This is a genomic window from Pseudomonas sp. COR18 (assembly GCF_048568395.1).
GTDB lineage: Bacteria > Pseudomonadota > Gammaproteobacteria > Pseudomonadales > Pseudomonadaceae > Aquipseudomonas > Aquipseudomonas fuscovaginae_B.
On sequence record NZ_CP183808.1, the window covers coordinates 3,479,122 to 3,536,246 of the forward strand.

The window sequence follows — 57,125 nt, forward strand, 5'->3', positions numbered from 1 at the left end:
GCTCTTCGAGCTGATAGCTGAGCAACTGGTGGCGCGCCCGCTGCTCGTCGCCGGAGTTGGACAGGCGCTCCAGCTCCTGGCGGGTCTGGCGCCAGCGCTGGGCCGCGAGCTGCACCTGGCGGGCGAGGTCGGTGGCGCCGGCGTACTCGTCGAGCAGGCGGCGGTGGGTGTCGGTCTTGAGCAGGGACTGGTGTTCGTGCTGGCTGTGGATGTCGATCAGCAGTTCGCCCAGGGCCTTGAGATCGCCGAGGGGGCAGGTCGAGCCGTTGATGTAGCCGCGGGAGCGCCCTTCGGCGGTGATGACCCGGCGCAGGATGCACGGCCCGTCGCTGTCCAGGTCGCGTTCGGCGAGCCAGTGGCGCGCCTCCGGGATGTCCTGCAGGTCGAAGGTGGCGAGAATGTCGGCCTTGTCCGCGCCAGGTCGCACCACGCCGCTGTCGGCGCGATCGCCGAGGGTCAGGCCGAGGGCGTCGAGCATGATCGACTTGCCGGCACCGGTTTCGCCGGTGATGACGCTCATCCCGCGGTCGAGTTCCAGGTCGAGATGCTCGACGATTGCGTAGTTGTGTACGGACAGGTGCACCAGCATGAAGGCCGCTCCCAGGTTCAGGTCTGGTTATTTATACAGTGTTTTGATTTTGCCTGACAATGCCTGCCTTTAGTTCGATTCGCTTGAGTGGCCGGATTTTTTAGCGCGATCGGCGATGCATGACCTCCATCGATCGGGTGAAGAGCATGTTTTGGGCACTTGAACCTGGAAAATGCGGCCCCATATACGGGGGCAGAAGCGCGGGCCGAGCCCGCGGACGATATTGAAAGGAGGTTTTTATGGCTGACGAACAGAATCTGGATGCGCAAAATCAGGAAGCCAATCAGGCTGCCGAGGCTTCGAGCGATGACCTGGCAACCCGCGTGCAGGTGCTCGAAGAGCAACTGGCCGCTGCACAGGACCAGGGGTTGCGCGTAGCCGCCGACCTGCAGAACGTTCGCCGCCGTGCCGAGCAGGATGTCGAGAAGGCGCACAAGTTCGCCCTGGAAAAATTCGCCGGTGACCTGCTGCCGATCCTCGACAGCCTGGAGCGCGGCCTGGAGTTGTCCAATCCCGATGACGAAAGCATTCGCCCGATGCGCGAAGGTATCGAGCTGACCCTGAAGATGTTCCAGGACACCTTCAAGCGTCACCAGCTGGAAGCCATCGATCCCCATGGCGAACCCTTCAATGCTTCGCTGCACCAGGCCATGGCCATGCAGGAGAGCGCCGACGTTGAGCCGAACAGCGTCTTGAAGGTGTTCCAGAAGGGCTACCAGCTCAACGGTCGCCTGCTGCGTCCGGCCATGGTGGTGGTGAGCAAGGCGGTTGCACCGGTTTCGCCGACTATCGACGAGCAGGCTTGAAATCGGTCGTAGCGACCCCATCTATAAGTCAAGCGTTTAAGTGCTACCGCAGTTGGCAATAACCGCTGCGGCAAAAAATCCAAGTTTCGGGAGAGTGAAATGGGCAAAATTATCGGTATCGACCTGGGGACTACCAACTCCTGCGTCTCCATTCTGGAAAACGGCAACGTCAAGGTGATCGAGAACGCCGAAGGCGCTCGCACCACGCCGTCGATCATTGCATACGCCAACGATGGCGAAACCCTGGTTGGCCAGTCGGCCAAGCGTCAGGCTGTAACCAACCCGCACAACACCCTGTACGCGGTGAAGCGTCTGATCGGTCGCAAGTTCGACGAAGAAGTCGTACAGAAAGACATCAAGATGGTTCCGTACAAGATCGCCAAGGCCGACAACGGTGACGCCTGGGTTGAAGTGAACGGCCAGAAGATGGCTCCGCCACAGATTTCGGCTGAAATCCTGAAGAAGATGAAGAAGACCGCCGAAGACTACCTCGGCGAGGCCGTGACCGAAGCGGTGATCACCGTTCCGGCCTACTTCAACGACAGCCAGCGTCAGGCTACCAAAGACGCCGGCCGTATCGCCGGTCTGGACGTCAAGCGCATCATCAACGAACCTACCGCGGCCGCACTGGCCTACGGCATGGACAAGGCCAAGGGCGACCACACCGTCATCGTTTATGACCTGGGTGGTGGTACCTTCGACGTTTCCGTGATCGAAATCGCCGAAGTCGATGGCGAGCACCAGTTCGAAGTACTGGCCACCAACGGTGACACCTTCCTCGGTGGTGAAGACTTCGACATCCGTCTGATCGACTACCTCGTCGACGAATTCAAGAAAGAAAGCGGCATGAACCTCAAGGGTGACCCGCTGGCGATGCAGCGCCTGAAGGAAGCTGCAGAAAAGGCCAAGATCGAGCTGTCGTCCTCGCAGTCGACCGACGTCAACCTGCCGTACATCACGGCTGACGCCACCGGTCCGAAGCACCTGAACGTGAAGATCTCCCGCGCCAAGCTGGAAGCGCTGGTGGAAGACCTGGTTCAGCGCACCATCGAGCCTTGCCGCATCGCTCTGAAAGACGCCGGTATCGACGTCGGTTCGATCAACGACGTGATCCTGGTCGGCGGTCAGACCCGTATGCCGCTGGTGCAGAAGGCCGTGACCGATTTCTTCGGCAAGGAACCACGCAAGGACGTCAACCCTGACGAAGCCGTTGCCATGGGTGCTGCGATCCAGGGCGCCGTACTGGCCGGTGACGTGAAGGACGTGCTGCTGCTGGACGTCAGCCCGCTGACCCTGGGTATCGAAACCATGGGTGGCGTGATGACCGCGCTGATCGAGAAGAACACCACTATTCCGACCAAGAAGTCGCAAGTGTTCTCGACTGCCGACGACAACCAGAGCGCCGTGACCATCCACGTGCTGCAGGGTGAGCGCAAGCAGGCCGCGCAGAACAAGTCGCTGGGCAAGTTCGACCTGTCCGAGATCCCGCCAGCGCCACGTGGCGTGCCGCAGATCGAAGTGACCTTCGACATCGACGCCAACGGTATCCTGCACGTCGGCGCGAAGGACAAGGCTACCGGCAAGGAGCAGAAGATCACCATCAAGGCCAACTCCGGCCTGTCGGATGAAGAAATCCAGCAAATGGTGCGCGACGCCGAGCTGAACGCCGAGGAAGACCGCAAGTTCGAAGAGCTGGCCGCTGCCCGTAACCAGGGTGATGCGCTGGTTCACTCGACTCGCAAGATGGTCGCTGACGCCGGTGACAAGGTGACCGCGGAAGAGAAGACCGCGATCGAAGCCGCCGTGGTTGCCCTGGAAGCCGCCGTGAAGGGCGACGACAAGGCTGCCATCGACGCCAAGGTCGAGGAGCTGTCCAAGGTCTCCGCACCTGTGGCGCAGAAGATGTACGCCGAGCAGGGCGCCAAGCCTGAAGCCGGTGCGCAGCCTGCCCAGGAAGAAGCGCACAAGGACGACGTCGTCGACGCCGAGTTCGAAGAAGTCAAAGACCACAAGTAATTCTGCTTGTTGGTCGGCCGGTTGACTGCGTTTGCGCGGTGACTGGTAGGATGTCGCCGCGCGGGAGCTTGCTCCCGCGTTGGCGTGTCTGGAGTACGCAAATTTTTACAGCATGCGACTACGCTCGGGTGCTGGCCTCAGGGGCAATTTATGGCAAAGCGTGACTATTACGAGGTATTGGGGGTCGAGCGTGGCTCCAGCGAGGCGGAGCTGAAAAAGGCTTATCGTCGTCTTGCGATGAAATATCACCCGGACCGCAACCCGGATGACAAGGCCGCGGAAGAGAAATTCAAGGAGGCCAACGAGGCCTACGAGGTTCTGTCCGATTCCAGCAAGCGCGCCGCTTACGATCAGTACGGCCATGCCGGCGTCGACCCGAGCATGGGTGGCGGCGGTGCCGGTTTCGGTGGGCAGAACTTCTCCGACATCTTCGGCGATGTGTTCAGCGATTTCTTTGGTGGCGGTCGCGGCGGTTCCCGTGGTGGCGCCCAGCGCGGCAGTGACCTGCGCTACACCCTGGAACTGAACCTGGAAGAAGCGGTGCGCGGGACCACCGTGAATATCCGTGTGCCGACACTGGTCAACTGTAAGCCGTGCGACGGTTCCGGCGCGAAGAAGGGTTCTTCGCCGGTGACCTGTCCGACCTGTGGCGGTATCGGCCAGGTGCGCATGCAGCAGGGCTTCTTCTCGGTGCAGCAGACCTGCCCGCGCTGCCATGGCCAGGGCAAGATCATTTCCGATCCGTGCGACTCCTGCCATGGCCAGGGCCGTGTCGAAGAGTACAAGACGCTGTCGGTCAAGGTGCCGTCGGGCGTCGATACCGGCGATCGTATTCGCCTGTCCGGCGAGGGCGAGGCGGGCACCCAGGGTGGTCCGACCGGCGACCTGTATGTGGTGATCAACGTGCGTGAGCACGATATCTTCCAGCGCGACGGCAAGCATCTGTACTGCGAGGTGCCGATCAGCTTCGTCGATGCGGCCCTGGGGGGCGAGCTGGAAGTGCCGACCCTCGATGGCCGGGTCAAGCTGAAGATTCCGGAGGGCACCCAGACCGGCAAGCAGTTCCGTCTGCGCGGCAAGGGTGTGGCGCCGGTGCGTGGCGGTGGGGCGGGCGACCTGATGTGCCGCGTGGCCGTCGAGACGCCCGTGAACCTGAGCCGTCGTCAGCGCGAGCTGCTGGAAGAATTCCGCGCTTCGCTGGATGTCGACAGCTCCCATTCGCCCAAGGCCAGCGGTTGGTTCGAGGGCATGAAGCGCTTCTTCGGCGACCTGTAAGGAGCGTTTATGCGACGTATAGCTGTGATGGGTGCCGCCGGGCGCATGGGCAAGATCCTGGTCGAGGCGGTACAGCAGCAGGTGCCGGTTGCCGGCCTGACGGCGGCCGTGGTGCGTCCGGGCAGTTCGCTGGTTGGCGCCGATGCCGGTGAGCTGGCTTCCCTGGGGCGTATCGGCGTGCCGTTGTCCGATGCCCTGGAGAAGGTGGCGCAAGAGTTCGATGTATTGATCGACTTCACCCTGCCGGAAGTGATGCTGAAGAACCTGGCGTTCTGCCGCAAGGCCGGCAAGGCCATGGTCATCGGTACCACCGGCCTGACGGCCGAGCAGAAACAGTTGCTGGTGGAGGCGGGCAAGGACATTCCGATCGTCTTCGCCGCCAACTTCAGCGTGGGCGTCAACCTGTCGCTGAAACTGCTGGAACTGACCGCCCGCGTGCTGGGCGAGGATGCGGACATCGAGATCATCGAGACTCATCACCGGCACAAGGTCGACTCGCCTTCGGGGACGGCCATGCGCATGGGCGAGGTGATTGCCGATACGCTGGAGCGTGACCTGCAAAAGGTCGCGGTCTATGGGCGTGAAGGTCATGTCGGCGCGCGGGCGCGTGACACCATCGGCTTTGCCACCGTGCGCGGTGGTGACGTGGTGGGCGATCACACCGTCTTGTTTGCGACCGAGGGTGAGCGCCTGGAAATCACCCACAAGGCCTCGAGCCGCATGACGTTCGCCAAGGGAGCCGTGCGTGCGGCGCTGTGGCTGGATGGCAAGGCGGCCGGGCTGTACGACATGCAGGATGTGCTCGACCTGCATTGATGTCAGGGCGGACACCTGTTTCTGGTGCGCCTCGTTCTTGTAGGAGCAGGGCTTGCCCGCGAAGCTTTTAGCGGCCTCGGGGTCGCTTTCGCGGGCAAGTCGCGCTCCGGCAGGGGTGTGACAGGAGCGGGCGCATGCCTCTCAAACCGCTTGGCGACGTCCTGTCGCATTTCCTGGCCTTCAAGGCTCATTAGCGGTGGATTAAAAAAGCATTTTTCTGTAAGCTACAGCTTTAGTGTGTCCACTAAAAGCGCGCAGAATAATTCAGTGAAAGAAGCGGGGTGACGTGTCCATACGTCACTCCGCTTTTTTACAACCTGCGATCGCCCTTTCAGGCTTTATTTACGGGAGGTCTTCTTGACTAAGCCAGCCATACTTGCCCTTGCTGATGGCAGCATTTTTCGCGGCGAAGCCATTGGAGCCGACGGCCAGACCGTTGGTGAGGTGGTGTTCAACACCGCAATGACCGGCTATCAGGAAATCCTTACCGATCCTTCCTACGCCCAACAGATCGTTACCCTGACCTACCCGCACATCGGCAACACCGGCACCACGCCGGAAGACGCCGAGTCCAACCGTGTATGGTCGGCCGGCCTGGTCATCCGCGACTTGCCGCTGGTGGCGAGCAACTGGCGTAACACCCTGTCCCTGTCTGACTACCTGAAGGCCAACAATGTCGTGGCCATCGCCGGTATCGACACCCGTCGCCTGACCCGCATCCTGCGTGAAAAAGGCTCGCAGAACGGCTGCATCCTGGCCGGTGACAACATCACCGAGGAAGCGGCCATCGCCGCAGCGCGCGGCTTCCCGGGCCTGAAGGGCATGGACCTGGCGAAAGTCGTCAGCACCAGGGAAGCCTACGAGTGGCGTTCGACCGTCTGGGAACTGAAGACCGACAGTCACGCGACCATCGATGCCGCCGACCTGCCTTACCACGTCGTGGCCTACGACTACGGCATCAAGTCGAACATCCTGCGCATGCTGGTCGAGCGCGGCTGCCGCGTCACCGTGCTGCCAGCCCAGGCGCCTGCGAGCCAAGCCCTGGCCCTCAACCCGGATGGCGTGTTCCTGTCCAACGGCCCTGGCGATCCGGAGCCTTGCGACTATGCGATCCAGGCCATCAAGGAAATCCTGGAAACCGACATTCCGGTGTTCGGCATCTGCCTGGGTCACCAATTGCTGGCCCTGGCCTCCGGTGCCAAGACCATCAAGATGGGGCACGGCCACCACGGTGCCAACCACCCGGTACAGGACCTGGACACCGGTGTCGTCATGATCACCAGCCAGAACCACGGTTTCGCCGTGGACGAAGCGACCCTGCCAGGCAATGTCCGGGCTATCCACAAGTCGCTGTTCGACGGCTCGCTGCAAGGCATCGAGCGCACCGACAAGAGCGCGTTCAGCTTCCAGGGCCACCCTGAAGCCAGCCCGGGCCCGAACGACGTGGCACCGCTGTTCGATCGCTTCATCAATGAGATGGCCAAGCGTCGTTGATTGCCTGAACGCCCAGGGCGGCCCCGCCACGCGGAGGCCCCCTCGGCAACTTCAAGGATTGTTCAACGGCTTGCCGACTGACCCGCGGATTTGAGTGACAAACCCATGCCAAAACGTACAGACATTAAAAGCATCCTGATTCTCGGTGCCGGCCCGATCGTCATCGGCCAGGCCTGCGAATTCGACTACTCCGGCGCCCAGGCCTGTAAAGCCCTGCGCGAAGAGGGCTACCGCGTCATCCTGGTGAACTCCAACCCGGCGACCATCATGACCGACCCGGCCATGGCGGATGCGACCTACATCGAGCCGATCAAGTGGCGCACCGTGGCCAAGATCATCGAGAAGGAGCGTCCGGACGCCCTGCTGCCAACCATGGGTGGCCAGACCGCCCTGAACTGCGCCCTGGACCTGGAGCGCGAAGGCGTGCTGGAGAAGTTCGGCGTGGAGATGATCGGCGCCAACGCCGACACCATCGACAAGGCCGAAGACCGTTCGCGTTTCGACAAGGCGATGAAGTCCATCGGCCTGGAATGCCCGCGTTCCGGTATCGCCCACAGCATGGAAGAGGCCAATGCGGTCCTCGAGAAGCTCGGCTTCCCGTGCATCATCCGTCCGTCCTTCACCATGGGCGGCACCGGTGGCGGCATCGCCTACAACCGTGAAGAGTTCGAAGAAATCTGTGCCCGTGGCCTGGACCTGTCGCCGACCAAGGAACTGCTGATCGACGAATCGCTGATCGGCTGGAAAGAATACGAAATGGAAGTTGTCCGCGACAAAAAGGACAACTGCATCATCGTCTGCTCCATCGAGAACTTCGACCCGATGGGCGTGCACACCGGTGACTCGATCACCGTGGCGCCGGCCCAGACCCTGACCGACAAGGAATACCAGATCCTGCGTAACGCCTCCCTGGCGGTACTGCGCGAGATCGGCGTGGAAACCGGTGGTTCCAACGTCCAGTTCGGTATCTGCCCGAACACCGGCCGCATGGTCGTCATCGAGATGAACCCGCGGGTATCGCGTTCCTCGGCGCTGGCTTCGAAGGCCACCGGCTTCCCGATCGCCAAGGTCGCCGCCAAGCTGGCTGTGGGCTACACCCTGGACGAACTGTCGAACGACATCACCGGCGGCAAGACCCCGGCGTCCTTCGAGCCGTCGATCGACTACGTCGTCACCAAGCTGCCACGCTTCGCCTTCGAAAAATTCGGCCAGGCCGATGCGCGCCTGACCACCCAGATGAAGTCGGTGGGTGAAGTCATGGCCATCGGCCGGACCTTCCAGGAGTCCCTGCAGAAAGCCCTGCGCGGCCTGGAAGTGGGCGTCTGCGGCCTGGACGAGAAAGTCGACCTGAGCAATCCGGAAAGCATGAGCGTGCTCAAGCGCGAACTGACCGTGCCGGGCGCCGAGCGTATCTGGTACGTGGCGGACGCCTTCCGCGCCGGTCTGAGCGTCGAAGAAATCTTCGGCATGAACATGATCGACCCCTGGTTCCTGGTGCAGATCGAGGACCTGGTCAAGGAAGAAGAGCGCGTCAAGACCCTGGGTATGGCCGCCATCGACCGTGACCTGATGTTCCGCCTCAAGCGCAAGGGCTTCTCCGACCAGCGTCTGGCCAAGCTGCTGGGCGTGACCGAGAAGAACCTGCGTACCCACCGCCAGAAGCTGGAAGTGTTCCCGGTCTACAAGCGCGTCGACACCTGCGCGGCCGAGTTCGCCACCGACACCGCCTACCTGTACTCGACCTATGAGGAAGAGTGCGAGGCCAACCCATCGACCCGCGACAAGATCATCATCCTGGGTGGCGGCCCGAACCGTATCGGTCAGGGCATCGAGTTCGACTACTGCTGCGTACACGCGGCACTGGCGCTGCGCGATGACGGCTACGAGACCATCATGGTCAACTGCAACCCGGAAACCGTTTCCACCGACTACGACACCTCCGATCGCCTGTACTTCGAGCCGGTGACCCTGGAAGACGTGCTGGAAATCGTCCGCGTCGAGAAGCCCAAAGGCGTGATCGTCCAGTACGGCGGCCAGACTCCGCTGAAACTGGCGCGTGCCCTGGAAGCGGCCGGCGTACCGATCATCGGCACCAGCCCCGACGCCATCGACCGTGCCGAAGACCGTGAGCGCTTCCAGCAGATGGTCGAGCGCCTGAACCTGCGTCAGCCGCCGAATGCCACCGTGCGCAGCGAAGACGAAGCCGTGCGTGCGGCCAGCAGGATCGGCTATCCGCTGGTGGTGCGTCCGTCCTACGTTCTGGGCGGCCGGGCGATGGAAATCGTCTACAAAGAGGAAGAGCTCAAGCGCTACCTGCGTGAAGCGGTCCAGGTGTCGAACGACAGCCCGGTCCTGCTCGATCACTTCCTCAACTGCGCCATCGAGATGGATGTGGACGCGGTCAGCGACGGCACCGACGTGGTGATCGGCGCGATCATGCAGCACATCGAGCAGGCCGGCGTTCACTCCGGTGACTCCGCGTGCTCGCTGCCACCGTACTCGCTGCCGGCGCACATCCAGGACGAGATGCGCGAACAGGTCAAGAAAATGGCCCTGGAGCTGGGCGTGGTCGGCCTGATGAACGTGCAACTGGCCCTGCAGGGCGAAGACATCTACGTCATCGAAGTGAACCCGCGTGCCTCGCGTACCGTGCCGTTCGTGTCGAAGTGCATCGGTGTGTCCCTGGCCATGATCGCCGCCCGCGTGATGGCCGGTAAGACCCTGAAGGAACTGGGCTTCACCAAGGAAATCATCCCGAACTTCTACAGTGTGAAAGAGGCGGTGTTCCCATTCGCCAAATTCCCAGGCGTCGACCCGATCCTCGGCCCTGAGATGAAGTCCACCGGTGAGGTGATGGGGGTTGGCGATACCTTCGGCGAAGCTTTCGCCAAGGCGCAGATGGGGGCCAGCGAAGTGCTGCCGACCGGCGGTACCGCGTTCATCAGCGTGCGTGACGACGACAAGCCACTGGTTGCAGGCGTGGCCCGTGATCTGATCAACTTGGGCTTCGAAGTGGTGGCGACCGCCGGTACTGCCAAGGTGATCGAGGCGGCAGGCCTGAAAGTGCGCCGGGTCAACAAGGTGACCGAAGGCCGTCCGCACGTCGTGGACATGATCAAGAATGACGAAGTCACCCTGATCATCAACACGACCGAAGGTCGCCAGTCGATTGCCGACTCGTACTCCATTCGTCGTAACGCGCTGCAGCACAAGATCTACTGCACAACCACCATTGCTGCTGGCGAAGCCATCTGCGAAGCGCTCAAGTTCGGTCCCGAGAAGACCGTGCGTCGCTTGCAGGATCTACACGCAGGATTGAAGGCATGAGCATAACCAAGTACCCCATGACTGTTCAGGGTGCCAAAGCCCTGGAAGATGAGCACGCTCACCTGACCAAGGTCGTCCGTCCCAAGCTGAGCCAGGACATCGGCACGGCCCGCGAGTTGGGTGACCTGAAGGAAAACGCCGAATACCATGCTGCCCGCGAGCAGCAGGGTATGGTCGAGGCGCGGATCCGCGATATCGAAGGTCGTCTGCAGAACGCGGTGATCATCGATGTCACGACTATTCCGCACACCGGCAAGGTGATTTTCGGCACCACGGTGGAGATCGCCAACGTCGAGACCGACGAGAGCGTGACCTATCACATCGTGGGTGAGGATGAAGCTGACATCAAACAGGGCAAGATCTCGGTGGTTTCCCCCATCGCCCGTGCCCTAATCGCCAAGGAAGAAGGCGATGTCGTGACCGTCAAGACGCCGGGTGGCGTGATCGAGTACGAGATTGTCGCAGTCCGTCACATCTGAGCGCAGACGCCCGCTACGCGCGGGCGCCATGCTCTGGCAGCTGGCCCAGATGCTCTGGGTCGGCGGCTTGTGGTTATTGCATGTGGGGCTGTTGCCGGTCCTTGCGCAAATCGGCCTGGCTCCGTTGCTGATCGAGGAGATCGGTGCTCAGTTGGGCGTCCTGTTGGTGGGATTTGCAGTGGTCTGCGTGACCGTGCAGGTCCTGGTGCTGGTTTTTGCCGAAGGTCGGTCGAGCCTGTGGCGCGATACCCGTGGGCAATTGCTGTTGATGGGCTGGTATGCGTGCGCGATGTATTTCGCGGTGCGTTACTGGCAGCCGCAAGCCTTGCGCTGGCAGTTGTTCAGTTACCTGGTGCTCGGCCTGTCCGGCCTGGTGCTGGTGCTGCAGCCCGTGCCGGGCGAGGGTGGCAGGGCACGCGAAGCGTACCCTTGACCCTGCCGGGTATCACTTGTAGCGGTGAACGTTCGACAGTTGCTTGTTGACGTCGAAGTTGCGGCGATAAATCAGTGCCATCTTGCCGATGACCTGAACCAGGTCCGCCTTGCCGACCTTGCACAGTTCCGCGATGTGCGCCTGGCGTTGCTCGCGATCTAGGATGTTGAGCTTGACCTTGATCAGCTCGTGGTCGTTCAGGGCGCGCTCGAGTTCGGCTAGCACACCTTCAGTCAAACCGTTGTCAGCCACAGTCAATACTGGTTTCAGATGGTGGCCAATGGATTTGTACTGTTTCTTCTGCTCTTGAGTGAGCGGCATAATCTGACCCCTGCGTCTGATCTGGTAAAAAAATGGCGGCTAGTTTACCCGAGCGAGTCCGGGACCGCCCAGTTAATCTATTTTTCGAGGTGGCCCGTGGCCCGTTCCAAGACCAGCCATAACTGGCTGAAAGAGCATTTCAACGACCCATTCGTCAAAATGGCGCAAAAGGACGGCTATCGTTCCCGTGCCAGCTACAAGCTGCTGGAGATCCAGGAGAAGGACCGGCTGATCCGTCCGGGCATGAGCGTGATCGACCTTGGCGCGGCGCCGGGTGGCTGGTCGCAGGTGACCAGTCGTCTGATTGGTGGCCAGGGTCGCCTGATCGCCTCCGATATCCTGGATATGGACGCCATTCCCGACGTGACCTTCATCAAGGGCGACTTCACCGAGGACGCCGTGCTGGCGCAAATCCTCGAGGCGGTCGGAAATTCCGAGGTGGACCTTGTGATTTCCGATATGGCCCCCAATATGAGTGGTACGCCCGCTGTGGATATGCCGCGCTCGATGTTCCTTTGCGAGCTGGCGCTGGACCTGGCGGGGCGTGTGTTGCGCCCTGGTGGTGATTTTCTGATCAAGATCTTCCAGGGCGAAGGCTTCGACGAGTACCACAAGAACGTGCGCAAGATGTTCGAGAAGGTGCAGATGCGCAAGCCGAGTTCGTCCCGCGATCGTTCCCGCGAGCAGTACCTGCTGGGGCGTGGTTTCCGCGGACGCGATACCGAGTAATAGGTTTTTTGGGCTGGGCAATAGGAAATTCGCATTTCGCCTCGTGAACATAAGCGAATATTGTGTAGTCAATGTTTCACAAAGGGTTACAGACGGCTCCTGCGCAGCTGTAGGTAATGTAGTAAGTTACGCCGGTGAATTTCATGCGAAGCGCGCGCCACAAGCGGAGCTGGCTTCAGAGGGCACTTAATTGAACGATATGGCAAAGAATCTGATCCTGTGGTTGATCATCGCGGCCGTCCTGGTGACGGTGATGAACAACTTCTCCAGCCCTAACGAGCCACAGACCCTCAACTATTCCGACTTCATCCAGCAGGTCAAGGACGGCAAGGTCGAGCGCGTCGCCGTGGATGGCTATGTGATTACCGGCAAGCGCAACGATGGCGACAGCTTCAAGACCATTCGTCCGGCGATCCAGGACAACGGCCTGATCGGCGACCTGGTCGACAACCACGTCGTGATCGAAGGCAAGCAGCCTGAGCAGCAGAGCATCTGGACCCAGTTGCTGGTGGCCAGTTTCCCGATTCTGGTGATCATCGCGGTGTTCATGTTCTTCATGCGCCAGATGCAGGGCGGTGCGGGCGGCAAGGGCGGGCCGATGAGCTTCGGCAAGAGCAAGGCGCGCCTGCTGTCCGAAGACCAGGTGAAAACCACCCTGGCCGACGTCGCCGGTTGCGACGAGGCCAAGGAAGAGGTTGGCGAGCTGGTCGAGTTCCTGCGTGATCCGGGCAAGTTCCAGCGTCTGGGCGGTCGTATTCCCCGCGGCGTGCTGATGGTCGGCCCTCCGGGTACCGGTAAGACCCTGCTGGCCAAGGCCATCGCCGGTGAGGCGAAAGTGCCGTTCTTCACCATTTCCGGTTCCGACTTCGTCGAAATGTTCGTCGGCGTGGGTGCCAGCCGCGTGCGCGACATGTTCGAGCAGGCAAAGAAACACGCACCGTGCATCATTTTCATCGACGAGATCGACGCCGTGGGTCGCCATCGTGGCGCCGGCATGGGTGGCGGTCACGACGAGCGCGAGCAGACCCTCAACCAGTTGCTGGTGGAGATGGATGGTTTCGAAATGAATGACGGCATCATCGTCATCGCCGCGACCAACCGTCCCGACGTGCTCGACCCGGCGCTGCTGCGTCCCGGCCGTTTCGACCGCCAGGTGGTGGTCGGCCTGCCGGATATCCGCGGTCGCGAGCAGATTCTCAAGGTGCATATCCGCAAGGTGCCGGTCGGTGACGACGTCGCGCCTGCCGTGATTGCCCGTGGTACCCCGGGTTTCTCCGGTGCCGACCTGGCCAACCTGGTCAACGAGGCCTCCCTGTTCGCCGCCCGCGCCAGCAAGCGCATCGTCGAAATGAAGGAGTTCGAGCTGGCCAAGGACAAGATCATGATGGGCGCCGAGCGCAAGACCATGGTCATGTCCGAGAAGGAAAAGCAGAACACCGCGTATCACGAGGCCGGTCACGCCATCGTCGGCCGTCTGGTTCCCGAGCATGACCCGGTGTACAAGGTTTCGATCATTCCGCGCGGTCGCGCGCTGGGTGTGACCATGTTCCTGCCGGAAGAGGATCGCTACAGCCTGTCCAAGCGCGCGCTGATCAGCCAGATCTGCTCGCTGTACGGCGGTCGTATCGCCGAGGAGATGACCCTGGGCTTCGACGGTGTGACCACCGGTGCCTCCAACGACATCATGCGCGCCAGCCAGATTGCCCGGAACATGGTCACCAAGTGGGGCCTGTCCGAGAAGCTTGGTCCGCTGATGTATGCCGAGGAAGATCAGGAAGTGTTCCTGGGTCGTGGCGGTGGTGGCCAGAACGCCAGCTTCTCCGGCGAGACGGCCAAGCTGATCGACTCCGAGGTGCGCAGCATCATTGACCAGTGCTACGGCACGGCCAAGCAGATCCTCACCGACAACCGCGACAAGCTCGACGCCATGGCCGATGCGCTGATGAAGTACGAGACCATCGATGCCGACCAGATCGACGACATCATGGCCGGTCGTACTCCACGCGAGCCGCGTGACTGGGGTGGTTCGGGCTCTTCGGGCACCACGCCTCCGGTGGTGAAGAACGAGCGTCCTGAAGCTCCGATTGGCGGCCCTGCGGCTGATCACTAAGGTTTGAAATGACTTCTGTTCAGTCCTCGACCCGGTTGCCTTGCGGCAACCGGGTTCTTGATTTGGCCCGGACGCATGTCATGGGCATTCTCAACGTTACCCCCGATTCCTTTTCCGATGGCGGGCGCTTCAGCCAGGTGGACGCGGCGTTACGGCATGCCGAAGGCATGGTCCAGGCCGGTGCTACGCTGATCGATGTCGGTGGTGAATCGACCCGGCCGGGTGCGCGGGTCGTTTCGCCGCTGGAAGAACTGGAGCGGGTGGCGCCGATCGTCGAGCGCATCCACCGTGAGCTGGATGTGATCATCTCGGTCGACACCTCGACGCCGGCGGTGATGCGTGAAACCGCGCGTCTCGGTGCCGGCCTGATCAACGACGTACGCTCGCTGCAGCGCGACGGTGCCCTGGACGCGGCAGCGGCTACCGGTTTGCCGGTGTGCCTGATGCACATGCTCGGCGAACCTGGCGACATGCAGGACAACCCGCACTACGACAACGTCACGCAGCAAGTGCAGGCGTTTCTCGTCGAGCGTATGCGTGAGTGTGAAGCCGCGGGAATTCCTGCCGAGCGGATTGTCCTGGACCCGGGATTCGGCTTTGCGAAAACCCTGGAGCACAACCTGAGCCTGTTCAAGCATATGGAGCAGTTGCACGTGCTGGGTCGGCCGCTGTTGGTGGGTGTTTCGCGAAAGAGCATGATAGGCCTGACACTGGGGCGACCGGTGGGTGAGCGCCTGTATGGCAGCCTGGCCCTGGCGGCGTTGGCGATGAGCAAGGGCGCGCGGATCCTGCGCGTCCACGATGTGGCCGAAACGGCCGACGTGGTCAAGATGCTCGCTGCGGTTGAAGCTGCCGAATAAGAACGATGGAGCACGTATGAAGAAGAAATATTTCGGCACCGACGGTATTCGGGGCCGCGTCGGACAGTATCCGATCACCCCTGATTTCATGCTCAAGCTGGGCTGGGCCGCCGGTATGGCGTTCCGCAAGCAGGGCACCTGTCGCGTCCTGGTTGGCAAGGACACCCGGATCTCCGGCTACATGTTCGAATCCGCCCTGGAGGCCGGTCTCTCCGCAGCGGGCGCCGACGTGATGCTGCTGGGGCCGATGCCGACCCCGGCCATCGCCTACCTGACCCGTACGTTCCACGCCGAGGCGGGGATCGTCATCAGTGCTTCGCACAACCCCCATGACGACAACGGCATCAAGTTCTTCTCCGGCGAAGGCACCAAGCTGCCGGATGAAGTCGAGCTGATGATCGAGGAACTGCTCGATGCGCCGATGACCGTGGTCGAATCGGAAAGGCTCGGCAAGGTTTCGCGGATCAACGACGCGGCCGGTCGCTACATCGAATTCTGCAAGGGCAGCGTGCCGACCGGCACCAAGCTGTCCAACCTGAAGATTGTGCTCGATTGCGCCCACGGTGCGACCTACAAGGTGGCGCCCAGCGTTTTCCGCGAGCTGGGCGCGCAGGTCACCGCGCTGTCGGTGCAGCCCAACGGGCTGAACATCAACGACAACTGCGGCTCGACCCACATCAAGCCGTTGCAGGCCGCGGTGCTGGCCGAGCAGGCTGACCTCGGCATCGCCTTCGACGGTGATGGCGACCGGGTGCTGATGGTCGATCACACCGGTACGGTGGTCGATGGCGATGAACTGGTGTTCATCATTGCCCGTGACCTGGCCGAGCGCGGCAAGCTCAACGGTGGCGTGGTCGGCACGCTGATGAGCAACCTCGGAATGGAACTGGCGCTGAAGGAGCTGGATATTCCGTTCGTGCGCGCCAATGTCGGCGACCGTTATGTGATCGCCGAACTGCTCGAGCGCGACTGGCTGGTCGGTGGCGAGAACTCGGGGCATATCCTGTGCCTGAATCACAACACCACGGGTGACGCGATCATTGCGGCGCTGCAGGTGCTGCTGGCGTTGCGTCGTCGTGGCGAGACCCTGGCCGAGGCGCGCCAGGTTGTGCGCAAATGCCCACAGGTGCTGGTCAACGTGCGTTTTGGCGGTGGTGTCGACCCGGTCAAGCACCCGCAGGTGGTGGCCGAATGCGAGCGCGTCACCGAGGCCATGAACGGTCGTGGTCGGGTACTGTTGCGCAAGTCGGGGACCGAGCCGCTGGTGCGTGTGATGGTCGAAGGCGAGGACGAAGCGTCCGTTCGTGGGCATGCCGAAGGGCTGGCAAAACTGGTTGCTGAAGTTTGTGCCTGAATTTGGCTTGCCAGTGATGATCTGGTTGGGTAATATCTGCGCCCACTTTAACCCGCGAGGTAGAGCATGCGTCGCCCCCTGGTAGCTGGTAACTGGAAAATGCACGGTACCCGCGCCAGCGTCGCTGAGCTGATCAAGGGGCTGCGGAATCTGGCCCTGCCGAGCGGTGTTGATGTTGCGGTATTCCCGCCTTGCTTGCATATCACCCAAGTGGTCGATGGTTTGAAGGGCAAGTCGATTTCGGTCGGCGCGCAGAACTCTGCAGTGGAATCCATGCAAGGCGCCTTGACAGGTGAGATCGCACCGAGCCAGTTGGTCGATGCAGGTTGTTCCCTGGTGCTGGTTGGGCACTCTGAACGTCGCCAGATAATGGGCGAGACCGATCGGATGCTCAATCGCAAGTTTGCGGCAGCGCAGGCTTGCGGGCTGATTCCGGTGTTGTGTGTAGGGGAAACCCAGGCGCAGCGTGAAGCCGGCAAGACGCTGGAAGTGGTTTCGCGTCAGTTGGGCAGCATCATCGAAGAGTTGGGTGTCGGTGCTTTTGCCAAGGCTGTCATCGCTTACGAGCCGGTCTGGGCCATTGGTACCGGGCTGACAGCTTCGCCGCAACAGGCGCAGGATGTGCATGCAGCCATTCGCGCGCAGTTGGCGGCAGAGAATTCCGAAGTCGCTCAAGGTGTGCGGCTTCTGTACGGCGGCAGCGTGAAGGCGGCCAATGCGGTCGAACTGTTCGGCATGCCGGATATCGATGGGGGGCTCATTGGTGGGGCTTCCCTGAATGCAGATGAATTCGGTGCGATTTGTCGCGCTGCGGGAAACTGAGAAATGCTGGAAACGATCGTAGTCGTTCTTCATCTGTTGGCTGCACTGGGAGTTGTTGCTCTCGTACTGCTGCAACAGGGTAAAGGTGCGGAAGCTGGTGCATCTTTCGGCGCAGGTGCTTCAAATACTGTGTTCGGAAGCCAAGGTTCCTCTACCTTTCTTAGTAAGTTTACTGCTATACTTGCCGCAGGTTTCTTCATAACCAGCTTAGGGTTAGGATACTTTGCTAAAGAGAAAGCTCACCAGCTGACTCAAGCAGGTCTGCCAAGCCCGGCAGTGTTGGAAGCACCAAAGCAAAAGCCGGCATCTGATGATGTACCGGTGCTCCAGGAGCAGAAGTCGGCCACTCCGGCAGGCGATGTACCTCAAGCTCCAGAGCAGAAGTAAAACGGGTTTCATGCTGTAAACGTTGTATTGCCGAGGTGGTGGAATTGGTAGACACGCAACCTTGAGGTGGTTGTGCCCATAGGGTGTAGGGGTTCGAGTCCCCTTCTCGGTACCAATTATCAGGAGAGCCCGCTGTTGCGGGCTTTCTTGTAGGTGGAAGGTTACATTGACCCAAAAAGGGATCAGTCGTATACTTTTGCCCCAGCTTTGTCGCGGGGTGGAGCAGCCTGGTAGCTCGTCGGGCTCATAACCCGAAGGTCGTCGGTTCAAATCCGGCCCCCGCAACCAGTTTTAGCGGAGCCCCTTTTCAGGGGCTTTTTGTTAGCTGGACACAATCGATGCCGCATTTCGACGGCATTTCAGGGATGGGCGATTCGCCCATTTTTTGTTTTCTTAAATCGCATGCACATCATGCACGAGGGGTTCAGGTGTCGAGCAAGCTAGAACAGTTGCAGGCCTTGCTGGCCCCGGTGGTCGTGGCCCTGGGCTATGAATGCTGGGGTATCGAGTTTTCCGCTCAAGGCCGCCATTCCGTGTTGCGCGTTTATATCGATAAAGAGGGTGGTGTTCTGGTGGATGACTGCGCCATCGTCAGTCGCCAGATCAGTGGCGTGCTGGATGTCGAAGATCCGATTTCCACTGAATACACCCTTGAAGTTTCCTCTCCTGGCATGGAACGCCCGCTGTTCACCCTTGAACAGTTTGCCTCGCATGCCGGCGAACAAGTGAAAATAAGGCTGCGCTCGCCTTTCGAGGGACGACGCAACTTTCAGGGCCTTCTGCGTGGAGTGGAAGAGCAGGACGTCGTGGTGCAGGTAGATGACCACGAGTTCCTGTTGCCGATCGATTTGATCGACAAGGCCAACATTATTCCCAGTTTTGACTGAGACGCGGATCCCGCGGATCCAATGGCTTGCGAAAGGCGAGGCGTACGATGAGCAAAGAAGTATTGCTGGTTGTTGAGTCGGTATCCAATGAAAAGGGTGTACCGGCAGGCGTGATTTTTGAGGCGCTGGAGATTGCTCTGGCGACTGCTACCAAGAAACGCTTTGAAGACGAAGTTGACCTGCGTGTGGAAATCAACCGCCACACCGGTTCCTATGAGACTTTCCGTCGTTGGACTGTGGTCGAGGAAGCCGATCTTGACGATCCGGCGATCGAGACCTGGCCAAGCAAGGTGGCTCTGACCCATCCGGGTGCCAAGGTTGGCGATGTCGTCGAGGAGAAGATCGAGTCCATCGAGTTCGGTCGCATCGCTGCCCAGACCGCCAAGCAAGTCATTGTGCAGAAGGTTCGCGAAGCCGAGCGTGCGCAGGTGGTCGATGCCTACCGCGAGCGCCTGGGCGAAATCATCTCCGGTACCGTGAAGAAGGTCACCCGCGACAACGTCATCGTTGACCTGGGCAACAACGCCGAGGCGCTGCTGGCGCGTGAAGACATCATTTCCCGCGAGACTTTCCGCGTCGGTGTACGGGTTCGTGCACTGCTCAAGGAAATCCGCACCGAGAACCGCGGTCCTCAGCTGATCCTGTCGCGTACCGCGCCGGAAATGCTGATCGAGCTGTTCCGTATCGAAGTGCCCGAGATCGCCGAAGGGCTGATCGAGGTGATGGCGGCGTCCCGTGACCCGGGCTCGCGTGCCAAGATCGCTGTCCGCTCCAAGGACAAGCGTATCGACCCGCAGGGCGCGTGCATCGGCATGCGTGGTTCGCGCGTCCAGGCCGTCTCCGGCGAGCTGGGTGGCGAGCGTGTGGATATCGTGCTGTGGGACGACAACCCGGCGCAGTTCGTCATCAACGCCATGTCGCCGGCTGAAGTCGCGGCGATCATCGTTGACGAAGACGCCCATGCGATGGACATCGCCGTGGGTGCCGACAACCTGGCCCAGGCCATTGGCCGCGGCGGTCAGAACGTGCGTCTGGCCAGCCAGCTGACCGGCTGGACCCTGAACGTGATGACCGAGTCGGACATCCAGGCTAAACAACAGGCAGAAACCGGTGACATCCTGCGCAACTTCATCGACGAGCTGGAAGTCGACGAAGAGCTGGCACAGGTGCTGGTCGATGAAGGTTTCACCAGCCTGGAAGAAATTGCCTACGTACCGTTGGAAGAGATGCTCAACATCGACGGCTTTGACGAGGAAATCGTCAACGAGCTTCGCGCTCGTGCCAAGGATCGCCTGTTGACCAAAGCCATCGCTACAGAGGAAAAGCTGGCAGACGCCCATCCGGCCGAAGACCTGCTCTCGCTTGAGGGTATGGACAAGGATTTGGCGATGGAACTGGCGGTGCGCGGCGTCATTACCCGCGAAGACCTGGCCGAGCAGTCGATTGACGACCTGCTCGACATCGACGGCATCGACGATGATCGTGCCGGCAAGTTGATCATGGCCGCCCGAGCCCACTGGTTCGAGTAATTAGGCGCGGCCTGAGGAGAGAAGTGCATGACGCAAGTCACGGTGAAACAACTGGCCGATGAGGTCAAAACACCGGTAGAGCGCCTGTTGCAGCAGATGCGTGAGGCAGGTCTGCCGCACACCGCCGCCGAGGAACATGTGAGCGACAGCGAGAAGCAGTCGCTGCTGACTCACCTGAAGAGCAGCCACAAGGCGAAAGTGGAAGAACCGCGCAAGATCACCTTGCAGCGCAAAACCACCAGTACCCTGCGTGTTGCCGGCAGCAAGAGCATCAGTGTTGAAGTACGCAAGAAGAAAGTCTTCGTACAGCGCAGCCCGGAAGAAATCGAAGCCGAGCGCAAGCGCGAGCAGGAAGAACGTCGCGCCGTAGAAAATGCGGCCCGTCAGAAGGCGGAAGAAGAAGCCAAGCGTCGCGCCGAAGAAGAAGCGCGTCGCCAGCCTGCGCCTGCCCCTGTGGTCGAGCCTGTGGTCGAAGCGGTTGCCGCTCCGGTCGAGATCGACGAGCCTGTGCGTGAAGCGCCGGTTGCCGCGCCTGCGCCGGCTGCCGAGCGCAAGCGCGAAGAGCCGCGTCGCTCCGACAAGTCCCGTGGCGACGAGAATCGTCGTGGCGACGGCGAGCGCAAGAACGCTCCGCACCGCGCTTCGGTCAAGGAAAAGGCTCCGGCCGTTCGTGTTGCCCCACGTACCACCGACGAGGAAAGCGATGGCTTCCGTCGTGGCGGTCGCGGCGGTGGCAAGGCCAAGCCGAAGAAACGCAACGTTCACGGTTTCCAGAACCCTACCGGTCCTGTGGTCCGTGACGTGAAGATCGGCGAGACCATCACTGTGGCCGACCTGGCCCAGCAGATGTCGGTCAAGGCTGCCGAAATCATCAAGTTCATGTTCAAGCTGGGTACTCCGGCGACGATCAACCAGGTTCTGGACCAGGAAACTGCCCAACTGGTTGCCGAGGAACTGGGCCACAAGGTGACCCTGGTCAGCGACACCGCCCTGGAAGATTCCCTGGCCGAGTCGCTGAAGTTCGAAGGTGAGGAATTCTCCCGCGCGCCAGTCGTGACCGTCATGGGTCACGTTGACCACGGCAAGACCTCGCTGCTCGACTACATCCGTCGTGCCAAGGTGGCCGCTGGCGAAGCCGGTGGTATTACCCAGCACATCGGTGCGTACCACGTGGAAACCGACCGCGGCATGGTCACCTTCCTCGACACCCCGGGCCACGCCGCGTTTACCGCGATGCGTGCCCGTGGTGCCAAGGCGACCGACATCGTGATCCTGGTGGTCGCGGCCGACGACGGCGTGATGCCACAGACCATCGAAGCGGTCCAGCACGCCCAGGCCGCCGGCGTACCGCTGGTGGTGGCGGTGAACAAGATCGACAAGCCGGGTGCCGACCTCGATCGCATCCGCAGCGAGCTGGCGACCCACGGCGTGACCCCGGAAGACTGGGGTGGCGATACGCCGTTCGTTCCGGTGTCGGCGAAAGTCGGTACTGGCGTCGACGAACTGCTCGAAGCGGTGCTGCTGCAGGCCGAGGTTCTGGAACTCAAGGCGACCCCTTCGGCTCCTGGCCGTGGCGTGGTGGTCGAGTCGCGTCTGGACAAGGGCCGTGGTCCGGTGGCGACCGTTCTGGTTCAGGACGGTACCCTGCGTCAGGGTGACATGGTCCTGGTCGGTTCGAACTATGGCCGCGTGCGTGCCATGCTCGACGAGAACGGCAAGCCGATCAAGGAAGCCGGCCCGGCGATTCCGGTCGAGATCCTCGGCCTGGACGGTACCCCGGATGCGGGCGACGAGATGAGCGTGGTGGCTGACGAGAAGAAAGCCCGTGAAGTCGCGCTGTTCCGCCAAGGCAAGTTCCGTGAAGTCAAACTGGCTCGCGCTCATGCCGGCAAGCTGGAAAACATCTTCGAAAGCATGGGCCAGGAAGAGAAGAAGACGCTTAACATCGTCCTCAAGTCCGACGTCCGTGGTTCGCTGGAGGCGCTGCAAGGCGCGCTCAACGGTTTGGGTAACGATGAGGTGCAAGTGCGCGTCGTCGGTGGCGGTGTCGGTGGTATCACCGAGTCCGACGCCAACCTGGCACTGGCCTCCAACGCCGTGCTGTTCGGCTTCAACGTGCGTGCCGATGCCGGCGCACGGAAGATCGTCGAGCAGGAAGGTCTGGATATGCGTTACTACAACGTGATCTACGACATCATCGAAGACGTGAAGAAAGCCCTGACCGGTATGCTGGGCAGCGACGTACGGGAGAACATCCTGGGCGTGGCCGAAGTCCGCGACGTGTTCCGTTCGCCCAAGTTCGGCGCAATCGCCGGCTGCATGGTGATCGAGGGTAGCGTGCACCGTAACCGTCCGATCCGCGTACTGCGTGAAGACATCGTGATCTTCGAAGGCGAGCTGGAGTCCCTGCGCCGCTTCAAGGATGACGCGTCCGAAGTGCGTGCCGGCATGGAATGCGGTATCGGCGTGAAGAGCTACAACGACGTCAAGGTCGGCGACAAGATCGAAGTCTTCGAGAAGGTCCAGGTTGCTCGCAGCCTCTGACTCGCATGCTTCAAGAGCCGCGATGGCCTGCCGCAGCCGTGCTGCGCAGGCCGCGAGCGGACTCTAAACGCAACGCCCGGTCCGGCTTCTGCCAGGCCGGGCGTTTGCCGCTTTCAGACCTCGAGGGTTTCGCCCCGGGGCAGTAACAGGTAACAAGACATGGCAAAAGAATACAGCCGTACCCAACGTATCGGCGATCAGATGCAGCGCGAGCTGGCACAGTTGATCCGTCGTGAAGTCAAGGATCCGCGCGTCGGCCTGGTCACCATCACCGCGGTCGACGTCAGCCGTGACGTCGGCCACGCGAAGGTCTATATCACCGTGATGGGCCAGGACAACCTGGAAGAGATCGCCCAGAGCATCAAGGTGCTCAACTCGGCGGCCGGTTTCCTGCGTATGCAACTGGCCCGTGAAATGAAGCTGCGCAGCGTGCCGCAGTTGCACTTCCACTACGATGAGAGCGTCGCCCGCGGTGCCCATCTGTCGGCCCTGATCGAGCGCGCCGTGGCCGAAGACAGCCTGCATGGCGAGGGCAGCGACCCTCAGGCCGCCCAACCAGAAGACGGTCGGGAGTAAGCGGTGGCTCAGGTCAAACGTATCCGCCGCAACGTCAGCGGTATCATCCTGCTGGACAAGCCGCTGGGGTTCACCTCCAATGCGGCGCTGCAGAAGGTTCGCTGGCTGCTCAACGCCGAGAAGGCCGGCCACACTGGCAGCCTCGATCCGCTGGCGACCGGCGTGCTGCCGCTGTGCTTCGGCGAGGCCACCAAGTTCTCGCAATACCTGCTCGATTCCGACAAGGGTTATGAGACCCTGATGCAACTGGGCAAGACCACCAGCACCGCGGACGCCGAAGGCGAGGTTCTGCAGACCCGCCCGGTGACCGTTGGTCGTGCCGATATCGAAGCGGTCCTACCGGATTTTCGGGGCGAAATCAGTCAGATACCGCCCATGTACTCGGCGCTCAAGCGTGATGGACAGCCTTTGTACAAGTTGGCTCGTGCAGGGGAAGTAGTGGAGCGCGAACCGCGTTCTGTTACTATTGCGCGCTTGGAATTGCTCGCCTGCGAAGGCGATACTGCCCGACTGGCGGTGGAGTGCAGCAAGGGCACCTATATTCGTACCCTGGTGGAGGATATCGGTGAGCGGCTCGGTTGCGGTGCTTATGTCGCCGAACTGCGCCGGACCCAGGCCGGACCGTTCAGCCTGGCCCAGACGGTGACGCTCGAAGAGCTGGAAGCCGTTCATGCCGAAGGTGGCAACGAGGCGGTCGACCGCTTCCTGATGCCCTCGGACAGCGGCCTGCAGGATTGGCCTTTGCTCAAGTTCTCCGAGCACAGTGCGTTCTACTGGCTCAACGGCCAGCCAGTACGTGCCCCGGACGCGCCGAAGTACGGCATGGTTCGGGTACAGGATCATAACGGCCGCTTCATCGGTATCGGTGAAGTGAGCGAAGACGGGCGCATCGCGCCGCGTCGACTGATTCGGTCAGAATGACCGGACGAGGGTGGCTGTCAACAGGCACGGTCACTACTCTTTTATAAATGCGGGGATTTGTCTCCGGCCTGTTGAAACCGTCCCTGGATGGTTTCCTGATAGAAGGATTGCCACATGGCACTCAGCGTTGAAGAAAAAGCTCAAATCGTTGCCGACTACCAGCAAGCCGTTGGTGACACTGGTTCGCCAGAAGTGCAAGTTGCACTGCTGACCGCCAACATCAACAAGCTGCAAGGTCACTTCAAGGCCAACGGCAAGGACCACCACTCCCGTCGTGGTCTGATCCGCATGGTAAACCAGCGTCGCAAGCTGCTGGACTACCTGAAAGGCAAGGACGTGACTCGCTACAGCACCCTGATCGGTCGTCTGGGCCTGCGTCGCTGATCCAGCGATCGTGCTAGAGGTTGGTTGTCTGTCCTGTGTCAGTGGGTTTCCCACGGGCATGGGGCAGGCTCCCAGCCTCAAGTTTTATCTGGAGTGCCGGATCATTACGAAAGCTGCCCCGCAGGCGGTTTTCGTAATGATCCAGAACCGGGCCGATGCCCGGTGCTGACCAAGGATTTCGCAAGAAGCCAGTTCCCCCAAGAGCCACAAAGAAGGTAGGACACCGTGAACCCGGTAATCAAAAAATTCCAGTTCGGTCAGTCGACCGTTACCCTCGAGACTGGTCGCATCGCTCGCCAGGCCTCCGGCGCAGTGCTGGTCACCGTTGACGACGACGTCAGCGTGCTGGTGACCGTTGTTGGCGCCAAGCAAGCCGATCCGGGCAAGGGCTTCTTCCCTCTGTCCGTGCACTACCAGGAAAAGACCTACGCTGCCGGCAAGATCCCTGGCGGCTTCTTCAAGCGTGAAGGCCGTCCTTCCGAGAAAGAGACCCTGACCTCGCGCCTGATCGACCGTCCGATCCGCCCGCTGTTCCCTGAAGGTTTCATGAACGAAGTGCAGGTCGTCTGCACCGTCGTCTCCACCAGCAAGAAGACCGATCCGGACATCGCGGCGATGATCGGTACCTCGGCTGCCCTGGCCATCTCCGGTATTCCGTTCGACGGCCCGATCGGCGCCGCTCGCGTGGCTTTCCACGAAAGCACCGGTTACCTGCTGAACCCGACCTACGAACAACTGAAAGCCTCGAGCCTGGACATGGTCGTGGCCGGTACCGCCGAAGCGGTACTGATGGTTGAGTCGGAAGCCAAGGAACTGACCGAAGACCAGATGCTGGGCGCGGTTCTGTTCGCCCATGACGAATTCCAGGCCGTGATCCAGGCCGTCAAGGAGCTGGCTGCCGAAGCCGCCAAGCCGGCCTGGAGCTGGGCTCCGCAAGCCGAAGCCAGCGACCTGCTGGGCGCTATCCGCGCCGAGTTCGGCGAAGCGATCTCCCAGGCCTACACCATCACCGTCAAGGCCGAGCGTTATGCACGCCTGGACGAGCTGCGCGAGCAGGTCGTGGCCAAGCTGTCGGGCGAGGAAGGCCAGCCTTCGGCCGGTGAAGTCAAGGCCGCTTTCGGCGAGATCGAATACCGCACCGTTCGCGAAAACATCGTCAACGGCAAGCCACGTATCGACGGTCGCGACAACCGCACCGTACGTCCGCTGAACATCGAAGTCGGCGTTCTGTCCAAGACCCACGGTTCGGCCCTGTTCACCCGTGGCGAAACCCAGGCCCTGGTCGTGGCCACGCTGGGTACCGCCCGTGACGCGCAACTGCTGGACACCCTGGAAGGCGAAAAGAAAGACGCCTTCATGCTGCACTACAACTTCCCACCGTTCTCGGTCGGTGAATGTGGTCGCATGGGCGGCGCTGGCCGTCGTGAAATCGGCCACGGCCGTCTGGCCCGTCGTTCGGTACAGGCCATGCTGCCAAGCGACAGCGACTTCCCGTACACCATCCGCGTGGTATCGGAAATCACCGAGTCCAACGGTTCCAGTTCGATGGCTTCGGTCTGCGGTGCTTCCCTGGCCCTGATGGACGCCGGTGTACCGATGAAGGCACCCGTGGCCGGTATCGCCATGGGTCTGGTGAAGGAAGGTGACAAGTTCGCCGTCCTGACCGACATCCTGGGTGACGAAGACCACCTGGGCGACATGGACTTCAAGGTAGCCGGTACCGCCAAGGGCGTCACCGCGCTGCAGATGGACATCAAGATCAAGGGCATCACCGAAGAAATCATGGAAATCGCCCTGGGCCAGGCCCTGGAAGCGCGCCTGAACATCCTCGGCCAGATGAACCAGGTGATCGGCCAGTCCCGTAGCGAACTGTCCGCCAACGCTCCGACCATGATCTCGATGAAGATCGACACCGACAAGATCCGTGATGTGATCGGTAAAGGTGGTGCGACCATCCGTGCGATCTGTGAAGAAACCAAGGCTTCGATCGATATCGAAGACGATGGCTCGATCAAGATCTTCGGTGAAACCAAGGAAGCGGCCGAGGCTGCTCGCCAGCGCGTCCTGAGCATCACTGCGGAAGCCGAGATCGGCAAGATCTACCTGGGCAAGGTAGAGCGTATCGTCGACTTCGGCGCGTTCGTCAACATCCTGCCGGGCAAGGACGGTCTGGTGCATATCTCGATGCTGAGCGACGCTCGCGTGGAGAAGGTCACCGACATCCTGAAGGAAGGCCAGGAAGTTGAAGTGCTGGTACTGGATGTGGACAACCGCGGCCGTATCAAGCTGTCCATCAAGGACGTCGCCGCAGCCAAGGCATCGGGCGTCTGATCGACCCCGCCATCTTGTGCTGAAAAAAGGACCCCTCGGGGTCCTTTTTTCATGGGCGAGGAAAAAGGTGGCCGGGTGACGGGCTGCTGGCAGAAAGAAGCTGCAACTTGCATGCATTCACGCGGGCCGGTCATGCAATCTGCACGATCGCTGTTTTAAGCGTTTATTTTAGCTATTTGATTTTGAAGGATTTTATTTTTATTCGCGGTTGGCACAGCGCCTGCAATATCCCTGTTAACCCTGCTGCCAGGACACGGCGCAGACTTTCCAGAAGAACAGGAGTGACTCATATGAAAAAGTTCGCTATCGCTACCGCAGCTGCCACCGCTCTGACTCTGACCCTGGCCAACGCTGCCTTCGCGGCTGAACAGACTCAGGCCTCCAAGCCGATGATGCTCGCCGCCGGTGAAGTCACCAAGGCCAAGGAAGAGACCTCCGACACCTGGATCACCACCAAGGTCAAAGCCGACCTGCTGACCGAAAAAGGTATTCCAGGCAGCGACATCAAGGTTGAAACCGAGAAGGGCGTCGTTTCGCTGTCCTCGGAAACCAAGGTGACCGCCGCCCAGAAGGAAACCGCGGTGCACATCGCCAAGAACATCAAGGGCGTTAAAGGCGTTACCGCTGAAGCCCTGAAAACCGAGTAAGTACCCAGGGTTTCGCCAGAACCGGCAGTAGGGCGAAACGGATGAGTCTGTGGTCCATCCGTTGAGCCTTGAGGTTCATGCGACAGGCAACAGGGACGTAGCCATTACAGGCCCCGGCGTATTGCGTCGGGGCCTGTTCTATCTGGATTTTCAAAAGCTCCGCGGGCAAGCCCCGCTCCTGCAAGGTAGGCGTCGCACAGCATTGCGGGCATACCACAAACCTGTAGGAGCGGGCTTGCCCGCGAATGGGCCCTGAAGCTCAGCCCCGGCTCAAGGGCTGCGGCTGCTGCGGATATCCACCAATTGGCCACCCTCGAAGCGCAACGACTGTTTCATGCCGCCACTGGGCGTGTAGATCCATTCCTCGACCTTGACCCCGTCCCGGCGGTTGCCATGGCGTATTTCGATGTAGCCCTTGTCGATCACCGCCACTGGCGTGCCGCACTTGGTGGTGACGTCGTAGGTGCTGTCGCCGTAGCTGATCAGGCCCTTCTCGCAGCGCAGGGTGGTGGCCTGGGCCTGGCCGGCCATCGACAGGATGAGCGCCAGGCTGAAGATGAGGGGTTTTCCCATGGTCATTCGCTATCCAGGTGCATGGGGGTGACGACGCGCCCATCGCTCTCGGCCTGGCCGATGGCGGCGTCGATGAAGTACACACGATCGTCTGCCAGTTGCCCCTTGTCCACCAGGAAGTCCTTGATGCTGCTGGCCCGATCCTGGCCGAGCTTGCGCAACAGCACGGTGTTGCCGCTCCAGTTCTTGAGCACGCCGTCGCGCAGCTTGGCGGTACGCTCGTCGCGGCTCAGTTGCGCCCATTCGGCCGGTGGCTGCTGCTTGATCAGGTTGCGGTAGATGCCCTCCAGCATCGGCGCCTTCTCGTCTTCGGGCACCTGCAGTTGCGCCGCCTGGGCCGGCACCTTGTCACCGCGGCGCTGGAGCATCTTGTAGTAGGTCGCCTGGTATTCGCGCTCCAGGCGCTGTTGGGCGATCAGCATGCCGTCGCTGCTCTGGGCGCTGGTGCCTTCGATTTCCAGGCGCAGGTTGGGGCGTTCTTTCAGTGCCTCGGCCAGTTTGGTCAGCGACGACTCGGCGTCCTTGCTCAGGTCGCTGGAGCCCGGCTCGAACGACACGTTGCTCAGGTCCTGGGCATCGCCACCGGCAATCAGCCCACCGATGAACTTGAAGGGCGCCGTCGCCGCGCGCAGGATCAGGTTGCGCAGGGTCTGCCAGACGATTGGCATCACGCTGAACTGCGGGTTGTTCAGGTCGCCGGAAACCGGCAGCTCGATGGAGATCTTGCCGTCGGTGTCCTTGAGCAGGGCGATGGCCAGCTTGATCGGCAGGTCGACGGCATCCGGGCTGTCGACCTTCTCACCCAATTGCAACTGTTCGACCACCAGCTTGTTCTCGGCCTTGAGCTGACCCTTGGTGATCAGGTAGTGCAGGTCGAGGTTGAGCCGCCCCTTGCGGATGCGATAGCCGGCGAATTTGCCGGAGTAGGGGGTCAGCGTGGTCAGCTCGACACGCTTGAAGCTGGTGGCGATATCCAGGCTGGCCATCGGGTCGAAGGGGTTCAGCGCGCCCTTGATGGTCACCGGTGCGTAACGGTCGACCTTGCCCTTGACGTCGACATCCGCCGGTTTCGCCTGGCGGCTGTCGATGGTGCCGATCTGGCCGTTGAGCTGCTGGATGGCGGTGGCGAAGTTAGGCGTCAGGCTGAAGTCGGCGAAGTTGGCCGAGCCGTCATTGATGGCAATGCCGCCGATATGGATACCCAGCGGCTTGCTGTTCGACGGGGCGGCTTTGCTCGCCGATTTCTTGTCGCCGCCAGCGGGCTGAGGAATCAGCAGGTCATCGACGTTGGTGGTGCGGTCGTCGTTGATCATGAAGCGTGCGTAGGGCTGGTACAGGCTGACCTTGTCGATCGACAGGCTGTCACCGTGCTGGTAGTTCAGGCCATCGACCTGCAGTTTCTGCCATTTGACGAAGTCGCGGCTCTTGAGGGTATCGAGCGTATGCATCTGGTCGACCTGGGCCCGGCCGGTGACGCTGAAGGCCAGCGGTTCGACGCTTTTCAGGTTGACGTCGAGGTCGCTGCCGAGCATCCCGCTGCGCACCTCCAGGCGGATGAACGGCTCGACGTAGGCCTGTGCCACCCGCAGGTCGATGTCTTTGGTGTTGACCTTCAATTTTGCCCTGATGGGGCTCAGGTTGACCTCGCCGCTGGCCAGGACCTTGCCCTGCTTGCCCAGACCGCTGTCGAGCTTGAGGGTGAAGGGCGACTGGTTGAGGCTGTCGAAGTTCTGCAGGTCAAGGTTCAGCGGGCCGACCTCGAGCGCGACCGGGGTCTTGTTGGCGCGGTCGGCCAGGTGCACCCGGTAGTCGCGCAGTTGCACGTCCTTGAGCAGCACCTGCCAGGGCTTGCTCGGCGCGGCCGGCGCCGGCGGTGGCGCATCGGCGGTGGCCGGCGGCGGTTTCTTCGCCTCGGGCTTGGCCGGCTGGCTGGCGAACAGTTTCTGCCAGTCGAGCTGGCCATCGGCTTCGCGGGCGGCCCAGGTTTCCAGCTTGTTGCTGTGGATCTTGCCGACCACCACCTGCTGCTTGGCCAGGTCGACGCTGGTTTCGCTCACGTCCAGGCGTTCCAGGCGTGCCAGCGGGCGGCCGTCGGGGGCCTTGATGGCGAAGGGGGCGACGCTGACCGAGGCGTTGCTCAGCAGCATCTCGGTTTCCTTGGCGAGGCTGAGCTTGTAGTCGGTGCTGAGATTCAGCAGGCCATCTTCCAGCACCAGCGGCAGGGCGTCGCGAACATAGGGCCACCAGAGTTTCATCTTGCCATCGGTGACTTTCAGCGAGCCTTCGGAGGTAATCGGCGTCAGGCTGAAGTTGCCTTTCCAGTCGATCCGCCCGCCCTCGGGGCCGGCGGCCACCAGCACCATGTCGGCGCTGTCGTCGGGCAGGGTGCTGAGGTTTTTCAGTTGCAGGTCGAGCTTGTCGTAGACGAACTCGATGGGCTCGCTGGGGCGCAGGTCCTGGAAGTGCAGGTAACCGTCATCCAGGGCGATCTTGTCGATGCGCACCGGGAACGGCTTGGCATTCGGGTCGGTTGGCGTCGGTTCGCTGGCCGGCAACTTGAACAGTTGGGCCAGGTTCAGCGTGCCGTCCTTGTTGAAGGCCACTTCGGTGTGGGGCTTGTCGAGCCGGAGCTCCGCCAGGTGCAGGGCGTGGGTCCAGAGGCTGTCGATCTGCAGGTTGACGTACAGGCGCTCGAACGCCACCTGTTCCTTGCCCGGCTCACCGATGTTCAGCCCCCACAGCGTGACTTCCAGGCTGAACGGGTTGAGTTCCAGGCGTTGGAGCTTGGCAGGCACCGTGGCGTAGTTTGCCAGTTGCTGGTTGGCGATGCGCAGCACCACGCCCGGCAGGATGAAAAAGCCCAGCACGGTGTACAGCGCGAGGACGGTCAGCAAGGCGCCCAGGGCGCGTTTCAATCCTTTGGACATGTGATGCGTCGTCTTTCTCAGTCGGAGGTGCCTTGGAGTATGGCACGCGTTTATGGTTGCGAAGCAATCCCCTTTTTTCTTCGCAACCCCCGGTTTTCTGGCGTCATTTCTAGAGCTGCAGGACCAGTGTCTTCAGCGGTGGCTGGCCGTCCATGGAAGGAAAGTCCTCGGCGGGCTTGAGCACCTGCCAGTCGCGGACCGGGCGGCCGGCCTTTTGCGCACAACGCAGCACCTGTTCGCGCCAGTCGTGCAGGCCGACCTTCGCCAGATTGTTGCAGCAGATCAGCACGCCATCGTCGGCGGTGGCCAGCAGTGCGGGCTTGAGCAGGCTCTGGTAGTCGCGCAGCAGATCGACGGTGCCGAAGGCACTCTTGGCCCAGGCGGGTGGGTCGAGCAGCACCAGGTCGTACTGGCGTTGTTCCAGACGCGGATAGCTGGGCAACTTCTGACCCCGGCGCTGGGCAATCGGCAGCCCGGCCAATTGGCGGATGGCCGGGAAATAGTCGGATTGCACGAACTGCATGGCCGGCAGTTCGGGATTGAGCTGGCCGTTCTCGCGGCCCACCGCCAGGTTGCCCTCGGCGAAATCGAGGTTGCAGATTTCCCGCGCCCCACCGGCCGCCGCACTCAGGCCGACGCCACAGGTGTAGGCGAACAGGTTGAGCACGCTTTTGCCGCGGCTGTGCCGCTTGACCCAGCCCCGGGCATTGCGCAGGTCGAGGAACAGCAGCGGGTCTTGCCCGGCGTGGCGGCCACGGACCCGGTAGTTGAGGCCCCACTCGTGGCCGACCAGGTCGGCCAGGGCACTGTCCTCGGCGCGGTAGACCGGGTCTTCCCGGTCGATCCGCGAATGGCCACGGGAGCGGTCGTTGTAGACCAGCAGGGTCTCCAGTCCCAGGGCCCGGTTGACGGCCTCGTGCGCCGCCAGCAGCGACTCGCGGTCCAGCGTCTGGTGGAAACTCTGCACCATCAGTTGCGGGCCGTAACGGTCGATGGTCAGGCCGCCGGCGCCTTCCTGGCTGCCATGGAACAGCCGGTAGCAGTCGGTGCCCTGGGCATGCAGTTCGGCCAGCAGGTCCTGGCGTTGGTCGAGGGCGGCGCGCAGCGCCTGGTTCAAGGAAGACATGGAGCGCGCCTTGGGTCGGAATTGGCGGGCGATTCTACCAGCCTTTTGCTGGACGATCCTTCCCGTCGCCCCCGTCATACGGGGGCTGGGAGTGGTTCTTGTTACGAGGCTCAGCGGTTCAGGCTTTGAGCGGTCAGGTTCTCGACCACACTCGGATCGGCCAGGGTCGAGGTATCGCCCAGGCTGTCCAGTTCGTTGCCGGCGATCTTGCGCAGAATGCGCCGCATGATCTTGCCCGAGCGGGTCTTCGGTAACGCTGGCGCCCACTGGATCAGGTCCGGCTTGGCAAAGCTGCCGATTTCCTGGCTGACATGGGCCAGCAGGGCCTTCTTCAGGGCGTCGTCCGCCTCGACACCCTTCATGGGAGTGACGAAGGCATAGATGCCCTGACCCTTGAGGTCATGGGGATAACCGACCACGGCGGCCTCGGCGATGCTTTCATGCAGGACCAGGGCGCTCTCCACCTCGGCGGTGCCGATGCGGTGCCCGGAGACGTTGATTACGTCGTCGATCCGCCCGGTGATCCAGTAATGACCGTCCTCGTCGCGGCGCGCGCCGTCGCCGGTGAAGTAGTAGCCGGGGTAGGGCTGGAAGTAGGTGTCGACCATGCGCTGCGGATCGCCGTAGACGCTGCGGATCTGCCCGGGCCAACTGGACTTGATGGCCAGCACGCCGCTGCCGGCACCGCTGATCTCCTGACCCTGTTCATCCAGCAGCACCGGCTGCACGCCGAACATCGGCTGGGTGGCGCAGCCGGGCTTGAGCTGCCGGGAGCCGATCAGCGGGGTGAGCATGATGCCGCCGGTCTCGGTCTGCCACCAGGTATCGACGATGGGGCAGCGTTGCTCGCCCACCACATTGAAGTACCACTCCCAGGCCTCGGGGTTGATCGGTTCGCCGACGCTGCCGAGCAGCCGCAGGCTGGCCCGCGAGGTCCGTTTCAGCGGCTCGGCGCCCTCGCGCATCAGCGCCCGGATGGCGGTCGGGGCGGTATAGAAGATGTTCACCTGGTGCTTGTCGACCACCTGCCAGAAGCGTGAGCTGTCGGGGTAGTTCGGCACGCCTTCGTAGATCAGGCTGGTGGCGCCGTTCGCCAGCGGGCCATAGACGATGTAGCTATGGCCGGTGACCCAGCCGACATCGGCGGTGCACCAGAAAACCTCGCCCTGGCGGTAGTCGAAGACATGCTTGAAAGTCATCGCCGCCTGCAGCAGGTAGCCGCCGGTGGTGTGCAGCACGCCCTTGGGTTTGCCGGTGCTGCCGGAGGTGTAGAGGATGAACAGCGGGTCTTCGGCGTCCATCGGCTCGGGCGGGCAGTCGTCGCTGGCCCCGTGCACGGCGTCGTGGTACCAGAGGTCGCGGCCTTCGAGCCAGGGCACGGGGCTCTGGGTGCGCTGCACCACCAGCACGCTGCCGACTTCGGGACAACTGCGCAACGCCTTGTCGACGTTCTCCTTGAGCGGGATGTACTTGCCGCCGCGCACGCCTTCGTCGGCGGTGATCACGGTCTGGCAGCCGGCATCGAGGATGCGGTCACGCAGGGCGTCGGGCGAGAAGCCGCCGAACACCACCGAATGGATTGCGCCGATCCGCGTGCAGGCGAGCATCGCATAGACCGCCTCGGGAATCATCGGCATGTAGATGCACACCCGATCGCCTTTCTTCACGCCGCGCTGTTTCAGCACGTTGGCCAGCCGGCAGACGTGATGATGCAGCTTGCGATAGGTGATCTGTGCCGACTCGGCCGGATTGTCGCCTTCCCAGAGCAGCGCGGTGCTGTCGCCGTGCACGGCGAGGTGGCGATCGATGCAGTTGTAGCTGACGTTCAGTTGGGCGCCACCGAACCACTGCGCCTGGCCGGTGTGCAGGTCGTATTGGCGGACCGTGTCCCAGGGTCTGGACCAGTCGAGAAAGCGCCTGGCCTGCTCGGCCCAGAAGGTGTCGGGGTAGTCGATGGATTGCCGGTAGAGCCGCTGGTAGTCGTCCTGGCTCAGTTGTGCGGCCTGGCGGGTGGCTTCGGCCTGGGGGTATGTGCTGATATCGAACATGGCGATTCCTTGTTCTTGTCTGCGACAAGCCTAAGGGTGCGCCCAGTTGGCAAAAAAAGACAGGCCCGCAGTGGGCCTGTCTTCTGTATGGACCTGTCCCGGCCCCCTGTAGGAGCCGGGCTTGCCCGCGAATGGGCCAGCAAACCCTGCTCCAAACCTGAAACCTCCACGAGCAGGGGAGAATGCCCGGAATCAACCGCGATGACGACCGCGGAAGTAGTTGATCAACCCCTGGGTCGAGGCGTCTTCGGCAGCGGACTCCTCGGTGCCGGTCAGGCGGTTGTAGACGCCCTTGCCCAGTTCCTTGCCCAGTTCCACGCCCCACTGGTCGAAGGCGTTGATACCCCAGATCACGCTCTGCACGAAAACCTTGTGCTCGTACATCGCGACCAGGGCGCCCAGGCGGCGCGGGCTGATGCGTTCGACCACCAGGGTGTTGCTCGGACGGTTGCCCGGAATCACCTTGTGCGGCGCCAGTTTCTGCACGTCGGCCTCGCTCAGGCCTTTCTCACGCAGCTCGGCTTCGGCCTCGGCGCGGGTCTTGCCGAGCATCAGCGCCTGGCTCTGCGACAGGCAGTTGGCGTACAGCCACTGGTGGTGGTCGGCGACCGGGTTGAAGCTGACGATCGGCACGATGAAGTCGGCCGGGATCAGTTGGGTGCCCTGGTGCAGCAACTGGTGGTAGGCGTGCTGGCCGTTGCAGCCGACGCCGCCCCAGATCACCGGGCCGGTGTCGGTCGAAACCGGCGTACCGTCCTGGCGTACGCTCTTGCCGTTGGATTCCATGTCCAACTGCTGCAGGTGTTTGGTGATGTTGCGCAGGTAGTGGTCGTACGGCAGGATCGCATGGCTCTGCGCACCCCAGAAGTTGCCATACCAGACGCCCAGCAGGGCCAGCAGCACCGGCATGTTCTGTTCGAACGGCGCGTTCTGGAAGTGCTGGTCCATGGTGTAGGCACCGGACAGCAGTTCCTTGAAGTTCGACATGCCGATGGCCAGGGCGATCGGCAGACCGATGGCCGACCACAGTGAGTAGCGGCCGCCGACCCAGTCCCACATCGGGAAGATGTTCTCTTCGCGGATACCGAAGGCCACGGCGGCGGCATTGTTGCTCGACACCGCGATGAAGTGCTTGTACAGCTCGGCCTCGGAACCGCCCTGGGCCAGGTACCAGGAACGGGCGGCCTGGGCGTTCTTCAGGGTTTCGAGGGTGTTGAAGGATTTCGACGAGACGATGAACAGGGTGGTCTCGGCGCGAATCTTCGCCGACAGTTCGTGGAACTCGCTGCCGTCGATGTTCGCCAGGTAGTGGCAGCGCACGCCCTTGTGGGTGTAGGACAGCAGGGCTTCGGAAACCAGTTCCGGGCCGAGGAACGAGCCACCGATACCGATGTTCACCACGTCGGTGATCGGCTTCTCGCTGTAACCGCGCCACAGGCCGTCGTGAATGCGCCCGACCAGTTCGGTGATCTGGTTCAGCACCTTGTGCACGTCGGGCATCACGTTGACGCCGTTGACCAGCAGCTTGTCGCCGACCGGCCGGCGCAGGGCAGTGTGCAGTGCCGGGCGGGCCTCGGAGGAGTTGACCGGCTCGCCGGCGAACAGTGCCTTGATCGCGCCTTGCAGGTCGACTTCGTTGGCCAGGCCGACCAGCAGGTTGCGGGTCTCGCTGGTGATCAGGTTCTTGGAGTAGTCGAGAAACAACCCGCAGCTGCTGAGCGTGAATTGGTTGAAGCGCTGCGGATCGGCATTAAAGGCTTCGCGCATGCTGAAGTTGTGCATGTTTTCGCGGTGTTGATTCAGCGCCTGCCAGGCGGGCAGAGCGGTCACGTCGTGAGGAGTGCGGTAGTACGCCATCGCTGCGGATTTCCTTTTACGAGAACTGCCTTTTGGACATGTGGCTTTTTTGGACACCAGAAACGCCGGAACGTCCTGCTTTTATCGGTGGCAGTGTCCGGCAACCTGCGTCGGCACGGTTGGGGAGACGCAGCGCGATTACAGTAAACCTCGCGCTGGCGTCTGTCTTGGCTTTGTCTGACCTTTTCCCGGTACTATTTCGCACTCCCGGGTTTTCCGGTGGGTGGGCGAACAGTTCCGAGGTCGTATGGAAGTCCAGGTGCGGCGGCAGTTTGCCCGAAGCCTGGGGCTCGGGCAATCGCTGCTCAGGCCGGGGTGTCGAGGTTCAGGTGCAGGTTGTCGATCAGGCGGGTAGTACCGAGGAACGCCGCGACCAGAATCACCAGGTCGCGATCCTGTGCGGTGGCGGTGCGCAGGTTCAGGGCGTGGCGGATTTCCAGGTAGTCCACCCGAAAACCGGCGGCCTCGATCAGCCGGGTCTGCTCGGCGAGCAGCTTCGGATAATCGCGCTCGCCCTGCTCGATGGCCGTGGCGATCTGGCTCAGGCTGCGATACAGGGCCGGGGCGGTGGCACGCTCCGTTTCACTGAGGAAACCGTTGCGCGAGGACAGCGCCAGGCCATCGGCGGCACGCACCGTCGGCTCGCCGATGATCTGGATCGGCATGTTCAGGTCGTGGACCAGCGCGCGAATCACCGCCAGTTGCTGGAAGTCCTTCTGGCCGAACACGGCCAGGTCCGGCTGGACCATGTTGAACAGCTTGCTGACCACGGTCGCCACGCCTTCGAAGTGCCCGGGGCGGCTGGCGCCGCACAGGCCTTGGGACAATTGCGGGACGCTGACCCGGGTCTGGCCGGCCATGCCGTCGGGGTACATCTCTTCCACCGTTGGCGCGAACAGCAGGTGGCAGCCGGCTTCCAGCAGTTTTTCCTGGTCGGCGGCGAGGGTGCGCGGGTACTTGTCGAGGTCTTCGTTGGCGCCGAACTGCAGCGGGTTGACGAAGATGCTCGCCACCACGAAGTCCACCCGTTGTGCGGCCTTGGTCACCAGCGCGGCGTGGCCGGCGTGCAGGTTGCCCATGGTCGGCACGAAGCCGATGCGTTTGCCTTCGCTGCGGGCGCGCGCGACGGCGGCCCGCAGTTCACGGACGGTCTTTACTGTGTTCATGCCGAAAACCCGTGTTCGGTTCCAGGGAAGGTGACTGCCTTGACTTCGCTGACGTAGGCGCCGATGGCGGCCTGGATGCTGGCCTGGCCGGCCATGAAGTTCTTGACGAACTTGGGCACGCGGCCGCTGATGGAAAGGCCGAGCATATCGTGCAGCACCAGCACCTGGCCGTCGGTCGCACTGCCGGCACCGATGCCGATGACCGGTACCTTGACCGCCTGGGTGATTTCCGCGGCGAGGTCGCTCGGTACGCATTCGAGCAGGATCATCGCGGCGCCGGCCTGTTCCAGGGCAATGGCGTCGGCGCGCATCTGTCGCGCCTGGGCTTCGCCGCGGCCCTGGACTTTGTAGCCGCCGAAGATGTTCACCGACTGCGGGGTCAGCCCCATGTGCGCACACACCGGCACACCGCGCTCGGCGAGCAGGCGAATGGACTCGGCCAGCCAGGCGGCGCCTTCGACCTTGACCATGTTGGCACCGGCCTGCATCAGTTGGGCACTGTTGTGCAGGGTCTGTTCGACGGTGGCGTAGGCCATGAACGGCAGGTCGGCGACGATGAAGGCGCCCTGGTTGCCGCGCTTGACGCTGGCGGTGTGGTAGGCGACTTCGGCCACCGTCACTGGCAGTGTGCTGTCATGCCCTTGGGAAACCATGCCCAGCGAATCGCCAATCAGCAGCACCTCGACACCGGCTTCACAGCTGGCATGGGCGAAGGTGGCGTCATAGCAGGTCAGCATGGTGATTTTCTCACCTTTCTGCTTGAGGCCTTGCAAGGTGGTCAGGGTAATGTCTGGCATGAAAAAGTCCTCTTCAGGCGCCGTGCAAATTACTGCGAGTAACGCGCGTGATTCGTCATTTATACAGGCGCACGTTCTTCTGTCGTGCTTATAAAGCCTGGATTGCGCCCTTTAACGCCGCAGGGGCGGCAATGGGACGCCTATAGTCGTGAGGAGGACTGGGGAAGTCAATCGTGTGTGTTACCGCGATGTTACGGCACAAGTGTTACCGCTCTGACTGATGCGATTCAGCAGTGTTGCCGAAAAACAAACGCAACCCTGTGTTGATGAAATTCGTGGTGCTGGTTGAAACGCGGCCTGTAGGAGCCGGGCTTGCCCGCGAACCGCCAAGGGCGGCCATCCACCGAGATGTTCGCAGCCTGCCCAGGCATGGGCGGCGCCAGCGAGGGGCCTTCGCGGGCAAGCCCGGCTCCTACAGGGAGGGGGATTACTGGGCCAGGCGCTCCAGGCCGACGAACGGGCATTCGGCGAGCAAGTTCTGCAGGCTGCGGCCATCGGCCAGTTGCAGGTCGGCCGGAGCCAGTTCCGCCAACGGATACAGCACGAACGGGCGCGCCTGCATGTGGTAGTGCGGGACTTTCAGCCGCGGTTCGTCGATCAGGCGGTCACCGAACAGCAGGATGTCCAGGTCCAGCGTGCGCGGGCCCCAGCGCTCGTGGCGCTCGCGGCCCTGGTCGAGTTCGATGCGCTGCAGGGCGTCGAGCAGTTCCAGGGGCGCCAGGCGGCTGTCGAGGGCCGCGACCGCGTTGGTGTAGCGCGGTTGACCGGGAAGCAGCGAGTCGCTCTGGTAGAACGCGGAAACGCCGGCCAGTTCGCTGTCCGGCAGTTGGGCCAGGGCCTGTACCGCGTTGCGCAATTGCTCCGCCGGGTCCGCCAGGTTGCTGCCCAGGCCGATGTAGATGCGTTCCATCACGTCACTCTTCCGAACCGGCGGTGCGCTTGCGTTTGCCGGCGCTGCTGCGCCGACGCTTGCGGGGCGCACCGCTGCTCTCTTCCTTGCCGCTGAGGTCGCGGATCATGTCGCGGCGGCCGGCATCGGTGGCGTCCTGATAGTCGGTCCACCAGTCGCCCAGGCCATCGGTCTGCTCGCCGGCGGTTTCGCGCAGCAGCAGGAAGTCGTAGCCGGCGCGGAAGCGCGGGTTGTCCAGCAACTGGTCGGCGCGTTTGCCGCTGCGACGTGGCAGGCGTTCCTGCATGTCCCAGATCTCGCGGATCGGCAGGGTGAACCGCTTGGGGATCGCAATGCGCTGGCACTGTTCGCTGATCAGTTCGTGGGCGGCTTCCTGCATCGCCGGAATCGGCGGCATGCCGCGTGATTGCAGGCGCAGCACCCGCGCCGGCAGGGCCGGCCACAGCAGCGCGGCGAACAGGAACGCCGGGGTCACCGGCTTGTTCTGCTTGATGCGCAGGTCGGTGTTGATCAGCGCCTGGCTGATCAGTGTGTGGGTGTAGGTCGGATTGTTTTCCAGCGCCTCGAAACTGGCCGGGAACAGGGGTTCGAACAGGTTCAGGTCGACCAGCATCTCGAAGGTGTCGGCGGCATGGCCGGAGAGGAACAGCTTGAGTACCTCCTCGAACAGCCGCGCCGACGGGATCTCGCGCAGCAGCGGCGCCAGGTCGCGGATCGGGGCGACGGTATGGCGTTCGATGCCGAAGTCGAGCTTGGCGGCGAAACGTACGGCCCGCAGCATCCGTACCGGGTCTTCCTGGTAGCGGCGGATCGGGTCGCCGATCAGGCGGATCAGTCGGTTGCGGATATCGTGCACGCCATTGGCGTAGTCGAGGATGCGCTCGCTGACCGGGTCGTAGTACAGGGCATTGATCGTGAAGTCACGGCGCTGGGCGTCGTCTTCGAGGGTGCCGTAGACGTTGTCGCGCAGGATGCGCCCGCTTTCGTTGCGGGAGGACTGGTTGCTGTCTTCCTCGTCTTCATCCTGCGGATGGTTGGCGCGGAAGGTCGCGACCTCGATGATTTCCCGGCCGAAATGAATGTGCACCAGTTTGAACCGGCGACCGATGATACGGGCGTTGCGGAACTCGGCACGGATCTGTTCCGGCGTGGCGCTGGTGGCGACGTCGAAGTCCTTGGGCGTGATACCCAGCAGCATGTCGCGCACGCATCCGCCGACCAGGTAGGCCTGGTAGCCGGCGTTCTGCAGGCGTTCGACGATATTCACCGCATACCGGCTGAATTGGGCCTTTTGCAGCGAATGCTGGCTGCTGTTGAGCACTTCAGGGGTACTGCGCTTGTGTTGCGTTCGACGCAAGGGAGAACGGAATGACTGGAACAGCTTCTTCAGCATGGGATGCACTGTTTGAAGGAATATTCGGCGAGCACGGATAATGGCCGCATGATGGGCGGGGATTCTAGCATTTAGTCGAGGGATGGTGTAGGACGCTGCGGGACGAGAGCCCAAGGTGGCTTGAGGCCTTGTGGCGCGGGGCTGAAACAGGGGCGGGAAGGATGTTGCGGAAACTACAAGGGGAGCTCGAAGCTCCCCCAGAAGTAGTTGTGTGCTCTTTTTATTATGGTCGCGGGCTTCTTGTTTTTGTGATTGCCCTGTGTCGCAGGTCTTCTTGCCTGTGACATCTCCCAATCGGGAGATAAGAGCAAACGGATTGTTTTGGTCGCTGTGTTGTGGTGATCCGTGGATCCAACCAGTTCAGGCTCTGCGTCAAGTGCAGTTTTTGTTGTTCTCGGCCTGGTCGTGGGGCAAGCCCCAAATACAACGCCTCTCCAAAAGAATCAGTTAGCTGCGCCTCCGCCGTGTTGTTTTTGTTATGCGTGAGTCGATTCGTCTTATTTTTATTGTCTTGTACGTTGCTTGTTATTGTTCTTGTGCCAGACATATAGCAGGTGCCGTGCCAACTTTTGCAAAGCCCAGCAAAACCGGGGGGTTCGAGGGTTTTCCAGTTTTTCATGGCCGAAAAAAAGCCGGGCTTTCGTTACCGATAGACCCGGCTTTTGTTACGTGAAAAATCTGAGGTAACAGTTTTTTCACAGGGGAGGGTGTTACCTGTGGGGCTGGCTCCCCACTCAGCTTTCGCTGGTCGCTCCGGTTTTGCGCCGTGGAATGCCCAGGCGCTGGCGGCGCTCCCACAGGCACTTGCGGCTGACCCCGAGCTTGCGCGCCAGCTCGGTCTCGGTCATGTGGTCCTGGTGCTCGAGGACGAAGTGCTGGAAGTAGTCTTCCAGCGACAGGTCCTCGGTCGGCTCATGACTGGTATTGGCCGGGTTGCTCGGCGCCGGTGTGAGACCGATGAATTCCTCTTCCTCCAGGTCGCCCAGCTCGATGTCGATGCCCAGCAGGTCGGCGGAGATTTCCGGGTTCTCGCAGAGGATCACCGCGCGCTCGACCGCGTTCTCCAGTTCCCGGACGTTACCCGGCCAGGAATAGTGGCGGATGGCTTGTTCGGCGTCCGCGGCGAACTTGAGGTCGTTGCGGCCGATCCGCGCGCTCTGGCGGGCGAGGAAGGCGTTGGCGATCTCGTTGACGTCTGCACCGCGTTCGCGCAGGGCCGGCAACTTCAGTGCAATCACGTGCAGGCGGTAATACAGGTCTTCGCGGAACTGGCCGATCTTGGCCAGGCTCTTGAGGTCGCGGTGGGTCGCGGCGATCAGGCGCACATCGACCTTCTGCGACTGCACCGAACCGACCCGACGGATCTCGCCTTCCTGCAGTACGCGCAACAGGCGGGCCTGGGCCTCCAGTGGCAATTCGCCGATCTCGTCGAGGAACAGCGTGCCGCCGTCGGCAGCCTCCACCAGGCCGGCGCGACCGGCGCTGGCACCGGTGAATGCGCCTTTCTCGTGGCCGAACAGCTCGGACTCGATCAGGGTTTCCGGAATGGCCGCGCAGTTGACCGAGATCATCGGCGCCTTGGCCCGCTTGGACAGGTTGTGCAGGGCGCGGGCCACCAGCTCCTTGCCGGTGCCCGACTCGCCCTGGATCAGCACGTTGGAGTCGGTGGGCGCGACCTTGCGGATCTTGCCGTAGAGGTCCTGCATCGGCGGGCAGGAGCCGATGATGCCGATCTCGCCGTTGCTGTTGCCGCCCAGGGATTTCTCCGCCGCGCCGCCGCTCTTGGGCGCACTGCGCTCGGCGGGGGCGGCCTGGCCGTTCTGGCGATCACGCAGGATGCGCGCGACGGCCTGCAGCATTTCGTCGTGGTCGAACGGCTTGGCGATGTAGTCCACCGCGCCCATCTTCATCGAGTCGACGGCCGAGCGCAGGCTGGCGTAGCTGGTCATGATCAGCACCGGGGTGCCCTGGCCGAGCTTGATCAGTTCGGTGCCCGGTGCGCCGGGCAGGCGCAGGTCGCTGACGATCAGGTCGAACGAGGGGATGCTGAAGCGCTCCTGGGCTTCCTGTACCGAGCCGGCCTCGCTGACCTGGTACTGATTGCGCTCCAGCAGGCGGCGCAGCGCGGAGCGGATGATGGTTTCGTCTTCGACGATCAAAATGTGCGGCATTGATTCGGTTCTCTCGACGGTCTCAGTTCACAGCGGACGTCGCTTCGACATGACGCGGCAGGGTTATCCGGATACGGGTGCCACGTTGGCCTTCGGTGTCAGCCGGGCTGTCGATGGTGATTTGTCCATAATGCTCTTCAACGATGGAATAGACCAGTGCAAGGCCCAGTCCGGTACCTTCGCCAGGATCCTTGGTGGTGAAGAAGGGTTCGAACAATCGGTCCATGATGTTCTTCGGAATACCACTGCCTTCATCTTCGACGATCAGATCGACGGTATGTTCGAAGGCCTCGCTCTTGACCCGTACCGCGCTGCCGGCGGGCGACGCGTCACGGGCGTTGGACAGCAGGTTGATCAGCACCTGCGCCAGGCGCTGCGGGTCGCCCTCGACATAATGGTCCGGGTCGCAGAGGTTGAAGAACTGTACTTCGAAATTGCGCCGGTTCAGGGCCAGCAGACCAATGGCATCCTGCGCGACCTCGGCCAGGCACACCGCTTCGTCGTTGTGCTGGTGGCTGCCGGCATGGGCGAAGCTCATCAGCGACTGGACGATGCGCGATACGCGCTTGGTCTGTTCGAGGATCTGCCCGCTGATTTCGGTGATCTCGCCATCTTCCTCGCGCTCCTCGCGCAGGTTCTGCGCCAGGCAGGCGATACCGGTGATCGGGTTGCCGATTTCATGGGCGACCCCGGCCGCCAGGCGGCCGATGCTCGCCAGGCGCTCGGAGTGCACCAGCTTGTCCTCGAGCATCTGCGTTTCGGTCAGGTCCTCGACCAGCAGCACCAGCCCGCTGTTGCCGGGGGCCAGCGGCTCGTCGATCGCCGCCTTGTGCAGGTTCAGCCAGCGGGTCTGGCCGTCAAGGGCCAGGCGCTGCTTGTGCAGGTGTTCGTCCGGCAGGTCGATAAAACCTTGTAACAATTCTCGCCAGGGCTCCCCCAGGGTCGGCAGACGCGAGCCGACCACCCGTTGTGCGGCGACGCCGGTCAGTTCTTCCATGGCCCTGTTCCACATGAGGATTTCCTGGTCCTTGGCCAGCGAGCAGACGCCCATCGGCAGTTCCTGCAGGGTCTGGCGGTGGTAGCGGCGCAAGGCATCGAGTTCGGCAGCGAGGCCGGTCAGGCGCGAATGGTAATCCTCGAGGCGGCTCTCGATGAAGTGGATATCCTCGGTCACGTAGCTTTCGCCGCCGGCCTTGTAGGGCAGGAAGGTCTCGACCATGTCCTGGGCCACGCTCGGCCCCATCAGGCCGGAGAGGTTGGCCTCGATGCGGTCGCGCAGGCGGCGCAGGGCGTAGGGGCGGCGTTCGTCGAAGGGCAGGTAGAGATCACGCAGGGCCTGCTCGACTTCCTTCTGCGCAGCCTTGGCCCCCAGCGGCTTGGCCAGTTGCGTGGCGAATTCCTGGGGCGAGGCGGCATGCAGTTCGCGGCGTTGCGGGCGGCGGACGTTGTCGACCGCGCAGGCCTCGGCGGCACTGGCTTCCTCGGCGCTGGCATTGCTGAACAGGGAGACCAGGGTGAACATCAGCACGTTGGCCGCCAGCGAGGCAATGGCCGCCATATGCCAACTGGTGTCGTCCAGCACGTAGATCATGTTCAGCAGTGGAATATAGAAACCCTGCAGGTTGCCGATCAACGGCAACATCATGGTCACCACCCACACCAGCACCCCGGCCAGCAGGCCGGCGATGAAGCCCCGGCGATTGGCGGTCGGCCAGTACAGCACCGAGAGCACGCCCGGCAGGAACTGCAGGGTGGCGACGAAGGCGACGATGCCCAGGTTGGCCAGGTCCTGCTCGGCGCCCAGCAGCAGGTAGAAGCCGTAGCCGGCCATGATGATCGCGACGATCAGGGCACGGCGGGTCCACTTCAGCCAACGGTAGATATTGCCTTCGGCCGGTGGCTGGTAGAGCGGCAGCACCAGGTGGTTGAGGGCCATGCCGGAGAGGGCCAGGGTGGTGACGATGATCAGCCCGGTGGCCGCCGAGAGGCCGCCGACATAGGCCAGCAGGGCCAGGGCCGGGTTGTTGGCGGCGATGCCGATGCCGAGGGTGAAGTATTCCGGGTTGGTGGTGGCGCCGAGCTTCAGGCCGGCCCAGAGAATCAGCGGCACCGCCAGGCTCATCAGCAGCAGGAACAGCGGCAGGCCCCAACTGGCGCTGACCAGTGAGCGCGGGTTGAGGTTCTCGGTGAAGGCCATGTGATACATGTGCGGCATGACGATGGCTGAGGCGAAGAACACCAGCAGCAGCGTGCGCCAGGGGCCTTCCTGCAGCGGCGTGTGCAGGGCGGCGAGGGCGGTCTGGTTCTGCAGCAGCCACAGCTCCAGTTGCTGCGGGCCGTCGAATACGCCATAGAGGGCGTAGAGGCCGACCCCGCCGATGGCCACCAGCTTGATCACCGACTCGAAGGCGATCGCGAACACCAGGCCCTGGTGTTTTTCCCGGGTGGCGATGTGCCGCGAGCCGAAGAAGATGGTGAACAGCGTGACCAGTGCGCAGAAGCTCAGGGCCACGCGGTGCTGCACCGGCTCGCGGGTGAGGATGCCGATGGAGTCGGCCACCGCCTGGATCTGCAGGGCCAGTAGCGGCAAGACGCCGACCAGCATGAACACTGTGGTCAGCGCCCCGGCCCAGGTGCTGCGAAAGCGAAAGGCGAACAGGTCGGCCAGCGAGGACAACTGGTAGGTTCGGGTAATCTTCAGGATCGGGTAGAGCAGCACCGGCGCCAGCAGGAACGCGCCGGAGACGCCGAGGTAGCTGGAGAGGAAGCCATAGCCGTACTGGTAGGCCAGGCCCACCGTGCCATAGAACGCCCAGGCGCTGGCATAGACGCCCAGCGACAGGGTGTAGGTCAGCGGGTGGCGAATGATCGAGCGCGGGATCACGCCCCGTTCACTGATCCAGGCCACGCCGAACAGCGCCAGCAGGTACGCGGCGCTGACCAGCAACATCTGGGTCAGGCTAAAGCTCATCGGCATCTTTTTGGCTCTGCAGGATGAAGGTCACGACGATCAGGATCAGCCAGAGCAGGTAAGGCCGATACCAGGCGCCTGTCGCGTCGATCCACCAATCCATGATCGCTGGCGAGAACAGGTAGATCCCGACGACCAGGAGCAGGACCAAACGATAGATGTACATCCTGGCCTCTCTTTTTTGTGACGTGCCCGAAAACGTGCGGCGATGGTAACGGATGGGCGCCAACCTGCAAGGGGCGTCAGTGCAATTGCGCCTCGGCCAGGGTCGCGACCCTGGGAATCAGTGTGGCATCCCAATGGCCAATTCCCCAGTCGAGCACTTCCCGCGGGCTGGCCTGTTGCAGTTCGGCCGGTGGTTGCTGGCCCAGGGTGCGCAGGGCACGCAGCAGCAAGGGGGTGGCCTGGTCGCCGGTCAGCGGCGGTGAACGGTAGGACTTGCCGAGCTTGTTGCCATTGGGCTGGATGATCAGCGGCACATGCAGGTAGCGCGGTTGCGGCAAGCCGAGCAGTTCCTGCAGGTAGAGCTGGCGCGGCGTCGAGTCGAGCAGGTCGGCCCCGCGCACGATATCGGTGACACCCTGCCAGGCGTCGTCGAGGACCACCGCCAGTTGGTAGGCGTAGAGGCCGTCGCGGCGGCGGATGACGAAGTCGCCGGCCTCGCGGCCCAGGTGCTGGCGGAACTCGCCCTGGACCCGGTCCTGGAAGCTGTAGCCGAGTTCCGGGACCCGCAGGCGGATGGCGGCGTTCTCGCGGGCATGGCCGAGGTTGCGGCACAGGCCCGGGTAGATGCCGTGGTAGGCCTCCAGTTCCTTGCGCGAGCAGGTGCAGGCGTAGGCCAGGCCCTGGCTGAACAGGCGTTCGAGCACCTGGGCGTAGGCGTCATGGCGCTCGCTCTGGCGGATCAGTTCGCCGTCCCACTCGAAACCGTAGCGCTCCAGGGCGTCGAGAATCGCCGCCTGGGCACCGGGCTCTTCCCGCGGAGGGTCGAGGTCTTCCATGCGCAGCAGCCAGCGGCCGCCGACCGCGCGGGCGTCCAGGTAGGAGGCCAGCGCCGCGACCAGCGAGCCGAAGTGCAGGTGCCCACTGGGCGTCGGGGCGAAGCGCCCGATGTAGGCGGGAGAAGCGGTAAGGGCAGTCATGACGGGCAGGGTACTGGAGAGTCCGCGGGTGGTGCCAGTAGACGCAGAAACGAAAACGGAGCGTTCGCACGCTCCGTTCGTTCAGTCCGGCGACGTTTACTTGCCGACCTGTTTTTCCTTGATTTCTGCAAGGGTCTTGCAGTCGACGCACATGTCGGCGGTCGGACGGGCTTCCAGACGGCGGATACCGATCTCGACGCCACAGGATTCGCACCAGCCGTACTCTTCGTCCTCGATGAGCTGCAGGGTCTTGTCGATCTTCTTGATCAGTTTGCGTTCGCGGTCGCGGGCGCGCAGTTCGAGGCTGAATTCCTCTTCCTGGCTGGCTCGGTCGGCGGGATCAGGAAAGTTGGCTGCTTCATCTTTCATGTGATCAACGGTGCGGTCGACTTCCTGCATCAGGTCCTGCTTCCACTTCTGCAGGATCTTGGTGAAGTGCTTGCGCATGGGCTCACCCATGTACTCCTCGCCCTGGCTTTCAACGTAGGGTTCGAAGCCGCTGATCGACTGGATGTTTTGCTGCTTTGCTTGGGTGGGCATGTAATGGACCGCCTCTACTCTTCTAATCCATTGCGCAGGATTGAAACGTTACCGACACCTGCCGGCCCTGCGGCTGCAAGCGGGCGAACTTACCAGATCAAATCGGGGCGCGCTACTCCCGGTTGTCGAGCCTGGCGGGAAGGGATCATTGATAATTCATTTTAGTCAATCCTGGCCATGATGTCGGAATGCTTCGTTACCGGTATTCATGGACTTCGGCGATCTTTTAAAGGTTCCCGGCGGGCTGCGCTCGGGTAAGATCAGGCTTTGCCCAAAGCGATTTTGCCCACCCGAATGCAAGGAAGGCCAATGGCTCAGCTCTACAGTGCGCGCAGTCGCGCGATCGAACCGTTCCACGTGATGGCCCTGCTGGCGCGCGCCAACGAGCTGCAGGCCGCCGGGCACGACGTGATCCACCTGGAAATCGGTGAGCCGGATTTCACCACCGCCGAGCCGATCATCCGGGCCGGCCAGGCGGCCCTGGCGGCGGGCAAGACCAGCTACACCGCCGCCCGCGGCCTGCCGCAACTGCGCGAGGCGATCGCCGGGTTCTACCGGCAGCGCTACGGCCTGGACATCGATCCGCAGCGCATCCTGGTCACTCCCGGCGGCTCCGGGGCGCTGCTGCTGGCCAGCAGCCTGCTGGTCGACCCGGGCAAGCACTGGCTGCTGGCCGATCCGGGTTACCCGTGCAATCGCCACTTCCTGCGCCTGGTGGAAGGTGCCGCCCAGTTGGTGCCGGTGGGGCCGGATGTCCGTTACCAGCTGACCGCCGAACTGGTGGACCGGCACTGGAACCCTGACAGCGTCGGCGCCCTGGTCGCTTCCCCGGCGAACCCGACCGGAACCCTGCTGAGCCGTGACGAGTTGGCGGGGCTGTCGAAAGCGGTCACGGCCCATGGCGGTCACCTGGTGGTCGACGAGATCTACCATGGGCTGACCTATGGCTGCGACGCCGCCAGCGTGCTGGAAGTCGACGACGGTGCCTTTGTCCTGAATAGCTTTTCCAAATATTTCGGCATGACCGGTTGGCGCCTGGGTTGGCTGGTGGCGCCACCGCAGGCCGTGGCCGAGTTGGAGAAACTGGCCCAGAACCTCTACATCAGCGCTCCGAGCATGGCCCAGCATGCTGCCCTGGCGTGTTTCGAACCGCAGACCCTGAGCATTCTCGAGGAGCGTCGGGCCGAGTTCGCCCGTCGCCGGGACTTCCTCCTGCCGGCGTTGCGCGAGTTGGGTTTCGGCATCGCGGTGGAGCCTGAAGGGGCGTTCTACCTCTACGCGGATGTCAGCGCGTTCGGCGGTGATGCCTTCGCGTTCTGCAAACATTTCCTGGAGACCGAGCACGTGGCGTTCACCCCGGGCCTGGATTTCGGTCATCACCTGGCCAGCCGGCATGTGCGGTTCGCCTACACCCAAAGCCTGCCGCGCCTGCAGGAAGCGGTGGAGCGGATTGCCCGTGGCCTGCGGAGCTGGCAAGGCTGATGCGTTTTTCTCCTGCACTCGAAGAGGGGCGGCTGATCAGGCGCTACAAGCGCTTCCTGGCGGACATCGAGACCGTCAGCGGTGAATTGATGACCATCCACTGCCCGAACACCGGCTCGATGCTCAATTGTATGGTCGAAGGTGGGCTGGTCTGGTTCAGCCGTTCCAACGATCCGAGGCGCAAGCTGCCCGGCACCTGGGAAATCGGCGAGACGCCCCAGGGCCGGCTGGCGTGCATCAACACCGCGCGGGCCAATCCGTTGATCGAGGAGGCCCTGCGTGCCGGGCTGATCAGCGAGCTTGCCGGCTTCACCGGGTTGAAGCGCGAGGTCGCCTACGGCCAGGAAAACAGCCGGATCGATTTTCGCCTGGACTATCCGGCGGGGCCGGCGTTCGTCGAGGTGAAAAGCGTCACCCTCGGGTTTGACGACAGCGCGGTGGCGGCGTTTCCGGATGCGGTGACCCAGCGCGGGGCCAAGCACCTGCGTGAATTGGCCACCCTGGCGCGCGAGGGCGTGCGGGCGGTGCAACTGTACTGCGTGAACCTGACGGGGATCGAGGCGGTGCGTCCGGCCCGGGAAATCGACCCGGCCTACGCCCAGGCACTGCGGGAGGCGGTGGCGGCGGGCGTCGAGGTGCTTGCCTATGGGGTCAGCCTCAGTGCCGAGGAAATCCGCGTGGATCGGCGCCTGCCGGTGCTGTTCTAGGCGCGGACCCAGACGCCCTCGGCGTCTTCCCGGCAGTCCAGCGCCGTCAGCGATTGCCCGGTGCAGGGCCCGGCCACGCATTCGCCGCTTTCGATCAGGAACAGGGCGCCGTGGGTGGCGCACTGGATCAGGCTGGCGCTGGCATCCAGAAACTGGTCGGGCTGCCACTCCAGGGCAATGCCGCGATGCGGGCAGCGATTGCGATAGACATACACCCGACCGTCACGACGCACGGCCAGCAATGCGCTGCCGTCCAGCTCGAAGCCGCGGCTGCTATTGTTGGCGAGGGTGTCTGAAGCGCAGAGAAATTTCATCCCGATCCTTTCATCGATCTTTTGCAAGCCGGTCTTGCCTTCATGGGAGAAGGATAAGGCAATCGGTGGTATGGGGAGAAACCTGTGACAAGAGATGTTCCGGGTTGACGGTCAAATGCAAATAATTATCAAATAGATATTTGCCTGAGGGGCGTCTGCTGCCTTTCTTCCTTTGGGCCTGTCGCTCGATCACCTTTCCAAGGATGTCTGTCCATGCGCCTGAGTTCACGTCTGATTGCACTGGGAGCCGCGCTATCGCTCAGCCATGCGGCGCTGGCGGATGAGGTGCCGCAACGCTGGGTCAGCGCCGGCGGCGCGTTGTCGGAGTGGGTCAGTGCGCTGGGCGGGCAGGCGCGGCTGGTTGGCGTCGACACCACCAGCCAGCACCCCGAAACCCTCAAGGCGTTGCCGAGCATCGGTTATCAGCGGCAGTTGTCGGCCGAAGGCATCCTGAGCCTGCGCCCGCAGATTCTGATCGGCACCGAGGAGATGGGGCCGCCACCCGTGCTGGCGCAGGTCCGCGGAGCCGGGGTACAGGTGGAACTGTTCTCTGCCGAGCCGGACTTGCCGACCCTGCAAGGCAATCTGCAACACCTGGGCCGGTTGCTGGGCGATGAGGAGCGGGCCGCAGAGCTGTTTCAGGGCTTCCGACAACAGCTCGACCGGCAGCAGGCCCGGCTCAGGGAGGTCCAGGCCCGGCAGCCGGCGCCAGGAGTGTTGCTGCTGATCGGCAACGCCGGTGGCAAGCCGCTGGTCGCCGGCAAGGGCACCGCCGCCGAGTGGCTGTTGACCCAGGCGGGTGGGCATAACCTGGCGAGCCACACTGGCTACAAGCCGTTTTCGGTCGAAGCCCTGGCCGGATTGAATCCCGAGGTGCTGGTATTCGCCGATCGCAGCCTGACCGGTGAGGCTGCCCGCCAGGCGCTGCTGAAGGAAAACCCGATTCTGGCCTCGACCCGGGCGGCCAGGTCCGGCCGGCTCTTTGAGCTCGACCCGACCCTGCTGGTGGGTGGTCTCGGTCCGCGGTTGCCCGAGTCGCTGAAAAAACTGACCACTGAGCTCTACGCAAAGGCCCCGGCCACGCCATGACCGCGCCGGTCAAACCCCGCGCCCTGTTCATCGGCCTGGGCCTGCTGTGTCTGCTGGCAACCTGGTTGTCGCTGGCATTGGGGCCGGTCAGTCTGCCGCTGGCCGATATCCTGCGTGCGGCATTGCGCCTGCTGGGCCTGCCGTTGCCGGCCGAGGGGCTGGAGCAGGCGGAACTGATCCTCGGGCAGATCCGCCTGCCGCGGACCTTGCTGGGGCTGGCAGTGGGCGGGGTGCTGGCGCTGTCCGGTGTCGCCATGCAGGGCTTGTTCCGCAACCCGTTGGCTGACCCGGGGCTGGTGGGCGTTTCCAGCGGTGCGGCGCTCGGTGCGGCGATTGCGATTGTCGGCGGTGCGGCATTCGGTGGGGTGCCGGAGGTGATGGGGCCCTATCTGTTGTCGCTCTGCGCTTTCCTCGGCGGGCTCGCGGTGACGGCGCTGGTCTATCGGCTGGGACGGCGCAACGGCCAGACCAGCGTGGCGATCATGTTGCTGGCGGGGATTGCCCTGACCGCCCTGGCCAGCTCGGCGGTCGGGCTCTTTACCTACCTGGCCGACGATGCGACCTTGCGTACCCTGACCTTCTGGAACCTGGGCAGCCTCAATGGCGCCAGCTACGCACGCTTGTGGCCGCTGCTGCTGGTCACCGCAGGCGTGGCGCTGTGGTTGCCGCGTCGGGCCAGGGCGCTGAATGCGCTGCTGCTCGGCGAGTCGGAGGCCGGCCACCTGGGCATCGATGTCGAAGGGCTCAAGCGCGAATTGGTACTGTGCACGGCCCTGGGCGTTGGGGCGGCGGTGGCGGCTGCCGGCATGATCGGCTTCATCGGCCTGGTGGTGCCGCACCTGGTCCGGCTGCTGGCGGGCCCGGATCACCGGGTGCTGTTGCCGGCATCGGTGCTGGCGGGAGGCTGCCTGCTGTTGTTCGCCGATCTGGTGGCACGTCTGGCGCTGGCGCCGGCGGAACTGCCGATCGGCATCGTCACGGCATTCCTGGGCGCGCCATTTTTTCTGTATCTGCTGTTGCGGGGGCGGGCCTGATGCTGCGCGCGCAGAAGCTGACGGTCTGTCGCGGCGTGAAGACCGTGCTGACCGACATCGATCTTGAGCTCAAGCCCGGTGAGCTGCTGGGCGTGCTCGGCCCGAACGGCGCCGGCAAGAGCACCTTGCTCGGCGCCCTCTGCGGCGAACTGGCACCGAGCCAGGGGCGTGTCTGGCTTGGTGGGCAGCCCCTGGCCCACTGGCAGGGCACGCAGCGGGCACAGCGCCTGGCGGTGCTGCCGCAGACCTCGACCCTCGATTTCGCCTTTCGCGTCGAAGAGGTGGTCGGCATGGGGCGCCTGCCACACCAGACCGGGCAGGTGCGCGATCGGGAAATCGTCAGCGAGGCCCTGCAAGCCGCCGACGCCACTCACCTGGCCGGGCGCAGCTACCTGGCGTTGTCCGGTGGCGAACGTCAGCGGATACACCTGGCCCGTGTGCTGGCGCAACTCTGGCCGGGGCATAGCGGCCAGACGCTGCTGCTTGACGAGCCCACCTCGATGCTCGATCCACTGCACCAGCACACCACCCTGCAGGCGATTCGCGAGTTCGCCGACCGCGGTGCCGCAGTGCTGATCATCCTGCACGATCTCAACCTGGCGGCACGCTACTGCGATCGCCTGCTATTGCTGGAACACGGCTGCCCCCGCGCCTTGGCAAGCCCGGCAGAGGTGCTGCAGGCCGACATGCTCAAGACGGTGTTCGGACTGGAGGTGCTGGTGTTGCCTCATCCCGAGCGCGGGCACCCATTGATCGTCGCCCGTTGAGCGGCGCGCATCGCCGCGTCAGTCAATCCGCCCATTGGCTGTAGGTCGCTTCGCAAATGCTGTCGTCATGAGTCGACAGGCTTATTTTTGTGGGACCGACACCTGGGTGGGCAAAGATGTTTCCTGTTCTTGTGTAGTCAGGGTCCTTGTCTTTGGCTCTCCATGATTTCCGCCGAATGAGTCCTTTATTGTGTCCGGGAGGTGTGATCGGATGTGGGAGCAAACATGAAGCAGATTAATCAGACGGATCGGCAGTTGGCGCACCAGGCCCTGGGTCTGCTCGACCTGACCTCGTTGAGCAATGACGACGATGCCGAGCGAATCGTTTCGCTGTGTCAGCGGGCCATGACGCCGTTCGGACCAGTGGCCGCGGTGTGTGTCTTTCCACGCTTCGTCGCCCTGGCGCGCAAGACGCTCGATGGTCTGGGCGCACCGGGAATTCGGGTGGCCACGGTGGTCAATTTCCCCTATGGCGGGCCGAACGTGGCCTCGGCCGTCTCGGAGACGGAAGCGGTGCTCAGGGCCGGCGCGAACGAGGTGGACCTGGTCTATCCCTATCGTTCGCTGCTGATGGGCGACACGCAGACGGGGCTGACCATGGTGTCGGCCTGCCGTGACCTGTGCACTGGCCGGGCCAGGCTCAAGGTGATCCTGGAAACCGGTGAGTTGCGCGACCCGCAGATGATTCGTCAGGCCAGCCAGGATGCGATTGCCGCCGGTGCCGATTTTCTCAAGACCAGTACCGGCAAGGTGCTGGTCAACGCGACCGAACAGGCGGTGCGGATCATGCTCGAGGCGATTGCCGAGCGTGGTGGGCTGGTGGGCCTGAAAGCGGCGGGCGGTATTCGCACGCTGGCCGATGCCCGTACCTACATCGAACTGGCCAGGAGTCGCTTCGGCGCGGGCTGGGTCGACGCCGATCATCTGCGTCTGGGGGCTTCGGGGCTGCTGGACGAACTGCTGGCGCACCTGGAGTGGTCGGCGGAGCCTTCGGGCAGTGACTGAGCAGGGGCTTGTTCCAGACAAAAAAAGACCCGGCAAAAAGCCGGGTCAATAACCGTGATTAGCCTGATGAGGAGATAATCTGAAGAGTCCGAACCAAGGGCCTTTCAGAAAATCCAACCGATCTCGCGATCAGTTGTGATAATCATAACGATTCTCATTTCTAAGTCAACAGCTTTTTTTCGACCGCCCGTCGCCGTGCCCTGGGCGGGCTCAACCGGACAGCCTGGCCGTGTTCAGGCGGGTGACTTCCCGGTTCAGCAGGTCGATGCGGCGCGCCATGCTCTGGATCAGGCTGTGGGCGATGCGCGGGTTGCTCTGGGTCAGGCTGAGGAACTGGTCCTTGGGAATCAGCATGACCGAGCAGGCCTGGCTGGCGATCACCGTGGCGCTGCGTTTCTCGCCGGTGAACACCGCCATGGCGCCGAAAATCTCATCCTTGGGCACATCGCCGACCTTGTGGCCGTCGACAAAGGCCTCGGCGTGCCCCTCGATAATAATGAAGACGTGATCGGCATCATCGCCTTGGCGGATCAGCACCTCGCCGGCCGCTACCTGCTGGAAGCCGTTGCTGCTGCGAAACTCCGGCTGCTTGAGGCGGGTGATGGCATCCGACAGCAGGGCGGTGTGCCCCACCAGGTAGCGCAGCAGCATTTCGCTGCGGGTTTCGTCGGCATGGATATGCTGGAACACCTCGCGCCGCCGGTAGGGCAGCAGGCGCAGCGGACCATCGCTGCTCAGCAGGCAGCGTGGCCAGTCGATGCCCTGGCGCAAGCCCACCAGGTCGCCTTCATGCAGGTAGAACAAGGGGCGTTCGTCGACCCTGGCATGCACCAGGCCGCTTTCGATCAGGTAGAGCCGGTCGTCGGCCAACTGCGCGGAGAGGTCGGCAGTCTCCTCCAGTTCGACGGCCTCGTCACAGGGAGACAAGCCCTCCAGTAGCCGAGCGGGAATGCTCTGCAGCCGATTGATCAATTCATCGGCGTACGCCGGTTGCTCCCCGAGTAGATACATGACAAACCTGCACAATCAATTTTTATGGCGTGACGATATCGCTTCCAGTTGTTTATTCAAGGCCTCTTTACGTTCCAGCGGGATGTCGTTCCAGTGAATGTCCATCAAGGCGCCCTCGATGGCGTACAACAGCACTTTCGAGGCTCTGAATCCCCGGGTTCTGACTGCGCGATAGGCGTCCACTGCCCCTAGCCGCCGCAAGTCCGATGCGCTGTGGATGCCCACCGCGTGCAGCCATTGCGCCGACGTCTTGCCCAGGTTTTTCAGATGTTGCAGTTCATCGTTCATCAAGCCTCCTTGCGATGGCCGAACGCTGCGTTGACGAGAGTAGGCAAGCCTGAAAAGAGTGTAGCGGTCAGTAGGAAAAGCGTGGTTCGTTGGTCGGTTTGGGCGCAAAAGCTTCTAAGGGCCAGTGCGAAACCGCCCTGGTCAGGCGGGGGCCGGGAAGGGATAAGCGATACCTGCCGCTGTCCGGGGCATCGACTGGCGCCGGACTCGACGAGTGTGATGTTGCCGGACGGATTATTCCGGTTCGTAGCGCATCCGCGTGCCGAACTGGACCGACATCAGGATCTCCGCAGCCTTCAGTTGGGGAGGGAAGTAGGCGCCGGAGATCTGTGCGTGGGCCACGCTGGCACCTTCGAGCCGGGAGTTCTGGAAGTCCACCCCGCGCAGGTCGGCAGAACGGAAGTAGGCGTTGGTGAAGTCGATCCCGTCGGCATTCAGTTCGCGCAGGTCGAGACCGCGGAAATCACCACCGCGCATGTCGATCGGGCCGTCCTTGGGACGGGCCTTGTTGAAGCCGGCAATATCATCTTTGTGCAGCAGGGCATACAAGGCAGAGTCGAGAAGCTTGGGCTGGCTCATGGGGCGTCTCCCGTTGGATTTATGACGCCAGTATAATGCCACTATGTTTCAGCCGTGAAGCGAATGCGGCTTCACGGCTGAATATAGTTTCTACAGATTAGGCAAACGCAGGCGAATTTGCGCGATCAGGGTGTCGAGACTGCCACTTTCATTGGTCTGGACACGCTTGGTGTGGAGAATTTCATCGGCACCCAGTGCTTCTCGGGAAGCCTGTTGCACGGCGATGACTTCCAGGGTCGCATCGGATGGGTCGACGGCGTCGGCCTGGCGTTGTGCCAGCCAGCTTTCGATGACGGCCTGGGGGGCGTCGCAATCGATGATCAGGCACGGCGCCCCGGTGGCCTCGGCCACCTTGGCGGCGGCGTCGCGCTGGTTGCGCTTGAGGTAGGTGGCGTCGATCACCACCGGGAAGCCGGCACGCAGGATGATGTCGGCGATCTCGTGCAGGCGCTGGTAGGTCTGCGCGCTGGCGTCCTGGCTGTAAATGCCGGCGCCGACGTCCTGGCTGCCCTGCTGCAGGCCGAATAGGCGCTTGCGTTCGACGTCCGAGCGCAGGCGTACCGCGCCCAACGCCTCGACCAGGCGCATGGCGACGTGGCTCTTGCCGACTGCCGAGACGCCGTGGGTGATCGCCAGGAAACGCGATGGAATGGTGCTGTAGCTTTCCGCCAGGTTGGCGTAGTTGCGGTACTGGCGCAGGGTGGTCGCGCGCTGCACGGCGGTGGCTTCGGGCGACAGGCTGAACAGCGCGACCTTGGCCCGCACCAGGGCCCGATAGGCCTTGTAGAAGTTCAGCACTTCCAGGCCCTGGTAATCGCCGGTCAGTTCCAGGTACTGGCTGATGAAGCGTCGGGCCAGACTCTTGAGGCCGCGGTCTTCCAGGTCCATGGCCAGGAACGCGGTGTCGGCATAGACGTCGGTGAAGCGGAACGGTTCGTTGAACTCGATGCAGTCGAAGATCACCACCTTGCCGTCGATCACGGTGGCGTTGCCCAGGTGGATATCGCCGTGGCACTCGCGGATGAAGCCTTCGGCCTTGCGCTGGGTGAACAGCGGCTTGAGGCGCTCGAAGCTGGATTCAGCCCAGGCTTGCAGCGCATCGAGCTGCTGCAGGTCGGCCTTGTCCTGGAGGAAGGGGCGAATCTGCTCGAAGTTCTGGCGGACAGGGTCCATGACCGCTTCCGGCGTGCCCTGGTAGTGCTCCTGGGGAACGTGCGGGGCGTTCAGGTGGAACTGCGCGATCTGCTGGGCCATCTCGTCGATATGCCGGGTGGTCAGCTCACCGTTGGCCTGCAGGGTGCTGAGCAACTGGCTCTGGGGGAACTGACGCATTTTCAGCACGTATTCGATAGCCGGGCCGTCACCGCCCAGTTGTGGTGCCTCGGCGCTGCCGGTGATCGACAGGACTTCCAGGTACAGGTCGTCGGTCAGGCGCTGGTTCAGGCGCAGTTCTTCATTGCAGAAGTGGCCGCGGGCGGACAGTTCGGTGAAGTCGAGGAAGCCGAAGTTCATTGGCTTCTTGATCTTGTAGGCGTAGGACCCGGTGAGCAGCACCCAGGAAATATGGGTTTCGATGAGCTGAAACCCTTCT

General features: G+C 62.7%; 49 protein-coding genes and 2 tRNA genes (2 of these 51 only partly in view). 30 read left to right on the forward strand and 21 right to left on the reverse strand.

Going from position 1 to position 57,125, the window contains the following annotated elements; translation table 11 throughout:
* A protein-coding gene (recN, locus tag ACM62G_RS16060) for a DNA repair protein RecN (RefSeq protein WP_419735156.1) crosses the window boundary here: on the reverse strand, positions 1 to 589 show its 5' end (the start). It extends 1,085 nt beyond the left edge of the window; 589 of the gene's 1,674 nt are visible here — the first part of the coding sequence; the start codon lies at positions 587 to 589; its stop codon lies off the left edge, out of view.
* 239 nt (positions 590 to 828) lie between these two features.
* Here recN and grpE point away from each other — a divergent pair, with 239 nt between their 5' ends.
* The 8 genes from grpE to ACM62G_RS16100 all read left to right on the forward strand — a co-directional run bounded on the left by grpE (position 829) and on the right by ACM62G_RS16100 (position 11,235).
* A complete protein-coding gene (gene grpE / locus ACM62G_RS16065; RefSeq protein ID WP_017904117.1) occupies positions 829 to 1,395 on the forward strand; it encodes a nucleotide exchange factor GrpE in 567 nt (188 codons plus the stop codon).
* A gap of 99 nt (positions 1,396 to 1,494) precedes the next feature.
* Positions 1,495 to 3,411: a molecular chaperone DnaK gene (dnaK, locus tag ACM62G_RS16070; protein WP_054058261.1), complete on the forward strand. Its 1,917-nt coding sequence runs from the start codon at positions 1,495 to 1,497 to the stop codon at positions 3,409 to 3,411.
* Between the two features lie 150 nt (positions 3,412 to 3,561).
* The gene (gene dnaJ / locus ACM62G_RS16075; protein ID WP_054062493.1) at positions 3,562 to 4,686 is read left to right on the forward strand and encodes a molecular chaperone DnaJ; all 1,125 of its coding nucleotides are present in this window, start codon (positions 3,562 to 3,564) and stop codon (positions 4,684 to 4,686) included.
* A gap of 9 nt (positions 4,687 to 4,695) precedes the next feature.
* Entirely contained in the window at positions 4,696 to 5,502 is an 807-nt protein-coding gene (dapB, locus tag ACM62G_RS16080) for a 4-hydroxy-tetrahydrodipicolinate reductase (RefSeq protein WP_419735157.1), read from the forward strand.
* A gap of 357 nt (positions 5,503 to 5,859) precedes the next feature.
* Positions 5,860 to 6,996 (forward strand): glutamine-hydrolyzing carbamoyl-phosphate synthase small subunit, encoded by a 1,137-nt coding sequence (gene carA / locus ACM62G_RS16085; protein ID WP_419735158.1) that lies wholly within the window; start codon positions 5,860 to 5,862, stop codon positions 6,994 to 6,996.
* Positions 6,997 to 7,101: 105 nt separating this feature from the next.
* Positions 7,102 to 10,323: a carbamoyl-phosphate synthase large subunit gene (gene carB, locus ACM62G_RS16090; RefSeq protein WP_054058272.1), complete on the forward strand. Its 3,222-nt coding sequence runs from the start codon at positions 7,102 to 7,104 to the stop codon at positions 10,321 to 10,323.
* A gap of 2 nt (positions 10,324 to 10,325) precedes the next feature.
* Positions 10,326 to 10,802, forward strand: a complete 477-nt coding sequence (greA, locus tag ACM62G_RS16095) for a transcription elongation factor GreA (RefSeq protein WP_054058271.1) — start codon at positions 10,326 to 10,328, stop codon at positions 10,800 to 10,802.
* Between the two features lie 28 nt (positions 10,803 to 10,830).
* A complete protein-coding gene (locus ACM62G_RS16100; protein WP_054058257.1) occupies positions 10,831 to 11,235 on the forward strand; it encodes a hypothetical protein in 405 nt (134 codons plus the stop codon).
* A 12-nt stretch (positions 11,236 to 11,247) separates the two neighbouring features.
* Here ACM62G_RS16100 and ACM62G_RS16105 read toward each other — a convergent pair whose 3' ends face one another.
* Complete coding sequence (locus ACM62G_RS16105; RefSeq protein WP_054058256.1) at positions 11,248 to 11,556, reverse strand: YhbY family RNA-binding protein; 309 nt, start codon at positions 11,554 to 11,556, stop codon at positions 11,248 to 11,250.
* A 96-nt stretch (positions 11,557 to 11,652) separates the two neighbouring features.
* Here ACM62G_RS16105 and rlmE point away from each other — a divergent pair, with 96 nt between their 5' ends.
* The 16 genes from rlmE to ACM62G_RS16185 all read left to right on the forward strand — a co-directional run bounded on the left by rlmE (position 11,653) and on the right by ACM62G_RS16185 (position 27,637).
* Positions 11,653 to 12,285 carry a 23S rRNA (uridine(2552)-2'-O)-methyltransferase RlmE gene (gene rlmE / locus ACM62G_RS16110; protein ID WP_017904126.1) on the forward strand — a complete coding sequence of 211 codons (633 nt, stop codon included), beginning with the start codon at positions 11,653 to 11,655 and terminating at the stop codon, positions 12,283 to 12,285.
* Positions 12,286 to 12,484: 199 nt separating this feature from the next.
* A complete protein-coding gene (gene ftsH / locus ACM62G_RS16115) occupies positions 12,485 to 14,395 on the forward strand; it encodes an ATP-dependent zinc metalloprotease FtsH (protein WP_054058255.1) in 1,911 nt (636 codons plus the stop codon).
* A gap of 8 nt (positions 14,396 to 14,403) precedes the next feature.
* The gene (folP, locus tag ACM62G_RS16120) at positions 14,404 to 15,255 is read left to right on the forward strand and encodes a dihydropteroate synthase (protein WP_273821469.1); all 852 of its coding nucleotides are present in this window, start codon (positions 14,404 to 14,406) and stop codon (positions 15,253 to 15,255) included.
* Between the two features lie 16 nt (positions 15,256 to 15,271).
* Positions 15,272 to 16,609 carry a phosphoglucosamine mutase gene (gene glmM, locus ACM62G_RS16125; RefSeq protein WP_273821467.1) on the forward strand — a complete coding sequence of 446 codons (1,338 nt, stop codon included), beginning with the start codon at positions 15,272 to 15,274 and terminating at the stop codon, positions 16,607 to 16,609.
* Between the two features lie 66 nt (positions 16,610 to 16,675).
* Positions 16,676 to 17,431 carry a triose-phosphate isomerase gene (gene tpiA, locus ACM62G_RS16130; protein ID WP_054058252.1) on the forward strand — a complete coding sequence of 252 codons (756 nt, stop codon included), beginning with the start codon at positions 16,676 to 16,678 and terminating at the stop codon, positions 17,429 to 17,431.
* Between the two features lie 3 nt (positions 17,432 to 17,434).
* Positions 17,435 to 17,818, forward strand: coding sequence for a preprotein translocase subunit SecG (secG, locus tag ACM62G_RS16135; RefSeq protein ID WP_081005950.1), 384 nt, complete (start codon positions 17,435 to 17,437; stop codon positions 17,816 to 17,818).
* 29 nt (positions 17,819 to 17,847) lie between these two features.
* Positions 17,848 to 17,933: transfer RNA gene (locus ACM62G_RS16140), tRNA-Leu, on the forward strand.
* A gap of 96 nt (positions 17,934 to 18,029) precedes the next feature.
* Positions 18,030 to 18,106, forward strand: a tRNA-Met gene (locus ACM62G_RS16145).
* Between the two features lie 140 nt (positions 18,107 to 18,246).
* Positions 18,247 to 18,705, forward strand: coding sequence for a ribosome maturation factor RimP (gene rimP / locus ACM62G_RS16150; protein WP_054058270.1), 459 nt, complete (start codon positions 18,247 to 18,249; stop codon positions 18,703 to 18,705).
* Positions 18,706 to 18,752: 47 nt separating this feature from the next.
* On the forward strand, positions 18,753 to 20,234 hold the full coding sequence (gene nusA / locus ACM62G_RS16155) for a transcription termination factor NusA (protein WP_017904133.1): 1,482 nt from the start codon (positions 18,753 to 18,755) through the stop codon (positions 20,232 to 20,234).
* A gap of 27 nt (positions 20,235 to 20,261) precedes the next feature.
* The gene (gene infB, locus ACM62G_RS16160; RefSeq protein ID WP_273821465.1) at positions 20,262 to 22,778 is read left to right on the forward strand and encodes a translation initiation factor IF-2; all 2,517 of its coding nucleotides are present in this window, start codon (positions 20,262 to 20,264) and stop codon (positions 22,776 to 22,778) included.
* Positions 22,779 to 22,937: 159 nt separating this feature from the next.
* A complete protein-coding gene (gene rbfA / locus ACM62G_RS16165) occupies positions 22,938 to 23,354 on the forward strand; it encodes a 30S ribosome-binding factor RbfA (protein WP_054058250.1) in 417 nt (138 codons plus the stop codon).
* A 3-nt stretch (positions 23,355 to 23,357) separates the two neighbouring features.
* Positions 23,358 to 24,275: a tRNA pseudouridine(55) synthase TruB gene (gene truB, locus ACM62G_RS16170; RefSeq protein ID WP_054058249.1), complete on the forward strand. Its 918-nt coding sequence runs from the start codon at positions 23,358 to 23,360 to the stop codon at positions 24,273 to 24,275.
* A gap of 114 nt (positions 24,276 to 24,389) precedes the next feature.
* On the forward strand, positions 24,390 to 24,659 hold the full coding sequence (rpsO, locus tag ACM62G_RS16175) for a 30S ribosomal protein S15 (protein WP_017904137.1): 270 nt from the start codon (positions 24,390 to 24,392) through the stop codon (positions 24,657 to 24,659).
* A 225-nt stretch (positions 24,660 to 24,884) separates the two neighbouring features.
* Positions 24,885 to 26,990 (forward strand): polyribonucleotide nucleotidyltransferase, encoded by a 2,106-nt coding sequence (gene pnp, locus ACM62G_RS16180; protein WP_273821462.1) that lies wholly within the window; start codon positions 24,885 to 24,887, stop codon positions 26,988 to 26,990.
* A gap of 290 nt (positions 26,991 to 27,280) precedes the next feature.
* A complete protein-coding gene (locus ACM62G_RS16185) occupies positions 27,281 to 27,637 on the forward strand; it encodes a BON domain-containing protein (protein WP_054058247.1) in 357 nt (118 codons plus the stop codon).
* 270 nt (positions 27,638 to 27,907) lie between these two features.
* On the opposite strand, the gene ACM62G_RS16190 is transcribed toward ACM62G_RS16185, so the two are convergent.
* The 14 genes from ACM62G_RS16190 to dksA all read right to left on the reverse strand — a co-directional run bounded on the left by ACM62G_RS16190 (position 27,908) and on the right by dksA (position 47,258).
* A complete protein-coding gene (locus ACM62G_RS16190; RefSeq protein WP_273821460.1) occupies positions 27,908 to 28,210 on the reverse strand; it encodes a DUF2845 domain-containing protein in 303 nt (100 codons plus the stop codon).
* Between the two features lie 2 nt (positions 28,211 to 28,212).
* Positions 28,213 to 31,137, reverse strand: a complete 2,925-nt coding sequence (locus ACM62G_RS16195; RefSeq protein ID WP_419735159.1) for a DUF748 domain-containing protein — start codon at positions 31,135 to 31,137, stop codon at positions 28,213 to 28,215.
* A 109-nt stretch (positions 31,138 to 31,246) separates the two neighbouring features.
* Positions 31,247 to 32,263, reverse strand: coding sequence for a class I SAM-dependent rRNA methyltransferase (locus ACM62G_RS16200; RefSeq protein ID WP_419735160.1), 1,017 nt, complete (start codon positions 32,261 to 32,263; stop codon positions 31,247 to 31,249).
* A 110-nt stretch (positions 32,264 to 32,373) separates the two neighbouring features.
* The gene (acs, locus tag ACM62G_RS16205; protein ID WP_419735161.1) at positions 32,374 to 34,311 is read right to left on the reverse strand and encodes an acetate--CoA ligase; all 1,938 of its coding nucleotides are present in this window, start codon (positions 34,309 to 34,311) and stop codon (positions 32,374 to 32,376) included.
* Positions 34,312 to 34,503: 192 nt separating this feature from the next.
* Positions 34,504 to 36,168, reverse strand: a complete 1,665-nt coding sequence (gene pgi, locus ACM62G_RS16210; protein ID WP_054058243.1) for a glucose-6-phosphate isomerase — start codon at positions 36,166 to 36,168, stop codon at positions 34,504 to 34,506.
* Positions 36,169 to 36,473: 305 nt separating this feature from the next.
* Positions 36,474 to 37,334 carry a pantoate--beta-alanine ligase gene (gene panC, locus ACM62G_RS16215; RefSeq protein WP_054058242.1) on the reverse strand — a complete coding sequence of 287 codons (861 nt, stop codon included), beginning with the start codon at positions 37,332 to 37,334 and terminating at the stop codon, positions 36,474 to 36,476.
* Positions 37,331 to 38,131 (reverse strand): 3-methyl-2-oxobutanoate hydroxymethyltransferase, encoded by an 801-nt coding sequence (gene panB, locus ACM62G_RS16220; protein WP_419735162.1) that lies wholly within the window; start codon positions 38,129 to 38,131, stop codon positions 37,331 to 37,333. Before panB ends, panC begins: the two co-directional genes overlap by 4 nt.
* 427 nt (positions 38,132 to 38,558) lie before the next feature.
* On the reverse strand, positions 38,559 to 39,041 hold the full coding sequence (folK, locus tag ACM62G_RS16225; protein WP_419735163.1) for a 2-amino-4-hydroxy-6-hydroxymethyldihydropteridine diphosphokinase: 483 nt from the start codon (positions 39,039 to 39,041) through the stop codon (positions 38,559 to 38,561).
* A gap of 4 nt (positions 39,042 to 39,045) precedes the next feature.
* Entirely contained in the window at positions 39,046 to 40,434 is a 1,389-nt protein-coding gene (locus tag ACM62G_RS16230) for a polynucleotide adenylyltransferase PcnB (protein WP_419735164.1), read from the reverse strand.
* Positions 40,435 to 41,168: 734 nt separating this feature from the next.
* Positions 41,169 to 42,605, reverse strand: a complete 1,437-nt coding sequence (locus ACM62G_RS16235; protein ID WP_054058239.1) for a sigma-54-dependent transcriptional regulator — start codon at positions 42,603 to 42,605, stop codon at positions 41,169 to 41,171.
* Positions 42,606 to 42,627: 22 nt separating this feature from the next.
* Positions 42,628 to 45,582, reverse strand: a complete 2,955-nt coding sequence (locus ACM62G_RS16240; RefSeq protein ID WP_419735165.1) for a sensor histidine kinase — start codon at positions 45,580 to 45,582, stop codon at positions 42,628 to 42,630.
* Complete coding sequence (locus tag ACM62G_RS16245; protein WP_003176118.1) at positions 45,566 to 45,742, reverse strand: hypothetical protein; 177 nt, start codon at positions 45,740 to 45,742, stop codon at positions 45,566 to 45,568. The genes ACM62G_RS16240 and ACM62G_RS16245 overlap by 17 nt, the downstream gene beginning before the upstream one ends.
* A 76-nt stretch (positions 45,743 to 45,818) precedes the next feature.
* On the reverse strand, positions 45,819 to 46,718 hold the full coding sequence (gene gluQRS / locus ACM62G_RS16250; protein ID WP_419735166.1) for a tRNA glutamyl-Q(34) synthetase GluQRS: 900 nt from the start codon (positions 46,716 to 46,718) through the stop codon (positions 45,819 to 45,821).
* A gap of 96 nt (positions 46,719 to 46,814) precedes the next feature.
* The gene (gene dksA, locus ACM62G_RS16255) at positions 46,815 to 47,258 is read right to left on the reverse strand and encodes an RNA polymerase-binding protein DksA (protein ID WP_017904154.1); all 444 of its coding nucleotides are present in this window, start codon (positions 47,256 to 47,258) and stop codon (positions 46,815 to 46,817) included.
* Between the two features lie 309 nt (positions 47,259 to 47,567).
* Here dksA and ACM62G_RS16260 point away from each other — a divergent pair, with 309 nt between their 5' ends.
* Positions 47,568 to 48,740, forward strand: coding sequence for a pyridoxal phosphate-dependent aminotransferase (locus ACM62G_RS16260; RefSeq protein WP_054058236.1), 1,173 nt, complete (start codon positions 47,568 to 47,570; stop codon positions 48,738 to 48,740).
* On the forward strand, positions 48,740 to 49,447 hold the full coding sequence (sfsA, locus tag ACM62G_RS16265) for a DNA/RNA nuclease SfsA (RefSeq protein WP_419735167.1): 708 nt from the start codon (positions 48,740 to 48,742) through the stop codon (positions 49,445 to 49,447). Before ACM62G_RS16260 ends, sfsA begins: the two co-directional genes overlap by 1 nt.
* On the opposite strand, the gene ACM62G_RS16270 is transcribed toward sfsA, so the two are convergent.
* Positions 49,444 to 49,761, reverse strand: coding sequence for a Rieske (2Fe-2S) protein (locus ACM62G_RS16270; RefSeq protein ID WP_054058234.1), 318 nt, complete (start codon positions 49,759 to 49,761; stop codon positions 49,444 to 49,446). The two genes, sfsA and ACM62G_RS16270, sit on opposite strands and share 4 nt — an antisense overlap.
* A gap of 213 nt (positions 49,762 to 49,974) precedes the next feature.
* Here ACM62G_RS16270 and ACM62G_RS16275 point away from each other — a divergent pair, with 213 nt between their 5' ends.
* From ACM62G_RS16275 to deoC, 4 genes are all read left to right on the forward strand, one after another.
* Entirely contained in the window at positions 49,975 to 50,850 is an 876-nt protein-coding gene (locus ACM62G_RS16275) for a heme/hemin ABC transporter substrate-binding protein (RefSeq protein ID WP_419735168.1), read from the forward strand.
* A 50-nt stretch (positions 50,851 to 50,900) separates the two neighbouring features.
* Entirely contained in the window at positions 50,901 to 51,884 is a 984-nt protein-coding gene (locus ACM62G_RS16280) for a FecCD family ABC transporter permease (protein WP_273821617.1), read from the forward strand.
* Positions 51,884 to 52,651: a heme ABC transporter ATP-binding protein gene (locus ACM62G_RS16285; protein ID WP_419735169.1), complete on the forward strand. Its 768-nt coding sequence runs from the start codon at positions 51,884 to 51,886 to the stop codon at positions 52,649 to 52,651. Before ACM62G_RS16280 ends, ACM62G_RS16285 begins: the two co-directional genes overlap by 1 nt.
* A 225-nt stretch (positions 52,652 to 52,876) precedes the next feature.
* Positions 52,877 to 53,656, forward strand: a complete 780-nt coding sequence (gene deoC, locus ACM62G_RS16290; protein WP_054062478.1) for a deoxyribose-phosphate aldolase — start codon at positions 52,877 to 52,879, stop codon at positions 53,654 to 53,656.
* A 210-nt stretch (positions 53,657 to 53,866) separates the two neighbouring features.
* Here deoC and ACM62G_RS16295 read toward each other — a convergent pair whose 3' ends face one another.
* The 4 genes from ACM62G_RS16295 to ACM62G_RS16310 form a co-directional block, all read right to left on the reverse strand.
* On the reverse strand, positions 53,867 to 54,667 hold the full coding sequence (locus ACM62G_RS16295; protein WP_419735170.1) for a Crp/Fnr family transcriptional regulator: 801 nt from the start codon (positions 54,665 to 54,667) through the stop codon (positions 53,867 to 53,869).
* Positions 54,668 to 54,682: 15 nt separating this feature from the next.
* Positions 54,683 to 54,955 (reverse strand): TfoX/Sxy family protein, encoded by a 273-nt coding sequence (locus tag ACM62G_RS16300; protein ID WP_010444127.1) that lies wholly within the window; start codon positions 54,953 to 54,955, stop codon positions 54,683 to 54,685.
* A gap of 234 nt (positions 54,956 to 55,189) precedes the next feature.
* A complete protein-coding gene (locus tag ACM62G_RS16305) occupies positions 55,190 to 55,534 on the reverse strand; it encodes a pentapeptide repeat-containing protein (RefSeq protein WP_017904163.1) in 345 nt (114 codons plus the stop codon).
* A gap of 90 nt (positions 55,535 to 55,624) precedes the next feature.
* Positions 55,625 to 57,125: the 3' portion of a bifunctional aminoglycoside phosphotransferase/ATP-binding protein gene (locus ACM62G_RS16310; RefSeq protein ID WP_273821038.1), read on the reverse strand. 56 nt of this gene lie beyond the right edge of the window; only the last 1,501 of its 1,557 coding nucleotides appear in the window; the start codon falls outside the window, past its right edge — the gene reads right to left on this strand; its stop codon occupies positions 55,625 to 55,627.

Excerpts from the sequence above, each read along its gene's own strand:
- ACM62G_RS16260 (WP_054058236.1), top strand. The coding sequence starts at position 47,568 with ATGGCTCAGCTCTACAGTGCGCGCAGTCGCGCGATCGAACCGTTCCAC.
- sfsA (WP_419735167.1), top strand. The coding sequence starts at position 48,740 with ATGCGTTTTTCTCCTGCACTCGAAGAGGGGCGGCTGATCAGGCGCTAC.
- tpiA (WP_054058252.1), top strand. The coding sequence starts at position 16,676 with ATGCGTCGCCCCCTGGTAGCTGGTAACTGGAAAATGCACGGTACCCGC.
- panB (WP_419735162.1), bottom strand. The coding sequence starts at position 38,131 with ATGCCAGACATTACCCTGACCACCTTGCAAGGCCTCAAGCAGAAAGGT.
- ACM62G_RS16285 (WP_419735169.1), top strand. The coding sequence starts at position 51,884 with ATGCTGCGCGCGCAGAAGCTGACGGTCTGTCGCGGCGTGAAGACCGTG.
- carB (WP_054058272.1), top strand. The coding sequence starts at position 7,102 with ATGCCAAAACGTACAGACATTAAAAGCATCCTGATTCTCGGTGCCGGC.
- ACM62G_RS16235 (WP_054058239.1), bottom strand. The coding sequence starts at position 42,605 with ATGCCGCACATTTTGATCGTCGAAGACGAAACCATCATCCGCTCCGCG.
- dnaJ (WP_054062493.1), top strand. The coding sequence starts at position 3,562 with ATGGCAAAGCGTGACTATTACGAGGTATTGGGGGTCGAGCGTGGCTCC.
- ACM62G_RS16105 (WP_054058256.1), bottom strand. The coding sequence starts at position 11,556 with ATGCCGCTCACTCAAGAGCAGAAGAAACAGTACAAATCCATTGGCCAC.
- ACM62G_RS16305 (WP_017904163.1), bottom strand. The coding sequence starts at position 55,534 with ATGAGCCAGCCCAAGCTTCTCGACTCTGCCTTGTATGCCCTGCTGCAC.
- dksA (WP_017904154.1), bottom strand. The coding sequence starts at position 47,258 with ATGCCCACCCAAGCAAAGCAGCAAAACATCCAGTCGATCAGCGGCTTC.
- ACM62G_RS16100 (WP_054058257.1), top strand. The coding sequence starts at position 10,831 with ATGCTCTGGCAGCTGGCCCAGATGCTCTGGGTCGGCGGCTTGTGGTTA.
- dnaK (WP_054058261.1), top strand. The coding sequence starts at position 1,495 with ATGGGCAAAATTATCGGTATCGACCTGGGGACTACCAACTCCTGCGTC.
- ACM62G_RS16240 (WP_419735165.1), bottom strand. The coding sequence starts at position 45,582 with ATGCCGATGAGCTTTAGCCTGACCCAGATGTTGCTGGTCAGCGCCGCG.
- ACM62G_RS16195 (WP_419735159.1), bottom strand. The coding sequence starts at position 31,137 with ATGTCCAAAGGATTGAAACGCGCCCTGGGCGCCTTGCTGACCGTCCTC.
- ftsH (WP_054058255.1), top strand. The coding sequence starts at position 12,485 with ATGGCAAAGAATCTGATCCTGTGGTTGATCATCGCGGCCGTCCTGGTG.
- ACM62G_RS16270 (WP_054058234.1), bottom strand. The coding sequence starts at position 49,761 with ATGAAATTTCTCTGCGCTTCAGACACCCTCGCCAACAATAGCAGCCGC.
- folK (WP_419735163.1), bottom strand. The coding sequence starts at position 39,041 with ATGGAACGCATCTACATCGGCCTGGGCAGCAACCTGGCGGACCCGGCG.
- nusA (WP_017904133.1), top strand. The coding sequence starts at position 18,753 with ATGAGCAAAGAAGTATTGCTGGTTGTTGAGTCGGTATCCAATGAAAAG.
- infB (WP_273821465.1), top strand. The coding sequence starts at position 20,262 with ATGACGCAAGTCACGGTGAAACAACTGGCCGATGAGGTCAAAACACCG.
- pgi (WP_054058243.1), bottom strand. The coding sequence starts at position 36,168 with ATGGCGTACTACCGCACTCCTCACGACGTGACCGCTCTGCCCGCCTGG.
- folP (WP_273821469.1), top strand. The coding sequence starts at position 14,404 with ATGACTTCTGTTCAGTCCTCGACCCGGTTGCCTTGCGGCAACCGGGTT.
- acs (WP_419735161.1), bottom strand. The coding sequence starts at position 34,311 with ATGTTCGATATCAGCACATACCCCCAGGCCGAAGCCACCCGCCAGGCC.
- deoC (WP_054062478.1), top strand. The coding sequence starts at position 52,877 with ATGAAGCAGATTAATCAGACGGATCGGCAGTTGGCGCACCAGGCCCTG.
- gluQRS (WP_419735166.1), bottom strand. The coding sequence starts at position 46,718 with ATGACTGCCCTTACCGCTTCTCCCGCCTACATCGGGCGCTTCGCCCCG.
- secG (WP_081005950.1), top strand. The coding sequence starts at position 17,435 with ATGCTGGAAACGATCGTAGTCGTTCTTCATCTGTTGGCTGCACTGGGA.
- glmM (WP_273821467.1), top strand. The coding sequence starts at position 15,272 with ATGAAGAAGAAATATTTCGGCACCGACGGTATTCGGGGCCGCGTCGGA.
- dapB (WP_419735157.1), top strand. The coding sequence starts at position 4,696 with ATGCGACGTATAGCTGTGATGGGTGCCGCCGGGCGCATGGGCAAGATC.
- grpE (WP_017904117.1), top strand. The coding sequence starts at position 829 with ATGGCTGACGAACAGAATCTGGATGCGCAAAATCAGGAAGCCAATCAG.
- ACM62G_RS16190 (WP_273821460.1), bottom strand. The coding sequence starts at position 28,210 with ATGGGAAAACCCCTCATCTTCAGCCTGGCGCTCATCCTGTCGATGGCC.
- ACM62G_RS16185 (WP_054058247.1), top strand. The coding sequence starts at position 27,281 with ATGAAAAAGTTCGCTATCGCTACCGCAGCTGCCACCGCTCTGACTCTG.
- rpsO (WP_017904137.1), top strand. The coding sequence starts at position 24,390 with ATGGCACTCAGCGTTGAAGAAAAAGCTCAAATCGTTGCCGACTACCAG.
- ACM62G_RS16300 (WP_010444127.1), bottom strand. The coding sequence starts at position 54,955 with ATGAACGATGAACTGCAACATCTGAAAAACCTGGGCAAGACGTCGGCG.
- rbfA (WP_054058250.1), top strand. The coding sequence starts at position 22,938 with ATGGCAAAAGAATACAGCCGTACCCAACGTATCGGCGATCAGATGCAG.
- ACM62G_RS16245 (WP_003176118.1), bottom strand. The coding sequence starts at position 45,742 with ATGTACATCTATCGTTTGGTCCTGCTCCTGGTCGTCGGGATCTACCTG.
- ACM62G_RS16275 (WP_419735168.1), top strand. The coding sequence starts at position 49,975 with ATGCGCCTGAGTTCACGTCTGATTGCACTGGGAGCCGCGCTATCGCTC.
- panC (WP_054058242.1), bottom strand. The coding sequence starts at position 37,334 with ATGAACACAGTAAAGACCGTCCGTGAACTGCGGGCCGCCGTCGCGCGC.
- ACM62G_RS16295 (WP_419735170.1), bottom strand. The coding sequence starts at position 54,667 with ATGTATCTACTCGGGGAGCAACCGGCGTACGCCGATGAATTGATCAAT.
- ACM62G_RS16200 (WP_419735160.1), bottom strand. The coding sequence starts at position 32,263 with ATGTCTTCCTTGAACCAGGCGCTGCGCGCCGCCCTCGACCAACGCCAG.
- ACM62G_RS16230 (WP_419735164.1), bottom strand. The coding sequence starts at position 40,434 with ATGCTGAAGAAGCTGTTCCAGTCATTCCGTTCTCCCTTGCGTCGAACG.